General features: G+C 61.4%; 61 protein-coding genes and 1 pseudogene (2 of these 62 cut by a window edge). 39 read left to right on the plus strand and 23 right to left on the minus strand.

The features are described 5' to 3' along the window. From ugpA to rsmI, 4 genes are all read right to left on the minus strand, one after another. On the minus strand, positions 1 to 190 hold the 5' end (the start) of the coding sequence (gene ugpA / locus LH464_RS03325; protein WP_226784951.1) for a sn-glycerol-3-phosphate ABC transporter permease UgpA. Its footprint begins 695 nt before the window's first position; 190 of the gene's 885 nt are visible here — the first part of the coding sequence; it begins with the start codon at positions 188 to 190; the stop codon falls past the left edge of the window. Positions 191 to 288: 98 nt separating this feature from the next. Next, positions 289 to 1,608, minus strand: a complete 1,320-nt coding sequence (ugpB, locus tag LH464_RS03330; protein ID WP_226784952.1) for a sn-glycerol-3-phosphate ABC transporter substrate-binding protein UgpB — start codon at positions 1,606 to 1,608, stop codon at positions 289 to 291. A gap of 126 nt (positions 1,609 to 1,734) precedes the next feature. Continuing rightward, on the minus strand, positions 1,735 to 2,100 hold the full coding sequence (locus LH464_RS03335) for a YraN family protein (RefSeq protein ID WP_226784953.1): 366 nt from the start codon (positions 2,098 to 2,100) through the stop codon (positions 1,735 to 1,737). Then, positions 2,090 to 3,001, minus strand: coding sequence for a 16S rRNA (cytidine(1402)-2'-O)-methyltransferase (gene rsmI, locus LH464_RS03340; protein ID WP_226784954.1), 912 nt, complete (start codon positions 2,999 to 3,001; stop codon positions 2,090 to 2,092). The genes LH464_RS03335 and rsmI overlap by 11 nt, the downstream gene beginning before the upstream one ends. 256 nt (positions 3,002 to 3,257) lie before the next feature. Between rsmI and dnaN the strand changes: the two genes are divergently transcribed. From dnaN to LH464_RS03395, 11 genes are all read left to right on the plus strand, one after another. Further along, positions 3,258 to 4,376, plus strand: coding sequence for a DNA polymerase III subunit beta (gene dnaN, locus LH464_RS03345; RefSeq protein WP_226784955.1), 1,119 nt, complete (start codon positions 3,258 to 3,260; stop codon positions 4,374 to 4,376). Between the two features lie 126 nt (positions 4,377 to 4,502). Beyond that, a complete protein-coding gene (pmtA, locus tag LH464_RS03350; protein ID WP_226784956.1) occupies positions 4,503 to 5,096 on the plus strand; it encodes a phospholipid N-methyltransferase PmtA in 594 nt (197 codons plus the stop codon). A gap of 6 nt (positions 5,097 to 5,102) precedes the next feature. Continuing rightward, positions 5,103 to 5,702, plus strand: a complete 600-nt coding sequence (locus tag LH464_RS03355; RefSeq protein WP_226784957.1) for a histidine phosphatase family protein — start codon at positions 5,103 to 5,105, stop codon at positions 5,700 to 5,702. After that, positions 5,689 to 6,381: an orotidine-5'-phosphate decarboxylase gene (pyrF, locus tag LH464_RS03360; RefSeq protein WP_226784958.1), complete on the plus strand. Its 693-nt coding sequence runs from the start codon at positions 5,689 to 5,691 to the stop codon at positions 6,379 to 6,381. The genes LH464_RS03355 and pyrF overlap by 14 nt, the downstream gene beginning before the upstream one ends. A gap of 23 nt (positions 6,382 to 6,404) precedes the next feature. Beyond that, a complete protein-coding gene (locus tag LH464_RS03365; protein WP_226784959.1) occupies positions 6,405 to 6,692 on the plus strand; it encodes a DUF1330 domain-containing protein in 288 nt (95 codons plus the stop codon). A 96-nt stretch (positions 6,693 to 6,788) separates the two neighbouring features. Next, positions 6,789 to 7,769 carry a complex I NDUFA9 subunit family protein gene (locus LH464_RS03370; protein WP_226784960.1) on the plus strand — a complete coding sequence of 327 codons (981 nt, stop codon included), beginning with the start codon at positions 6,789 to 6,791 and terminating at the stop codon, positions 7,767 to 7,769. Between the two features lie 208 nt (positions 7,770 to 7,977). Continuing rightward, positions 7,978 to 8,139, plus strand: coding sequence for a hypothetical protein (locus tag LH464_RS03375; RefSeq protein WP_226784961.1), 162 nt, complete (start codon positions 7,978 to 7,980; stop codon positions 8,137 to 8,139). Between the two features lie 151 nt (positions 8,140 to 8,290). Continuing rightward, positions 8,291 to 9,424, plus strand: coding sequence for a TRAP transporter substrate-binding protein (locus LH464_RS03380; protein WP_226784962.1), 1,134 nt, complete (start codon positions 8,291 to 8,293; stop codon positions 9,422 to 9,424). A gap of 78 nt (positions 9,425 to 9,502) precedes the next feature. Further along, complete coding sequence (locus LH464_RS03385; RefSeq protein ID WP_226784963.1) at positions 9,503 to 10,087, plus strand: TRAP transporter small permease subunit; 585 nt, start codon at positions 9,503 to 9,505, stop codon at positions 10,085 to 10,087. Then, positions 10,084 to 11,502, plus strand: coding sequence for a TRAP transporter large permease (locus LH464_RS03390; protein WP_226784964.1), 1,419 nt, complete (start codon positions 10,084 to 10,086; stop codon positions 11,500 to 11,502). The genes LH464_RS03385 and LH464_RS03390 overlap by 4 nt, the downstream gene beginning before the upstream one ends. 81 nt (positions 11,503 to 11,583) lie before the next feature. Then, positions 11,584 to 11,748: a hypothetical protein gene (locus LH464_RS03395; RefSeq protein WP_226784965.1), complete on the plus strand. Its 165-nt coding sequence runs from the start codon at positions 11,584 to 11,586 to the stop codon at positions 11,746 to 11,748. Here LH464_RS03395 and LH464_RS03400 read toward each other — a convergent pair whose 3' ends face one another. Beyond that, a complete protein-coding gene (locus tag LH464_RS03400; protein ID WP_226784966.1) occupies positions 11,749 to 12,555 on the minus strand; it encodes an undecaprenyl-diphosphate phosphatase in 807 nt (268 codons plus the stop codon). 161 nt (positions 12,556 to 12,716) lie between these two features. Between LH464_RS03400 and LH464_RS03405 the strand changes: the two genes are divergently transcribed. From LH464_RS03405 to guaA, 13 genes are all read left to right on the plus strand, one after another. Further along, a complete protein-coding gene (locus LH464_RS03405; protein WP_226784967.1) occupies positions 12,717 to 13,409 on the plus strand; it encodes a glutathione S-transferase family protein in 693 nt (230 codons plus the stop codon). Further along, positions 13,390 to 14,562, plus strand: a complete 1,173-nt coding sequence (gene queG, locus LH464_RS03410) for a tRNA epoxyqueuosine(34) reductase QueG (RefSeq protein ID WP_226784968.1) — start codon at positions 13,390 to 13,392, stop codon at positions 14,560 to 14,562. Before LH464_RS03405 ends, queG begins: the two co-directional genes overlap by 20 nt. Beyond that, positions 14,562 to 15,434 carry an SDR family oxidoreductase gene (locus LH464_RS03415; RefSeq protein ID WP_226784969.1) on the plus strand — a complete coding sequence of 291 codons (873 nt, stop codon included), beginning with the start codon at positions 14,562 to 14,564 and terminating at the stop codon, positions 15,432 to 15,434. Before queG ends, LH464_RS03415 begins: the two co-directional genes overlap by 1 nt. A 385-nt stretch (positions 15,435 to 15,819) precedes the next feature. Continuing rightward, complete coding sequence (locus tag LH464_RS03420) at positions 15,820 to 16,182, plus strand: septal ring lytic transglycosylase RlpA family protein (protein WP_226784970.1); 363 nt, start codon at positions 15,820 to 15,822, stop codon at positions 16,180 to 16,182. A 77-nt stretch (positions 16,183 to 16,259) separates the two neighbouring features. After that, positions 16,260 to 17,549 (plus strand): RsmB/NOP family class I SAM-dependent RNA methyltransferase, encoded by a 1,290-nt coding sequence (locus tag LH464_RS03425; RefSeq protein WP_226784971.1) that lies wholly within the window; start codon positions 16,260 to 16,262, stop codon positions 17,547 to 17,549. Between the two features lie 131 nt (positions 17,550 to 17,680). Further along, a complete protein-coding gene (locus LH464_RS03430; RefSeq protein WP_226784972.1) occupies positions 17,681 to 18,955 on the plus strand; it encodes an imelysin family protein in 1,275 nt (424 codons plus the stop codon). Positions 18,956 to 19,035: 80 nt separating this feature from the next. Then, on the plus strand, positions 19,036 to 20,574 hold the full coding sequence (locus LH464_RS03435; RefSeq protein ID WP_226784973.1) for a di-heme oxidoreductase family protein: 1,539 nt from the start codon (positions 19,036 to 19,038) through the stop codon (positions 20,572 to 20,574). After that, positions 20,574 to 21,680: an imelysin family protein gene (locus LH464_RS03440; protein ID WP_226784974.1), complete on the plus strand. Its 1,107-nt coding sequence runs from the start codon at positions 20,574 to 20,576 to the stop codon at positions 21,678 to 21,680. The genes LH464_RS03435 and LH464_RS03440 overlap by 1 nt, the downstream gene beginning before the upstream one ends. A gap of 41 nt (positions 21,681 to 21,721) precedes the next feature. Further along, complete coding sequence (locus tag LH464_RS03445; RefSeq protein ID WP_226785082.1) at positions 21,722 to 22,768, plus strand: DUF1513 domain-containing protein; 1,047 nt, start codon at positions 21,722 to 21,724, stop codon at positions 22,766 to 22,768. A gap of 38 nt (positions 22,769 to 22,806) precedes the next feature. Then, complete coding sequence (locus LH464_RS03450; RefSeq protein ID WP_226784975.1) at positions 22,807 to 23,259, plus strand: TspO/MBR family protein; 453 nt, start codon at positions 22,807 to 22,809, stop codon at positions 23,257 to 23,259. Between the two features lie 69 nt (positions 23,260 to 23,328). Beyond that, positions 23,329 to 23,778, plus strand: a complete 450-nt coding sequence (locus tag LH464_RS03455) for a PaaI family thioesterase (protein WP_226784976.1) — start codon at positions 23,329 to 23,331, stop codon at positions 23,776 to 23,778. Continuing rightward, positions 23,775 to 24,413 carry a 5'-methylthioadenosine/S-adenosylhomocysteine nucleosidase gene (locus tag LH464_RS03460; protein ID WP_226784977.1) on the plus strand — a complete coding sequence of 213 codons (639 nt, stop codon included), beginning with the start codon at positions 23,775 to 23,777 and terminating at the stop codon, positions 24,411 to 24,413. Before LH464_RS03455 ends, LH464_RS03460 begins: the two co-directional genes overlap by 4 nt. Positions 24,414 to 24,453: 40 nt before the next feature. Then, a complete protein-coding gene (gene guaA, locus LH464_RS03465; RefSeq protein WP_226784978.1) occupies positions 24,454 to 26,031 on the plus strand; it encodes a glutamine-hydrolyzing GMP synthase in 1,578 nt (525 codons plus the stop codon). A 75-nt stretch (positions 26,032 to 26,106) separates the two neighbouring features. On the opposite strand, the gene LH464_RS03470 is transcribed toward guaA, so the two are convergent. Beyond that, entirely contained in the window at positions 26,107 to 26,664 is a 558-nt protein-coding gene (locus LH464_RS03470; RefSeq protein ID WP_390624913.1) for a methylated-DNA--[protein]-cysteine S-methyltransferase, read from the minus strand. A 96-nt stretch (positions 26,665 to 26,760) separates the two neighbouring features. Next, positions 26,761 to 28,295 (minus strand): annotated as a pseudogene (locus tag LH464_RS03475) (VOC family protein). A 177-nt stretch (positions 28,296 to 28,472) separates the two neighbouring features. Here LH464_RS03475 and LH464_RS03480 point away from each other — a divergent pair. Further along, a complete protein-coding gene (locus tag LH464_RS03480; RefSeq protein WP_226784979.1) occupies positions 28,473 to 28,955 on the plus strand; it encodes a VOC family protein in 483 nt (160 codons plus the stop codon). A 119-nt stretch (positions 28,956 to 29,074) separates the two neighbouring features. Here the strand turns inward: LH464_RS03480 and LH464_RS03485 are convergent, their stop codons facing one another. Next, entirely contained in the window at positions 29,075 to 29,239 is a 165-nt protein-coding gene (locus LH464_RS03485; RefSeq protein WP_226784980.1) for a hypothetical protein, read from the minus strand. A 171-nt stretch (positions 29,240 to 29,410) separates the two neighbouring features. On the opposite strand from LH464_RS03485, the gene LH464_RS03490 reads away from it, so the two are divergent. The 3 genes from LH464_RS03490 to LH464_RS03500 all read left to right on the plus strand — a co-directional run bounded on the left by LH464_RS03490 (position 29,411) and on the right by LH464_RS03500 (position 31,560). Beyond that, positions 29,411 to 29,758, plus strand: coding sequence for an ArsC family reductase (locus tag LH464_RS03490; RefSeq protein ID WP_226784981.1), 348 nt, complete (start codon positions 29,411 to 29,413; stop codon positions 29,756 to 29,758). 8 nt (positions 29,759 to 29,766) lie between these two features. Beyond that, positions 29,767 to 30,243 carry a Cys-tRNA(Pro) deacylase gene (gene ybaK, locus LH464_RS03495; RefSeq protein ID WP_226784982.1) on the plus strand — a complete coding sequence of 159 codons (477 nt, stop codon included), beginning with the start codon at positions 29,767 to 29,769 and terminating at the stop codon, positions 30,241 to 30,243. A gap of 63 nt (positions 30,244 to 30,306) precedes the next feature. Continuing rightward, the gene (locus tag LH464_RS03500; RefSeq protein WP_226784983.1) at positions 30,307 to 31,560 is read left to right on the plus strand and encodes an aminopeptidase; all 1,254 of its coding nucleotides are present in this window, start codon (positions 30,307 to 30,309) and stop codon (positions 31,558 to 31,560) included. Positions 31,561 to 31,618: 58 nt separating this feature from the next. Here the strand turns inward: LH464_RS03500 and LH464_RS03505 are convergent, their stop codons facing one another. Then, on the minus strand, positions 31,619 to 31,954 hold the full coding sequence (locus LH464_RS03505; RefSeq protein WP_226784984.1) for a hypothetical protein: 336 nt from the start codon (positions 31,952 to 31,954) through the stop codon (positions 31,619 to 31,621). Between the two features lie 133 nt (positions 31,955 to 32,087). After that, the gene (gene xseA, locus LH464_RS03510) at positions 32,088 to 33,713 is read right to left on the minus strand and encodes an exodeoxyribonuclease VII large subunit (protein ID WP_226784985.1); all 1,626 of its coding nucleotides are present in this window, start codon (positions 33,711 to 33,713) and stop codon (positions 32,088 to 32,090) included. 182 nt (positions 33,714 to 33,895) lie between these two features. Here xseA and LH464_RS03515 point away from each other — a divergent pair, with 182 nt between their 5' ends. Continuing rightward, positions 33,896 to 34,231 (plus strand): hypothetical protein, encoded by a 336-nt coding sequence (locus LH464_RS03515; protein WP_226784986.1) that lies wholly within the window; start codon positions 33,896 to 33,898, stop codon positions 34,229 to 34,231. A gap of 16 nt (positions 34,232 to 34,247) precedes the next feature. On the opposite strand, the gene LH464_RS03520 is transcribed toward LH464_RS03515, so the two are convergent. Beyond that, on the minus strand, positions 34,248 to 36,077 hold the full coding sequence (locus LH464_RS03520) for a hypothetical protein (protein WP_226784987.1): 1,830 nt from the start codon (positions 36,075 to 36,077) through the stop codon (positions 34,248 to 34,250). Between the two features lie 131 nt (positions 36,078 to 36,208). On the opposite strand from LH464_RS03520, the gene LH464_RS03525 reads away from it, so the two are divergent. Further along, positions 36,209 to 37,204 carry a glycosyltransferase gene (locus LH464_RS03525; RefSeq protein ID WP_315859575.1) on the plus strand — a complete coding sequence of 332 codons (996 nt, stop codon included), beginning with the start codon at positions 36,209 to 36,211 and terminating at the stop codon, positions 37,202 to 37,204. After that, the gene (locus tag LH464_RS03530; protein WP_226784988.1) at positions 37,201 to 37,575 is read left to right on the plus strand and encodes a GtrA family protein; all 375 of its coding nucleotides are present in this window, start codon (positions 37,201 to 37,203) and stop codon (positions 37,573 to 37,575) included. The genes LH464_RS03525 and LH464_RS03530 overlap by 4 nt, the downstream gene beginning before the upstream one ends. On the opposite strand, the gene LH464_RS03535 is transcribed toward LH464_RS03530, so the two are convergent. Beyond that, a complete protein-coding gene (locus tag LH464_RS03535; protein ID WP_226784989.1) occupies positions 37,572 to 38,558 on the minus strand; it encodes a Gfo/Idh/MocA family protein in 987 nt (328 codons plus the stop codon). The two genes, LH464_RS03530 and LH464_RS03535, sit on opposite strands and share 4 nt — an antisense overlap. Before the next feature lie 172 nt (positions 38,559 to 38,730). On the opposite strand from LH464_RS03535, the gene LH464_RS03540 reads away from it, so the two are divergent. The 4 genes from LH464_RS03540 to LH464_RS03555 all read left to right on the plus strand — a co-directional run bounded on the left by LH464_RS03540 (position 38,731) and on the right by LH464_RS03555 (position 41,572). Beyond that, positions 38,731 to 39,681 (plus strand): aldo/keto reductase, encoded by a 951-nt coding sequence (locus LH464_RS03540; protein ID WP_226784990.1) that lies wholly within the window; start codon positions 38,731 to 38,733, stop codon positions 39,679 to 39,681. A 3-nt stretch (positions 39,682 to 39,684) separates the two neighbouring features. Beyond that, complete coding sequence (locus LH464_RS03545) at positions 39,685 to 40,140, plus strand: GNAT family N-acetyltransferase (RefSeq protein ID WP_226784991.1); 456 nt, start codon at positions 39,685 to 39,687, stop codon at positions 40,138 to 40,140. A gap of 14 nt (positions 40,141 to 40,154) precedes the next feature. Then, complete coding sequence (locus tag LH464_RS03550) at positions 40,155 to 41,150, plus strand: aldo/keto reductase (protein WP_226784992.1); 996 nt, start codon at positions 40,155 to 40,157, stop codon at positions 41,148 to 41,150. A gap of 62 nt (positions 41,151 to 41,212) precedes the next feature. Further along, positions 41,213 to 41,572: a nuclear transport factor 2 family protein gene (locus LH464_RS03555; RefSeq protein ID WP_226784993.1), complete on the plus strand. Its 360-nt coding sequence runs from the start codon at positions 41,213 to 41,215 to the stop codon at positions 41,570 to 41,572. On the opposite strand, the gene LH464_RS03560 is transcribed toward LH464_RS03555, so the two are convergent. The 8 genes from LH464_RS03560 to LH464_RS03595 form a co-directional block, all read right to left on the minus strand. Beyond that, complete coding sequence (locus LH464_RS03560) at positions 41,573 to 42,205, minus strand: hypothetical protein (protein WP_226784994.1); 633 nt, start codon at positions 42,203 to 42,205, stop codon at positions 41,573 to 41,575. Between the two features lie 81 nt (positions 42,206 to 42,286). Next, positions 42,287 to 44,710: a phenylalanine--tRNA ligase subunit beta gene (gene pheT, locus LH464_RS03565; RefSeq protein ID WP_226784995.1), complete on the minus strand. Its 2,424-nt coding sequence runs from the start codon at positions 44,708 to 44,710 to the stop codon at positions 42,287 to 42,289. A 15-nt stretch (positions 44,711 to 44,725) separates the two neighbouring features. Continuing rightward, positions 44,726 to 45,808 carry a phenylalanine--tRNA ligase subunit alpha gene (gene pheS, locus LH464_RS03570; RefSeq protein ID WP_226784996.1) on the minus strand — a complete coding sequence of 361 codons (1,083 nt, stop codon included), beginning with the start codon at positions 45,806 to 45,808 and terminating at the stop codon, positions 44,726 to 44,728. 161 nt (positions 45,809 to 45,969) lie between these two features. After that, positions 45,970 to 46,374: a 50S ribosomal protein L20 gene (rplT, locus tag LH464_RS03575; RefSeq protein WP_226784997.1), complete on the minus strand. Its 405-nt coding sequence runs from the start codon at positions 46,372 to 46,374 to the stop codon at positions 45,970 to 45,972. A gap of 40 nt (positions 46,375 to 46,414) precedes the next feature. Beyond that, complete coding sequence (gene rpmI, locus LH464_RS03580) at positions 46,415 to 46,618, minus strand: 50S ribosomal protein L35 (RefSeq protein ID WP_139675803.1); 204 nt, start codon at positions 46,616 to 46,618, stop codon at positions 46,415 to 46,417. Between the two features lie 146 nt (positions 46,619 to 46,764). Continuing rightward, entirely contained in the window at positions 46,765 to 48,117 is a 1,353-nt protein-coding gene (locus LH464_RS03585) for an ATP-binding protein (RefSeq protein WP_226784998.1), read from the minus strand. Next, on the minus strand, positions 48,114 to 48,779 hold the full coding sequence (locus LH464_RS03590; protein WP_226784999.1) for a response regulator transcription factor: 666 nt from the start codon (positions 48,777 to 48,779) through the stop codon (positions 48,114 to 48,116). The genes LH464_RS03585 and LH464_RS03590 overlap by 4 nt, the downstream gene beginning before the upstream one ends. A 6-nt stretch (positions 48,780 to 48,785) precedes the next feature. Next, positions 48,786 to 49,427: a PepSY domain-containing protein gene (locus LH464_RS03595; RefSeq protein WP_226785000.1), complete on the minus strand. Its 642-nt coding sequence runs from the start codon at positions 49,425 to 49,427 to the stop codon at positions 48,786 to 48,788. 375 nt (positions 49,428 to 49,802) lie between these two features. Between LH464_RS03595 and LH464_RS03600 the strand changes: the two genes are divergently transcribed. After that, a complete protein-coding gene (locus tag LH464_RS03600) occupies positions 49,803 to 50,201 on the plus strand; it encodes a hypothetical protein (RefSeq protein WP_226785001.1) in 399 nt (132 codons plus the stop codon). 227 nt (positions 50,202 to 50,428) lie between these two features. On the opposite strand, the gene infC is transcribed toward LH464_RS03600, so the two are convergent. Next, positions 50,429 to 50,965, minus strand: a complete 537-nt coding sequence (gene infC / locus LH464_RS03605; RefSeq protein ID WP_226785084.1) for a translation initiation factor IF-3 — start codon at positions 50,963 to 50,965, stop codon at positions 50,429 to 50,431. A 178-nt stretch (positions 50,966 to 51,143) separates the two neighbouring features. On the opposite strand from infC, the gene LH464_RS03610 reads away from it, so the two are divergent. Continuing rightward, positions 51,144 to 51,953 carry an alpha/beta hydrolase gene (locus LH464_RS03610; protein ID WP_226785002.1) on the plus strand — a complete coding sequence of 270 codons (810 nt, stop codon included), beginning with the start codon at positions 51,144 to 51,146 and terminating at the stop codon, positions 51,951 to 51,953. A 143-nt stretch (positions 51,954 to 52,096) separates the two neighbouring features. After that, positions 52,097 to 52,699: a transglutaminase-like cysteine peptidase gene (locus LH464_RS03615; protein ID WP_226785085.1), complete on the plus strand. Its 603-nt coding sequence runs from the start codon at positions 52,097 to 52,099 to the stop codon at positions 52,697 to 52,699. Between the two features lie 80 nt (positions 52,700 to 52,779). Here LH464_RS03615 and LH464_RS03620 read toward each other — a convergent pair whose 3' ends face one another. After that, positions 52,780 to 53,334: a dihydrofolate reductase family protein gene (locus LH464_RS03620; RefSeq protein WP_226785003.1), complete on the minus strand. Its 555-nt coding sequence runs from the start codon at positions 53,332 to 53,334 to the stop codon at positions 52,780 to 52,782. Positions 53,335 to 53,459: 125 nt separating this feature from the next. Continuing rightward, on the minus strand, positions 53,460 to 54,455 hold the full coding sequence (gene mbfA / locus LH464_RS03625; protein ID WP_226785004.1) for an iron exporter MbfA: 996 nt from the start codon (positions 54,453 to 54,455) through the stop codon (positions 53,460 to 53,462). Between the two features lie 235 nt (positions 54,456 to 54,690). Here mbfA and LH464_RS03630 point away from each other — a divergent pair, with 235 nt between their 5' ends. After that, on the plus strand, positions 54,691 to 55,027 hold the 5' portion of the coding sequence (locus tag LH464_RS03630; protein ID WP_226785005.1) for a TRAP transporter substrate-binding protein. Its footprint extends 770 nt past the window's final position; the window shows 337 of its 1,107 coding nt (coding positions 1–337); its start codon is at positions 54,691 to 54,693; its stop codon lies beyond the right edge, outside the window.

Below are 55,027 nucleotides of genomic sequence, written 5' to 3' on the forward strand. Positions count from 1 at the left end.
GAAGGATACGCGTGTAGTTCTCGAACCAGATAAAGGTGGTCTTGAACCCGAAGGGGTCTTCCCGCTCGAAGGAGGACTTGACCGCCTGCAGGGCCGGCCAGATGAAAAACACCAATGTTATGACAAGCTGCGGCGCAAGCAGGAGATAAGGCAGCCGTTTGTTCGAGAATATCGTGCGTTTGGTCTGCATGGGTCCCCAAGCCGGACGCGAGGGCCCGAAAAGTCTGGCAGGCATTTGCAAAGGGAAGCGAGGCCGAGCGTTATGGCTCGGCCTCGCTTCACATCGGCTTACTTGTTGGCTGCTTCGAAATCGCGCAGGATCTGGTTGCCGCCGGCAACCGCATCATCAAGCGCCTTCTGCGCGTCCTTCTGGCCGGCGAGGAGCGCTTCGAACTGCTCGTCCACGACATTGCGAACCTGCGTCAGGTTGCCGAAGCGGACACCCTTGGAGTTGGGCGTCGGAGTGCCGCGGGTGATCTGCTTGATGGCAACGTCGGAACCCGGGTTCTTTTCGTAGTAACCCTGTTCCTGGCCGAGGTCGGATGCCGCATTGGTGATCGGCAGGTACCCGGTGAACTGGTGCCAATCAGCCTGAACTTCAGGCTGCGAGAGGTAGGTGAAGAACTTGGCTATGCCCTTGTAGACTTCGTCGCTGTGACCCGACAGTGCCCAGAGGGTCGCGCCGCCGATGATCGAGTTCTTCGGCTCCGAAATCACGTCTTCGTAGTAGGGCAGCGGAGCGAAGCCGACTTCGAATTCCTTGGCGTTGGCGATAACACCGGCGCGGGAAGCGGACGAGTTCATGTAGATGGCGCATTCGCCGGAGTAGAACTTGGCCGGGGCATCGGCACCGCCAGCGGGACCGCCGTACTGGAAGAGGCCGGCATCGGCCCATTTCTTCAGATTGTCCCAGTGCTTGACCTGAACGTCGCCATTGAACTGGAATTCGGTTTCCAGACCGCCGAAGCCGTTCTCCAGCGTGCCGTACGGCTTGTCGTGGATCGCGGAAACGTTTTCAAGCTGAACCCAGGAAACCCAGCCGGTGGTGAAGCCGCACTTGGCAGCGCCGGAATCCATGATCTTCTTGGAAAAGTCCTCGACTTCGGCCCAGGTCTTCGGAGCCGTCTCGCGGTCCAGGCCAGCCTTCTCGAACACGTCCTTGTTGTAGTACATGATCGGGGTGGAGGAGTTGAACGGCAGCGACAGGATGTTGCCTTCGGTATCCGAGTAGTAGCCGGTGACCGGAGCGAGGAAAGCAGCTGTATCCCACGGCTCGCCGTTTTCCGTCATCAGTTCGTAGACCGGCTTAACGGCGCCCTTGGCGGCCATCATGGTGCCGGTGCCCACTTCGAATACCTGAACGATGGCCGGCTGTTCCTTGGCGCGGAATGCTGCGATTGCGCCCGTCAGCGTCTCTGCATAGGTGCCCTTGTAGGTCGGGACGATCTTGTACTCGCTCTGGCTGTTGTTGAAGGCCTCGGCGATGGATTCCAGCTTCTGGCCAAGCTGGGCATCCATGGCGTGCCACCAGCTGATTTCAGTCGCCGCGAGCGCCGAGGAGGCGGACATAGTTGCCGCGAAGGCGGCAATCGAAAGCGTCTTGAACATTGATCTGATCCCTTACTCCGTTATCGGAACGGGATCGCAATAGGGGGGCAGCATGACGGCCGGGTAACGGTTCCATGACAGAACCATAACAATCCCGGCAATCCACCGATCCGCAGCCCCTAAAGTTCAGAACGCATCCGGAAAATGACGGGGTAACCGTTTCGGCAGGACGGCCACGACGTCATAGCGCTGGGAAAGGCGGGCGGCATCGGCGCGCCTGGAAAGCCAGACATCGCTCGCGGACCGGATGCGTCGCTGCGCCGTGACGCTGACGGCATCCACCGCCTCCCGTTCGCCGACACGCGCCTTGACCTCGACGAAGACCACGAGATCACCCTTGCGGGCGATGAGATCGATCTCGCCTACCTTCGTACGGTAGCGGAGAGCGACGATCCGATACCCTTTCAGCAGCAGAAGAAGCGCCGCAGCATATTCCGCGACGTGGCCACGCCGCTCGGCCTTGCGTCGGCGAAGACGGTGGTCAATCTCCACCCGCCTCCCCCTTCAGCGACAGAAGCCTCTGGTAGAGGTCCTTCTTCGACAGGCCCGTGAGGCGTGCGCCTTCTGCTGCCGCCTTGGACGTCGGCATGGAGGCCGCGAGCTCGCGCAAAAGCACGTCCACCTCGACCGCACCGGGCACATCATCGATATCCGGCGGCGCGACCAGGAGGACGATCTCACCCTTGACGGCCCGATCATCGTAATAGGCCGCAAGTTCGGCCAGCGTTCCGCGGCGGAACTCCTCGTACGTCTTGGTCAGTTCCCGGCAGACGACGGCGCGACGGCTGCCGCCCAGCACGTCCGTTGCCGCAGCAAGGCTGGCCCCTATGCGATGCGGAGATTCGAAGAAGATCAGCGTCGCCGGAATTCTCGACAGCTCCGCCAGCCGGTCGCGGCGTCCCTTGTCCTTCACCGGCAGGAAACCCGCGAAGAGAAACGCGTCGGACGGCATTCCGGAACCCACCAATGCCGCAAGAGGCGCCGACGCGCCCGGGATCGGAACGACCCTATGTCCTGCCTCGATCGCCAGTTGCGCCAGGCGGTAACCGGGGTCAGACACCATCGGCGTCCCTGCATCGGATACCAGCGCCACGGATTTGCCGTTCTCCAGCGCTGCCAGCAGCTTCGGCCCGGCCTCATCGGCGTTGTGCTCATGATAGGAGAAGGGCCGGTTGACGATACCGAAGCGGTCCAGCAGGACACGGGTCACGCGGGTATCCTCGCACGCCAGCACATCTGCTCCAGCGAGGGTCTCCAGTGCCCTCAGGGTGATATCGCCAAGATTACCGATCGGGGTCGCGACAAGATAAAGCGCAGGCTCGACGGGACGGGCCGGGATAGCCGTGTTGGCGATCCGGTAACCGCGCAGGGTGGTTTTGTGTTCGTCGCTCAAAAGGATGCCCGGATGAAAAGAATGCTCATGTCTCCTTATGGGCAAGGCACGGCGCATGAGCAAGCCAAGCAGCCTGATGTTTTTCCCTGTGGATCGATGCGTGGAGTCCGAATTTGGAACCGCAGGCGCCGTTCAGGCTCTTGCATTCTGTGGGAAAACTCTGCCATTTTGCGCGTCCACATCTTCCGGCCTTTCCCGGCTGGCAACTATCGGACGCCGCGTTGACTGGCGTCTCTGGTCGAAAGCGGTAGCGTCCATGCGTATTACTCTTGAGCGGTCCAATCTCCTGAAGTCGCTGAACCACGTCCACCGTGTGGTGGAGCGGCGGAACACAATCCCGATCCTGTCGAACGTCCTGATGCGCGCCTCCGGCGCAAACCTCGAACTGAAGGCGACGGACCTGGATCTGGAGATTACCGAAGCGGTCGCCGCCATGGTCGAGCAGCCTGGCGCCACGACGGTGCCGGCCCATCTCCTCTACGAAATCGTCCGCAAGCTGCCTGACGGTTCCGAAGTGCTGTTGGCCACCAGCCCCGATGGCGGCTCCATGATCGTCCAGTCCGGCCGTTCGAAGTTCTCGCTCCAGTGCCTGCCCGAGGCCGATTTCCCCGATCTCACGGCCGGCAGCTTCACGCACACCTTCAAGCTGAAGGCGACCGATCTGAAGATGCTGATCGACCGCACCCAGTTCGCCATTTCGACGGAAGAGACCCGTTACTATCTCAACGGTATTTTCTTCCACACGATCGAGTCGAACGGCGAGCTGAAGCTTCGCGCCGTGGCGACCGATGGACACCGCCTCGCCCGCGCCGATGTCGATGCGCCTGCGGGCTCGGAAGGAATGCCGGGCATCATCATCCCCCGCAAGACGGTGGGCGAGCTGCAAAAGCTGGTCGATAGCCCGGACATGGTGGTGACCGTCGAGGTTTCCGACGCCAAGATCCGCCTGACGATCGGTTCCGTCATCATGACGTCGAAGCTGATCGACGGGACCTTCCCGGACTATCAGCGCGTTATTCCGACGGGCAACGACAAGGAGATGCGCGTCGATTGCCAGAGCTTCACCCGCGCCGTCGACCGCGTTTCCACCATCTCCTCCGAACGGGGTCGGGCCGTAAAGCTGGCTCTCATCGAAGGGCAGCTGACGCTCACCGTCAACAACCCGGATTCGGGAAGCGCCACCGAGGAGGTCGCTGTCGGCTACGACAACGATCCGATGGAGATCGGCTTTAACGCAAAGTACCTGCTCGACATCACGGCGCAGCTCTCCGGTGAAGACGCCATCTTCATGCTGGCGGACGCGGGGTCGCCAACGCTGGTGCGCGATACCGCCGGAGACGATGCGCTTTACGTGCTGATGCCAATGCGGGTCTGACATGGACAAGTAAGAAAAAAGCGGCAGTCACCTGCCGCTTTTTCTTTGCGGTTTTCTGAATGCGACATTCTGCCTTGTTTTCGCGTCATTCGATGCACATAAGGCTAACTGACGAGGAGACGGACAATGGAATTGCGCTTGAAGGAACGGTTCGGCCGGAAGTTTGACGAGGAGATCCGGTTCTTCAAGGGATGGATAGACGGCCCGAAGAGCGTTGGCGCCATTCTCCCGACCTCATCCGTTACGGCACGCCGCATGGCGAGCGTCATCAATCCCGAGTCGGGCCTGCCGGTCCTCGAGCTGGGCCCCGGCACCGGCATCATCACCAAGGCGATCCTCAAGCGCGGCATTGCTCCTGAGAACCTGGCGTCCATCGAGTACTCGACCGATTTCTACCAGCACCTGAAGCGCACCATGCCGGGCGTACACTTCATCAATGGCGATGCCTTCGACCTCGACCGCACGCTCGGCGACTGGAAAGACAAGAAGTTCGACGCAGTAATCTCGGCTATCCCGATGCTGAGCTTTCCCATGGAACGCCGCATCGCCCTCCTCGAAGACCTGCTGGACCGTATGCCGCCCGGCCGGCCTGTCGTGCAGATCACCTACGGCCCGGTTTCACCCATCGATGCGCGCCCGGATCGCTTCCAGATCAAGCATCTCGACTTCATCGTGAGAAACATCCCACCCGCACAGCTCTGGATCTACAGCCGGGGCTAAGTTTCGATGTTCGGTCTCTACATCACCCACCCGCAGGTAGAGATCGATCCATCCGTTCCAGTGCCGGAGTGGGGATTGTCAGAGCGCGGCCGGTCACGGACCCGTCAGGCGTCGCAATTGCCATGGGCGACGACGCTCCAGCGGATCATTTCCAGCACGGAACGAAAAGCCATCGAGACCGCCGAGATCCTCGCCGAGCTTGCCGGACTGGAGATTGAAGTCGTGGCCGACATGCACGAGAACGATCGCTCGGCAACCGGCTTCCTCCCACCGCCGGAATTCGAGAGCGCAGCAGACTGGTTCTTCGCCCATCCTGACGAGAGCTTCAACGGCTGGGAACGCGCGGTCGACGCGCAGGCTCGAATCGTCTCGGCCGTGACGCGTATCCTGGACGAGCACGACACCAGCGTTCCGATCGCCTTCGTCGGACATGGCGGCGTCGGCACGCTGCTCAAATGCCATTTGACCGGAACGCCGATTTCCCGCGACCGGGATCAACCCGGCGGCGGCGGCAATCTCTTCGCCTTCTCCCTTGCGGACCGGATCGTGGCATGCGACTGGACCGCAATGGAAGAATGGAAGGGATTCGGACATGAACGCACGTGATCGTCTTATCGTAGGCCTCGATATTCCAACGGTGAACGAAGCGCGGTCGATCGTCTCCGCGATCGGTGATGAAGTCTCCTTCTACAAGATCGGCTACCAGCTCGCCTTCGTCGGAGGTCTGGATTTCGCTCGCGAACTGATCGCCGAGGGGAAGAAGGTCTTCCTCGACATGAAGCTCCTCGACATCGACAACACCGTTGCAAAAGGCGTCGAAGGCGCCGCCACGATGGGTGTATCCATGCTAACGCTCCACGCCTACCCGAAAGCCATGCGGGCCGCCGTCGAAGCGGCAAAAGGCTCCGACCTGACGCTTCTCGGCGTGACTGTCCTGACGTCGATGGACGATGTGGACCTTCGGGAAGCCGGTTACGACTGCGATCCGCGCAGCCTTGTCTTCCGCCGCGCCGAACAGGCCGCCGCCGCCGGGATGGGCGGTATCGTATGTTCTGCGGAGGAATCGGCGGCCGTCCGAAAGATCATCGGTTCAGACATGGCAGTCGTCACCCCCGGCATCAGGCCTCAGGGATCGGATGCCGGCGACCAGAAGCGGGTCATGACGCCGGCCGACGCACTCAGCGCAGGATCCAGCCACCTTGTCGTCGGCCGGCCTATCGTCAAGGCGCCCGATCCGAAGGTTGCCGCCCAGAACATTCTCGCCGAAATGGCGAGCGTGCTTTAGTTTCAGATCAGGAGGAGAAGACGATGCCGAAGGGATACTGGATCGCGCGGGTCGATGTTCGCGACCTTGAGCGCTACAAGGATTATGTCGCCACGGCCAAGCCGGCCTTCGAGCGGTTCGGGGCCAACTTCCTCGCACGCGGCGGCAATTTCAACGAGCTTGAAGGCACAGCGCGTGCACGCAACGTGGTCATCGAGTTCCCATCGCTGCAAGCCGCCGTCGACTGCTACAACTCGCCTGAGTACCAGGCTGCGGCAAAAATCCGCCAGGAAGTCGCCGACGCGGAAATGGTTGTTGTCGAAGGCGTCTGACAATCGGGAAATGCGGCATTTCTCCGGCTTCCCGTACCGCAGCATTTGGTCTAAGAGACCCGGGAACCATTACCATAGCAGCTCCCGGAGCATCCCATGACCGTGTCCAATCTTCCGCCCCTCGTCACCGTCTTTGGAGGATCCGGGTTTGTAGGCCGTCACGTGGTGCGGGCACTGGTCAAGCGTGGCTACCGGATCAGGGTCGCTGTACGCCGCCCCGACCTCGCTGGCTTCCTCCTGCCTTCCGGCTATGTCGGCCAGATCTCGCTGGTTCAGGCCAATCTCCGGTATCGCAAGTCGGTCGATCGTGCCGTCGAGGGTGCTTCCTTCGTCGTCAACTGCGTCGGCATCCTGTTTGAGAGCGGCCGCAACTCTTTCGACGCCGTGCAGGATTTCGGCGCACGCGCCGTTGCCGAAGCGACACGGGCTTCTGGCGCCAAGCTGGTGCACATTTCGGCGATCGGCGCAGATCGTGAATCCCAATCCAGCTACGGCCGCAGCAAGGGCCGCGCCGAAGCCGCCCTCCTCTCGACCGTCCCCGACGCCATCATCCTGCGCCCCTCCATCATCTTCGGAGCGGAGGACAGCTTCTTCAACAAGTTCGCGGCGATGGCAAAGATGTTCCCGGCCCTGCCGTTGATCGGCGGCGGCAAGACGAAGTTTCAGCCGGTTTATGTGGAAGATGTCGCGCAGGCAGTGGCCCTCAGCGTCGACGGCAAAGTCCCCGGCGGCAAGATCTACGAACTGGGCGGGCCGGAAGTCCTCACCTTCCGCCAGTGCATGGAACTGGTTCTGCGCGCGACCAACCGTCAGCGGCCTCTCGTCTCGCTGCCCTTCGGTATCGCGTCGATGATCGGCAGCATCGCTTCCCTCATTCCTTTCATCACCCCACCGATCACCAGCGATCAGGTTGCGCTCCTGAAGAAGGACAACGTTGTCTCGGAGGAAGCCATTCGCGAGGGGCGCACTCTCGAAGGCATGGGCATCCGCCCAACTCTTCTTGCATCGGTGGTTTCATCCTACCTGGTGCACTATAGGCCGCAGGGACAATTCACCAATTCCGGCAAGGCCGCCTAAGCATTTTTGTCGGCTGGCGAGACCGGATTTTTGGCCTCACGCCGCTGCCGCTTCGCCTCGTTGTGGTATAAAGGCCTCACCCGCAAAGACTGTGTCGTTAACGGCGCATTCAGCAAAGTCGGCTATTGAAAAATATGCTGCCGGCCAATAAACGGCGGCAGCGAAACCATCGCTTACGGCTATCACGTCTTTTGAAAGGCACTCCTCCATGGGCAAGCCCATCGCACTGTTTTTTGCGTGTGCGGCACTTACCATCCTCGTCGGCTCCTTCATCGCACCGCAGACGGGTGCGGCTGGAAACGACTGCGCTCCTGCCTATGGCGTCGATCCCTGCGCGACCGGTTCGGTCCCGTCGAAGTCTTCCCGCTAAGCAAAATCCACTGTTCTTCAATTTGTACTCTATCGAGTAGGGCCCATGCATTTGGGACCCAAGTGATAGTCATGTATTGAAGTCACCGTTCTTTTCCACAATACTCCTCCTGGGAGAAGGGCAAGAGCCCGCCCATTGGGAGGAGAAATCGATGGAAAAGTCTGACAAGGCAGCGCATACGCGCCGCTCATTCCTGAAAATTGGCGCAACCGCAGGTGGCGTTGCCGCAGGCACGCTAGCCGCTCCAGCCGTGCTAGCACAATCGCCTATCGTCATGAAAATGCAGACCTCGTGGCCCGCATCGGACATCTGGATGGAGTTTGCCCGCCAGTATACCGAGCGAGTCCAGGCCATGTCCGGAGGGCGGCTGACCGTTGACCTTCTCCCGGCAGGATCGGTGGTCGGCGCGTTCCAGGTTCTGGATGCCTGCCATGACGGCGTCATCGACGCAGCGCACTCGGTGCCGGCTTATTGGTACGGCAAGCACAAGGCCGCGTCGCTGTTCGGAACAGGACCGGTTTTCGGCGGCTCGGCGACGACCATGCTGTCATGGTTCTATTCCGGTGGCGGAGCTGAGTTCTATCGCGAACTGCAACAGGACATCCTCAGCCTCAACGTCGTCGGCTTCATGGGCTTCCCGATGTTTGCCCAGCCCTTCGGCTGGTTCAAGGGCGAAGTTGCAACCGTCGATGACATCAACGGCTTCAAATACCGCACCGTCGGCCTTGCAGCCGATCTGATGCAGGCCATGGGAATGTCCGTCGCCCAGTTGCCGGGCGGCGAAATCGTTCCGGCAATGGAGCGCGGCGTTATCGACGCGTTCGAATTCAACAATCCGTCGTCGGACATTCGCTTCGGCGCACAGGACGTGGCGAAGCACTACTACCTTGCGTCCTACCACCAGGCGTCGGAATGCTTCGAGTTCATCTTCAACAGGGACTTCTACGACGACCTCGATCCCGATTTGCAGGCGATCGTACGCTATGCGGTGGAGGCAGCCTCGACCGCCAACACGGCATCGGCAATGGACAACTATTCCGCCGATCTCGTGAAGCTCAGGGACGAGCATAAGGTGAACCTGCACCGTACACCGCAGGAAATCCTCGATGCCCAGATCAAGGCCTGGGACGACCTGATCGTGGAACTCGAGAAGGACGCCTTCATGAAGAAGGTGCTCGACAGCCAGCGAGCCTGGGTTGAGCGCGTCACCTACTTCGAGTTGATGGCCGCTCCGGATTACAAGCTCGCCTACAATCACCACTTCCCGGACAAGCTGAAACTCTGACTATCTCCACTGGCGTGCATTGAACGGCAGGAGCATCCGCTCCTGCCGACTTCCACCCATTACGGAAAGACGTCATTGATGCTGGCATTCATTCGTTTTGCCGACGCCACGTCGGCTTGGTTCGGCAAGGCGTTTGCCTGGCTGATCATCCTCATGACTTTTGGCACAAGCTACGAAGTTTTCGTGCGTTACCTGCTCAACAAGCCCACGCCGTGGGCTCTTGATCTATCCTTCATCATGTACGGCACACTGTTCATGATGGGCGGCGCCTACACACTCTCGCTCGGCGGCCACGTACGCGGCGACTTCCTCTACCGGCTGTGGAGGCCGCGGACGCAGGCGATGCTGGATCTCGTCCTCTACCTGTTTTTCTTCTTTCCCGGCGTTACGGCGCTCATCTTCTCCGGCTGGAAATATGCCTCCCGTTCCTGGGGCTACGGTGAAGTGAGCATTAACAGCCCGGCCGGCATCCCGATCTACCAGTTCAAGACCGTCATGGTCGCAGCAGGCATTCTGCTTTTCATCCAGGGCATAGCCCAGGTGTTCAGGTGCATTCTGTGCATTCGCGACGGGCGCTGGTTCGAAGCTGAAGTGGATGTCGAAGAGACCGAGGCAATCCTTATTCGGGAAAAGCAAGCAGAACTGGCCGGGGGAAAGAAATGACTGATCCGCAAGTGGCCATGTTGATGCTTGGCCTGTTCATCTTCATCATATTTTTGGGCTTTCCCATCGCCTTCACGCTGATGGCCATGGGTATCGGCTTCGGATATTACGCCTATTACGAGCCATCCCGCATGTGGCGGGCATTCAACCGGCTGGACGAAAACGCAGGCGGTTGGGACAGCACCAGTCTCTGGGTCGAAGGCTTCTTCAACAACCGCATATTCGACCTCTTCGTCAACCAGACCTATAGCGTGATGGCGAACGACGTGCTGACGGCAATCCCGCTGTTCCTGTTCATGGGGTACATCGTCGAACGGGCGAACATCGTGGACCGGCTGTTCAGTACGCTGAACGTCGCCTCGAAGAACGTCCCCGGTTCGATGGGCGTTGCAGCACTAATCACCTGCGGCCTGTTCGCGACCGCCACCGGTATCGTCGGTGCCGTGGTGACCCTGATGGGCCTGCTTGCCTTCCCGGCAATGCTGAAAGCGCGCTACAATCACTCTTTCGCCTCCGGGATCATCTGCGCTGGCGGCACGCTCGGCATCCTGATCCCGCCCTCGATCATGCTGATCGTCTATGCGGCGACGTCGGGGGTCTCCATCGTTCGATTGTATGCGGGCGCGCTCATCCCCGGATTCCTGCTGCTCGGCCTCTACCTCGCCTACGTGGTGATCCGGTCTATCCTTCAGCCGAGCGTGGCACCCAAGCCAACGGCAGAGGAGGTGCCGGACGTACCGTTCCTGAAGCTCGCCTTCATGATCATGACGTCGTTCTTCCCGTTGGCCTTTCTGATCCTCGCCGTGCTCGGTTCCATCCTCTTCGGTCTTGCCACGCCGTCGGAAGCGGCCTCGATCGGGGCCCTCGGCGGCTTGGTGCTCGCGGTAGCCTATCGCGCACTCACGTGGGACCGCATCAGGCAAAGCGTCTACCTGACGATCCGTACCTCGGCGATGGTGTGCTGGTTGTTCGTGGGGTCTTATACGTTCGCGTCGGTCTTCGCGTATCTCGGAGGAGAACAGGTGATCTCCAGCTTCGTCCAGGGGCTGGATCTGACACCGCTGCAATTCCTTCTCCTGGCGCAGCTGATCATCTTCCTGCTCGGCTGGCCCCTGGAATGGTCCGAGATAATCGTGATCTTCGTGCCCATCTTCCTGCCTTTGCTGCCGATGTTCGGGATCGATCCGCTGTTCTTCGGGATCCTTGTGGCGCTCAACCTGCAGACTGCGTTCCTGACGCCACCGATGGCGATGTCGGCGTACTACCTGAAAGGGATAGCGCCGCCCTACGTGCAACTGACAGAGATTTTCCGGGGCATGCTGCCCTTCGTGGGCCTGGTGCTTCTGAGCATGGTGCTGGTCTACATGTTCCCGCAGCTGGTCTTCTACCTGCCGGACCAAGTCTACGGCCGCTGACCAGGCCGCGTTGTGGAGACCGCCGCGCAAACTCTCGCGGCGGTCCCGAAATAACTGCAACCCAAAGGAGGAAGTTCGGACATGCAAAACCGGATCCTGGCCTTGCTCGCATTCTTAACGCTGTGCGCGTTCCTCGCCGTGTTCTTCTGGCGCGTGCCGCGTGTCGATTTGGGTATCCTGTTCGCCGTTACCCTGGCAATGACCGCCTATGACTTCCTGTTCCATCATAACAGTGACCGCCACTGATCAGCCTAGAAACAGCAGCCCGATCAGACCGACGCTGCCCACGGCAATCCGCCACCAGGCGAAAAGGGCGTAGCCTCGGTTGGATACGAAATCCAGGAGAGAGCGCACGACCAAGAGTGCCGTGATGAAGGCGGCGATGAAGCCAACTGCAATCACTGCGGCGTCATCGACGCTGATCGCCGCCCGGTTCTTGTAGAGATCGAGCGTGAAGGCACCGAGCATCGTCGGCATGGCAAGAAAGAAGGAGAATTCTGCCGCAGATCGTTTGTCGGTTCCCATCAGCAGCGAGCCGACGATCGTGGCCCCCGATCGTGACGTTCCCGGCACCATGGCAAGGCACTGGAAGAGACCGATCTTGAAAGCGAGCGACGGCGGGTAGTCCATGACGTCCGTGTATTTTGGCTGGAACTTCATGCGATCCACAGCCAGCAGGACGAAGCCCCCGAGAATGAGGACGACGCACATCAGCGCCGGCGTCTCGAAGAGGACCGACTTGATGAAGCCATGGGCGAACACGCCGATGACTGCAGCTGGCAGAAACGCGAGCAGGACAGTTACGACAAAACGCCTGGCCCGGGCACTGTTGGGAATATCACGCGCGATATTCAGCAGCCGGTGGAAATAGACGAGCAGGACCGCCATGATCGCGCCCAACTGGATCAGCACTGCGAACGTATTGCCGGGAGATTTGAAGCCCAGGAATTGCCCGGCCAAGAGCACATGCGCGGTCGAGGACACGGGTATGAACTCCGTCAGTCCCTCGATTAATCCGAGAACGAGGGCACTGACGATCGATTGTTCCGGCATTCTTCATCCTTTGTTTGATGGTTCCACGGCAAGGTTGCCGGAACCGGAGTTGGTTGTTTTCTTGCCTTGCCCCTTACCAAACCCATATAGCTGCGGTATTGCGCAGCTAAGCGCCGCAGCCGCAAATCTTCCTATATCGTATTCGTAAAGCTCACGTATCTATGCCCACGCTCTTTCACCATCCAATGTCGTCGAGTTCGCGATTCGTCCGCCTTATCCTCGCGGAATATGGCTTTCCGGCGGAATTCGTAGAAGAACAGCCATGGGAAAGGCGCCGGGAGTTCCTGGCCCTGAACCCGGCTGGAACGCTGCCTGTCTACGTCGATGACAGCATGCGGGCGCTCTGCGGACCGAATATCCTGATGGAATTCCTCGACGAAACGCACGGCGTCCTCAAGCGCGACCGGCGCCTTCTGGCCGAAGATCCTTTCCAGCGAGCGGAAATCCGGCGACTGACGGATTGGTTCCTGACGAAGATGGAACAGGACGTCACGCGACCGCTGGTCCGCGAGCGCGTCTACAAACTGCAGATGACAGCGGCCCAAGGTGGTGGCGCGCCCGATTCCAAGGCGTTGCGCACGGCGCGCGCCAATATCAAGCAGCATATGAAATACCTCTCCTGGCTCGCCGGCTCGCGGCCATGGCTTGCCGGAGACCGCCTGACCTACGCCGACCTTGCCGCCGCAGCTTCCATCTCCGTGCTGGACTATCTCGGCGAGATCGACTGGACGGAGATACCGGTTGCGAAGGACTGGTATCAACGCCTGAAGTCCCGTCCCTCTTTCCGGCCGCTACTGGCCGAACGGGTCCGGGGCATAACCCCGGTTTCTCACTATGCGGACCTTGATTTCTGACCCTACGGGCCGCGCCGATGCAGATCAACGGCGGCAGGACAAGCTGACCGCCTTCGTCAAGGCGGAAGCGGCAGCGCAGGGGTTCGACCTCTGTCGCATCACTCATGCGGAAAGCATACCGCAGGCACCCGCTCGACTGGAAACCTTCCTCGGCGATGGTCATCACGGCACCATGGGATGGATGGAAGAGACACGGGACCGCCGGTCGGATCCCAAGGTTCTCTGGCCCGAGGTGCGTTCGGTCGTCATGTTCGGCCTCAACTACGGTCCCGAAGAAGACCCTCGGGGACTGCAGGAAAAACCAAGCCACGGCGCCATTTCCGTCTACGCGCGCAACCGCGACTATCATGACATCATCAAGGGCCGCCTCAAGGAGATCGCCACCCGCTTCGCCGCACGCGCCGGCGAGGACGTCAAGGTGTTCGTCGATACCGCTCCTGTCATGGAAAAGCCGTTGGGAGAAGCCGCAGGGCTAGGCTGGCAGGGCAAGCACACCAACCTGGTCAGCCGGACACATGGCTCCTGGATCTTCCTCGGCAGCATGTTCACGACGGCCGATCTGGTCCTGGACGAGCCGGAAGTGGACCATTGCGGTTCCTGTCGGGCTTGCCTGGAGGCTTGCCCGACGAATGCATTCCCCGCCCCCTACAGGCTCGATGCGCGACGATGCATTTCCTACCTGACGATCGAGCACAAGGGTCCTATCGATCCGGAGTTCCGGCCGCTGATCGGCAACCGCATCTACGGCTGTGACGACTGTCTCGCAGCCTGCCCGTGGAACAAGTTCGCCGCCAGCGCCTCCGAGATGAAACTGAAGGCGCGGGACGATCTCAAGGAGCCGTCGCTGGCCTTTCTGCTTTCGCTTGACGATGCGACATTCCGGACCTTTTTCAGCGGCTCGCCGGTGAAGCGCATCGGGCGCAACCGTTTCATCCGCAACGTGTTGCTCGCAGCCGGCAATTCCGCCGATACTGCGCTGATCGAACCCTGCCTGATGCTGGCGCGCGATCCATCTGCGACAGTTCGCGGCATGGTCATCTGGGCGCTGAAGCGGCTGATGTCGCCGGAGGAATTCGTACGCTTCTCCGCGTCGCGTGCGGAAGAGGACGATCCTGAGGTCCTGGACGAGTGGCAGTTGGCGGGAGTTGCATGATGCACATGATCATCTTCGGATGCGGGTATTCCGGCGCCGCCATAGCGCAAGCCGCCATATCTGCCGGGGCAACCGCTGTCGGAACCGCCCGAACCGATGACAAAGCCGGAGCCTTGGAAACGCAGGGCATGCGAGGCATGGTTTTCGACGGCACCATGCTGAGCGAAGCCATGATCGCCGAATTGGCGAAAGCCACGCATCTGGTGCAGTCCATACCCCCGGGAGCCGACGGCGATCCGCTGTTGCAGCTCGTCGGAGGGCAGCTGCGAGAGCTCTGCCCGAAGCTCGCATGGATCGGCTATCTCTCCACGGTCGGCGTCTACGGAGACCAGGGGGGCGGCTGGGTGGATGAGGACACGCCCTGCCATCCCAAGCTCGGCCGATCGCAGGAACGGGTCGATGCGGAGACTGCCTGGTTGGCCGAAGGCAAGGCGGCGGGCTTGCCAGTGGCCGTGCTGCGCCTGGCCGGCATCTACGGGCCCGGTCGAAACGCCTTCGTCAATCTGGCCAAGGGCAGCGCCCGCCGGATCGTCAAGAAAGATCAGGTCTTCAATCGCATCCGGGTCGAGGACATCGCGGGAGCAACCCTGTTTCTTGCCGAAGCGACACAGGGTGGTGTCTTCAACATCACGGATGATGAACCCGCCCCGCCTCAGGATGTCATTTCCCGAGCCGCCAGTCTCATGGGCGTCGAGCCGCCTCCCGAACAGGCTTTCGAGACGGCCGACATGACGCCGATGGCGCGCTCTTTCTACAGCTCCAACAAGAAGGTCTCCAACCGCCGCATCGGCGAGCTGGGCTATCGGTTCCGCTTCCCGGAATATCGCAAGTCGCTCGAAGAATTATGGTCGACGGGGCGCTGGAAGGGCTGAGTTTCTGACGCTTCCAGCGAATGGAAAATTCATCCAAACGCCAGAATGAAGATGAAAATGCTTTTGCTGTGCGGCAAAATCTGGGCGAGAACGGTCAAAAAATCCTACTTTTGGCGCACTGCAACAAAAAAAATTTTCGCATTTTCGTGATCGCGTGAACTCCGCCTGAATCTTGAAATCTGATTCCGCGTTTGACCCTGATTCTAATCGGATTTTTGCGACGTCCCGCCTAAATGCCTGATAATACATAGCACCGTATATGATCACGAATATTACAGTCTGTAACATTCCGTGAACTGAGCCGCACACTTTTTCGCCAAATTTGGCCCCGCTTAAACTTTCTTGCACGCCAAGTGCAGGGATCAACTCGACGGGGACGACGACATTGACAACAATTCGACGCTCGACTTTCGCCGCGGCGGCCATTGCAATGTTCGCAATTCTTGGGCCCGCGCAGGCTAACGCTGCGCCCGGGTGCGGACACGCTTCCTGGTATGCGCTGACTTCGAAGACAGCTTCCGGGGAACGCATGAACCCGGCCAACCTGACTGCAGCCCACCGCTCGCTGCCCTTCGGCACCAAACTGAAGGTGACGAACAAGCGCAACGGCAAGAGCGTGATCGTTCGCATCAACGACCGCGGACCTTTCATCAAGGGCCGGGTCATCGACGTATCCAAGGCGGCAGCCCAGAACATCGGCATGGTGCGTTCCGGCACCGCCCAGGTCTGTTACCAGGTCATCAGCTAACTCCGGCGAGGCTTGCCCTTCGGTACGATGAGGGCTAGGACCCGTTACATACGGGTTCAACCGAGACGGAGAATGACATGCGACTGGGCGGACGGCTTGCTGGAGCGATTGATGTTCTGGCCGATATCGATGCACGAAGACGCCCTGTTGCCGACGCCCTGAAGGATTGGGGCCTGGCCCATCGCTTTGCGGGCTCCGGCGATCGCGCCGCCATCGGCAACATCGTCTACGACGCCTTGCGCATGCGCCTCTCGCACGCCTGGCTCATGGACGACGAGAGCCCCAGTGCCCTTGCCTATGCGGTCCTCATCCGACAATGGGGGCTTTCCTCGGAGGCCCTTTCTGCCGAGTTCGCGGATGACCGCTTCGCTCCACCGCCTCCTACCGAAGCGAACTTCTCGGCCCTTGCCTCCCGCAATCTTGAGGACGCGCCCCTTCATGTGCAGGGCGATATCCCCGATTGGGTCCAGCCATCCTTCGAAGCATGCTTCGGTGAGAACTGGCTGACAGAGGCCAAGGCGCTGGCGGAACGTCCGACCCTCGATCTCCGCGCCAACACGCTGAAGGCGTCACGGGAGAAGGTCGTCAAGGCGCTCGACCGCTCCGGCGCGGTGCCGTCGCAGATTGCGCGTAACGGCATTCGCATCGCGGCCGGAGAAGGAGCGTCGCGGCTTCCAAACGTCACTGCCGAGCTTTCGTTCCAGAAAGGTTGGTTCGAAGTTCAGGACGAAGGCTCCCAGATCGTTGCGGATCTCGCCCATCCGGGAGAACATGACCAGGTTCTCGACTACTGCGCCGGCGGCGGCGGCAAGACTCTCGCCATGGCGGCAGCGATGAACAACAAGGGTCAGGTCCACGCCTACGACGCGGACCGCAAGCGCCTCGCCCCGATCATAGAGCGACTGCGCCGGGCAGGCACACGCAATGTGCAGGTTCATGACGATGCCCGCCAACTCGAGGTTTTGAAGGGCAAGCTGGACTGCGTGCTCGTCGATGCCCCGTGCACCGGAACAGGAACCTGGCGGCGGCGACCGGATACCAAATGGCGCCTGACGCAAAAGAACCTGGATGAACGGATCGCCCAGCAGCAGGCGGCACTTTCCGAGGCAGCCCCCTTCGTAAAGGCCGGCGGCAATCTCGTTTACGTGACCTGTTCCATACTGCCGGAGGAGAACGACCGGCAGATCGAGCGCTTCTGTTCCGAAAACCCGGAATTTTCGCCGGAGCCGGTATTGGAGACATGGACCGAGCTCTTCGGAGCAACCGCACCGAAGCCGCATAGCCCCAACGAGAAGACGCTGACGCTGACCCCCGCCAGCACAGGAACCGACGGTTTCTTTTTCTGCCGCATGCGCCGGGCAAACTGATCTGGCTTGACAGTCGTCAAGCCAGCCCTGCCTGCTTGAATTCGTTCTAAACTAGATCATTTGACACTAGTTTTTATTTGGGTCATGCACTTCCTGTGCAGCCGAGGGATAGGGCTGCCGAAGGAGGGACGATGATCCGCAAGACAATTCTCGGCGCAAGCTTTGCGCTTCTGGCCGCCTCCGCGACCTTCGCCATCACGCCGGCCGCAGCCACTGAACCGGCCGCAGTCGTCAAGCACTACGCCGAACTGGCGCATGCCAAGTTCGAGGACTCGTCCGCTACGGCCAAGACACTCGATGCCGCCATCGACGCCCTGATTGCAAAGCCCGGCGAAGAAACGCTCAAGGCCGCGCGAGAAGCCTGGATCGCCGCTCGCGTTCCCTATCAGCAAACCGAGGTCTATCGCTTCGGCAACCCAATCGTCGATGAGTGGGAAGGCAAGGTAAATGCCTGGCCTCTCGATGAAGGGCTGATCGACTACGTGGATGCTTCCTACGGTACGGAGAGCGACGAGAATGCGCTCTATGTCGCCAACATCATTGCCCACTCCAAGCTCACCGTGAACGGCGAAGAGATCGACGCGACCAACATCAACCCCGATCTCCTGCGCAGCCTGCACGAGGCCGGTGAAATCGAGGCGAATGTCGCGACCGGCTATCACGCCATCGAGTTTCTTCTCTGGGGCCAGGATCTCAACGGCACGGAGGCCGGCGCGGGCAGCCGCCCCTATACCGACTTCGACACGGCCAATTGCACCAACGGCAATTGCGAGCGCCGCGCCGCCTACCTGAAGGCTGCGTCGGAACTGCTGATCTCCGACCTCGGTGACATGGTCGCGGCCTGGGCTCCCGAAGGAGAAGCAACCAAGGCCGTTACGGCCGATCCGCAGGCCGGTATCCGCTCCGTACTGACCGGCATGGGTTCACTGTCCTACGGCGAACTGGCGGGCGAACGCATGAAGCTCGGGCTGCTGCTGCATGATCCGGAAGAAGAGCATGATTGCTTCTCGGACAACACGCATGCCTCGCATCTGAACGACGCCGTTGGCATCGCGTCTGCCTATACCGGCGAATACACCCGCGTCGATGGAACGAAGATGACCGGGCCTTCGCTGTCGGAGCTGGTCGTCGCCAGGGATGCCGCGCTCGACGCGGAAGTGAAGGGCAAGCTCGAAACAACCGTTGCCGCAATGAACGCATTGGCGGAACGGGCGAAGGGCGGCGAGGCCTATGACCAGATGATCGGCGAAGGCAATGCGGATGGCAATGCCGCCGTGCAGGTCGCCATCGATGGCTTGATCGACCAGACAAAGTCATTCGAGCGCGTCATTGCGTCGCTCGATCTCGGCACGATCGAACTTGAAGGTTCCGACAGCCTCGATAATCCTGACGCGGTGTTCCAATAAGCCATAGGGCACGCATCCGAAACCTAACTGTCCGCAGGACCTGAAGGGGGCCGCCGGTCATCCGCGCGGCCTAGACCACCATGAGAGCGCCCAAAGTCACGAAACTGCTGCTGCCGATCCTGTCGGGCGCGCTCCTTTTGTCTCCACTGATCGCGATCGGCGAAAGCCCGAACTTTCCGACGGAGCGGACGGACCTATCGCCCAAGGACAAGAAGCGGGTTGCCGGCGTAACACGGCCAACATCGGATTTCTCGAAAGCGGAGAACTTCGAATCCATGCAGGGTGGCGCGGCCACCACCAAGGCAATCGTCAACGGCGACGCCTTCTCGCATTTCTCCACCAACCTCACATTCGCGGAAGAAGAGGAATTCAAACTCGGCAACGCGCTGTTCCGCAAGTTGTGGGTTTCGGCGCCCTCCTCGACCCAAGCGTCCGATGGACTGGGACCGCTCTTCAACGCGCGGGCCTGCCAGAGTTGCCATCTGAAGGATGGCCGCGGTCACCCGCCTGAAGGAGCAGCGGACGCGACGTCCATGTTCCTGCGGCTCGCACGACCGCCGCGCACGGAAAAGGAACGTGAAATCCTCGCGCGGCACGAGGCGCTGAACTTTGCGGATTCCACTTATGGCGAACAGCTACAGGATCTCGCGGTCACGGGCATGAAGGCGGAAGGCAAGATGGTGATCTCTTACGAGGAGATCCCCGTCACGCTGGCCGACGGCGAAGTCGTTTCATTGCGCAAGCCGACCTATTCGGTGAAGGACCTGAACTATGGCCCGATGGACCTCGATGTCACCTTGTCGCCAAGGATAGCACCGCCGATGATCGGCATGGGCATGATCCAGGCAATTCATGAGGCCGACATTCTCGCCATGGCCGACCCGGACGACGAGGATGGTGACGGCATCTCCGGAAAACCCGCCATGGTCCGCGACCACCTTACGCAAGAACTGACGCTCGGTCGGTTCGGCTTCAAGGCACAGAATGCATCCGTCAGAGGCCAGTCCGCCTCGGCATTTGCCGGCGATCTCGGCATCTCGAACCCGGATGCGCCGTTCGACCACGGAGACTGCACCACCTCCCAGCCGGACTGCCTGGCACGCCCGACCGGCGCGCAGGAACGGTTGGGGCCGACGGAGGCACCGGACCCAGTATTGCCGCTGGTGACTTTCTACTCCGAAAACCTTGCCGTACCGGCCCGCCGCGAACCCGGCGATGCCAAGGTGCTCCGGGGCAAGGAACTCTTCTACCAGTCCGGCTGCACATCCTGCCACACGCCGAAGTTCGTCACGCGACGCGATGCCGGGAACAAGGCTCACGCCTTCCAGTTGATCTGGCCCTACTCCGACTTCCTGCTGCACGACATGGGCGAAGGCCTCGCGGACGGGCAAGAGGTCGGCGTTGCAGACGGGCGGGAATGGCGCACGCAACCGCTCTGGGGCATAGGCCTTACAAAAACCGTCAACGACCATACCTTCTTCCTTCACGACGGGCGCGCCCGCAACCTCACCGAGGCCGTCCTCTGGCATGGGGGTGAAGCGCGGGTGGCGCGCGATGCCTTCGCCTCGATGGACAAGGACGACAGAACGGCACTGCTCACATTCCTGGAGTCGCTCTGATGCTGAAGACCTTTGCCGCGGCGGCTTTCGCAGCCTTTCTCTCCATACCGGCAGCACTTGCCCAGGAGGAAACCCTGCAACCGACGGTACCGCAGGCATCGGCGATCAGGTCCGTGGTCGCAAAGGCGGTGGACGACTTCATACGGCCGGGCTATCGCAGCTTCCATGGCGCTGCCGGCGAACTGGCCGGGAGCATGGAGACGCTATGCGCCGATCCCTCGCCTGAGACGCTTGCCAAGGCCAGGGAGAGCTTTTCTGCAACTGCCGCAAGCTGGGCCCGCATTGAGATCGTTCGCACAGGCCCGGCGATCGAAAAGAACCGTTTCGAGCGAATCCTCTTCTATCCGGACCGCAAGAGCACAGGCCTGAAACAGGTGCAGGCGCTGCTCGCCAAGCCGGACGAAAGTGCGACCTCCCCAAAGGGCCTCTCCGGCAAGAGTGTTGCCATGCAGGGTTTCGGCGCGCTGGAATTCGTCCTTTCCGGCACTGGTTCGGATGCTCTTGCTTCGGAACCCGACAGCTTCCGGTGCCGCTACGGTCGGGGCGTCGCGACAAACATCGAGCAGATTGCCGCCGAGCTGGTCGCCCTATGGGATGCCCCGGACGGAGTACAAAAGGCCTGGAAGGAGCCGGGTCCGAACAATCCCGTCTTTCGGGACGAACGGGAGGCGATGACGGCGCTTCTCGGCATTCTCGTGCACGGTGCGGAAATGGTCCGCGATCAGCGGATCGAGACGTTCTACAAGGGCAAGGACAAGCCTGCTTTCCCCAAGCAGGCAATCTTCTGGCGGTCCGGCAATACCTGGACAATGATCGAAGGAAACCTGCGGGGCCTGCAGGATTTGGTCAAAGCATCGGGCATGGTCGATCTGCTGGTCGGCTATCAGGACACGATCATAGGCTCCGTCGATTTCATCCTGACGTCGATGCTGCGGGTCACCGGCCAGATGAACGAGAGCATGGAAGCCGTGGTCTCCGACGAAAGGCAGCGGCAGAAACTCGATTTCCTTCTGATCAACGGCCGCGACGTGATCGGCCGCCTGAACGACGACTACGGCGGCGCGATCGGCCTCACCTCCGGCTTCTCCTTCTCGGACGGAGACTGACGTTGAGCTGGCGGAGCGACCTCATCGATCGCCGCAGCTTCATGAGGGCCGCCGGCATCACGTTTGCGGCCGCCCTCGCGCCACGATCCCTGATGGCGCTTGAACGCTCCGACGCGGTCTATGCCTCGGGCTTCCGTGCGCCGGACGGATCCTTCGGTATCGCCACCGTTTCTGAGCGAGGCGAGATCGTCGACCGCATCACTCTGCCCGCTCGCGCCCATGGCATGGCGTTCAGCCCGGTGAGCGGCCGGATCGTCGCCTTCGCGCGTCGCCCGGGCACCTTTGCTCTGGCCTTGCCCATGGCCGGCTCCGGCCAACCCTTCATGATCACAGCACCGGAAGGCCACCACTTCTATGGCCACGGCGCCTTCTCCCCGGATGGTCGCCGCCTCTATGCCAGCGAGAACGACTTCGATGGCAATCTCGGCGTGATCGGAATCTATGACGCCACCGACCGTTTCCATCGCATCGGCGAGTTCGACGCGCATGGCATCGGCACGCACGACATGGCCGTCACCGACGACGGCACGACGATCGTCATCGCCAATGGTGGGATCGAGACCCATCCGGATTTCGGCCGCACCAAGCTCAACCTGGACCGCATGGAACCGTCGCTTGTACTGCTCGATGCGAGGAACGGCGCGCTCATCCAGAAGCATGCATTGCCGCCATCGCTCCGCCAGCTTTCCACTCGGCACGTCGCGGTCGGCGACAACAACCGGATATGGTTCGCATGCCAATGGGAGGGGGCGCGCAACGAATTGCCACCGTTAGCCGGTTGGCTTTCCAAAGGCGAAGACATCGCACTTCTGGACCTGCCGGAAGAAACGACCATCCGGCTGGGCAATTATGTCGGAGCCATCGCCGTCAATCGCCGCGAAGGCCTGGTGGGCCTGACATCGCCTGTTGGCGGCGCGGCCATCACGCTCGATGCAAAGACCGGAGCCTTGCTGAAGGAGGAGATGGTGCGCGATGCAGCCGGTGTCGCACCGGCCGCCCAGGGCATCGCCGTGTCGTCCTATGGCGGCCGCTTCAACCAGACCCGCAGCGGGGTTGCCTGGGACCAGCACATCGCGCGGATCACCTAGCCTCTGGCGCGGGCCGGACCCGGCCCTATATCCGGCGCATGAAAAAAACGCTCACCTACATCATCTTCATCGCCATCGTCATCGGCTTGGGTGCCTTAAGCGGCGTCAGCAACGCACCCGGCGATTGGTACCAATCCCTCGTCAAGCCGTTCTTCCAGCCACCGCCGTGGATCTTCGCCCCAGTCTGGACCACGCTTTACGTGCTGATCGCCATTGCCGGCGCCCGCACCTGGCTGCAATCGCCGGCGTCGGGTCGGATGCAGGTCTGGTTCATGCAGATGATCCTGAACTTTCTGTGGTCGCCCGCCTTCTTCGGGGCCCAAAGCCCGATCCTCGGGCTCGTCGTCATCATTCCGATGCTGGCTGCCGTCCTCGCTTTCATCTCCCTCGCCTGGAAAGTGGACCGCATCAGTGCTTGGCTCTTCATTCCCTATCTCGCCTGGGTGAGCTTCGCCACTCTGCTCAACCTGTCGATCGCGCTCCTAAACTGACCGCGCGGCGTCCGGCGGCTTGCCGAACGGGTCTCGACATGCCAATTTCGCAACTGCGAAGAGGCAGGCATGAACAACATCGATACCCAAAATTTCCGCGAACGCATCCGGCGGAGCTTTGACCGCCAGGGCGCCATGAAGACGATCGGCGCAGAACTCACGCGCGTCGAGCAGGCGATGGTGGAAATCGAGCTGCCCTTCGATCCGAAGCTGACGCAGCAGCACGGGCTGCTGCATGCGGGCGTGATATCTGCGGCGCTCGATGCCGCCGGCACCTATGCCGCGTATACGACGGTCGAGCCGGACGTTTCGCTCCTCACCATCGAGTTCAAGGTGAACCTGATGTCGCCGGGCCGGGGCGATCGCTTCCTCTTCCGCGGCGAGATCACCAAACCGGGCTCCACCATCATCGTTGCGGACGGCCGCGCCTATGCCATCAGCGATGGCCCAGCCAAGCTGATCGCTTCGATGACCGGCACGATGATGGTCATCCGCGGGCGCGAGGATATCGTCGAATGACGCATGAACTCACGAAGGTAGGCGACCGCTCCATTCTGTTCGTCATGGCGGTGGATGCGGAATACGGCCCGCATCTTCGCCGGCGGATCGCGCCCCTCATGACCGGCGTCGGCCCGGTGGAAGCCGCCGTCTCGCTTACCTATACGCTCACGACGCTGCATGCCTCGCAGAAGCTCCCCCATCTCGTCGTGTCGCTCGGTTCCGCCGGCTCGCGGAGCCTGGAACAGACGGGCGTCTATCAGGTTGCCTCCGTCGCCTATCGTGACATGGACGCCTCGCCGCTCGGTTTCGAGCGCGGCCGGACACCCTTTCTGGACCACCCTGCCGTGATCGAATTGCCGTATGCTGTGCCGGGCATTCCATCCGCATCGCTCTCGACGGGAGGAAATATCGTTTCCGGCGGGAGTTACGACCACATCGAGGCAGATATGGTCGATATGGAGACATATGCCATCCTGCGCAGCTGCCACCTGTTCGGCCTGCCACTCATCGGCTTGCGCGGCATCTCGGATGGCAAGGAAGAACTGAAACATGTCGGTGACTGGACGGAGTACCTCCATGTCGTCGACGAGAAGTTGGCGGCAGCCGTCGATCGTCTCGCGAGAGCGCTCGAGAACGGCGAATTGCGCCTCTGACGCAGTTGCCAGCCAGCCAACTTTTCTTTAAAGGCTCGCCATGACCCAGACAGCCCATCCCGACAGCATCCTCATCATCGATTTCGGCAGCCAGGTGACGCAGCTGATTGCGCGCCGCATCCGCGAAGCGGGTGTCTATTGCGAAATCCACCCCTTCCAGAACGCGGCCGAGGCTTTCAACAAGCTGGCACCCAAGGGCGTGATCTTTTCCGGCGGCCCGGCTTCGGTCACGGCTGAGGGAAGCCCGCGCGCGCCGCAGGCGGTGTTCGATAGCGGTGTGCCGATCCTCGGCATCTGCTATGGGCAGCAGACCCTCTGCACCCAGCTTGGTGGCGTTGTCGAAGGCGGCCATGCGGCGGAATTCGGACGTGCCGATGTCGAGGTCAAGTCGGCAAGCCCGCTGTTCGAAGGTTTTTGGGAAAAGGGTGGCCGCTACCCGGTCTGGATGAGCCATGGTGACCGCGTTACCAAGCTGCCGGAAGGCTTCGAGGTGATCGCCACCTCCGAGAATGCGCCGTTCGCAATCGCCGCCGACGAGAGCCGTCACTACTACACCACCATGTTCCACCCGGAAGTGGTGCATACGCCCGACGGCGCCAAGCTGCTCTCCAACTTCGTGCATAAGATCGTCGGCCTGAAGTCCGATTGGACGATGGCAGCATACCGCGCCGAGATGATCCGCAAGATCAAGGACCAGGTCGGTAGTGAACGCGTCATCTGCGGCCTGTCGGGCGGCGTCGACAGCTCCGTCGCGGCCGTCCTCATCCATGAAGCAATCGGCGACCAGCTGACCTGCATCTACGTCGATCATGGGCTGATGCGTCAGGGCGAAAGCGAGCAGGTCGTCGGCATGTTCCGCGACCACTACAATATCCCGCTTGTCCATGTGGAAGCGTCCGACCTGTTCCTGACCCAGCTTGCCGGCGAGAGTGACCCGGAAGTGAAGCGCAAGACGATCGGCCGCCTGTTCATCGAAGTGTTCGAAGCGGAAGCTGCCAAGATCGCCGCAGACGGCAAGGGTTCGCCGCGCTTCCTCGCGCAGGGCACGCTCTACCCCGATGTCATCGAAAGCGTCTCCTTCTCCGGCGGTCCGTCGGTAACGATCAAGAGCCACCACAATGTCGGTGGCCTGCCCGAGCGCATGAACATGAAGCTCGTGGAGCCGCTGCGCGAGCTCTTTAAGGACGAGGTCCGCGCGCTCGGCCGCGAACTCGGCCTGCCGGAAAGCTTCATCGGCCGTCACCCGTTCCCGGGTCCGGGCCTCGCGATCCGATGCCCTGGCGCCGTCACCCGCGAGAAGCTCGACATCCTGCGCAAGGCGGATGCGATCTATCTCGACGAAATCCGCAAGGCCGGTCTCTACGACACGATCTGGCAGGCCTTTGCCGTGCTCTTGCCGGTGCAGACGGTCGGCGTCATGGGCGACCACCGCACCTACGACTTCGTCTGCGCCCTGCGGGCCGTCACCTCGGTCGATGGCATGACGGCGGATTTCTACCCGTACGACATGAACTTCCTCGGCCGCACGGCGACCCGCATCATCAACGAGGTGCGCGGCATCAACCGGGTTGTCTACGACGTGACGTCCAAGCCGCCCGGCACGATCGAGTGGGAATAAGGGATTGATGCCCCGCTGAATACAACAGACCTGCGGAGGGCTTTGGCCCTCCGTTTTCGTTAGGCCGTCGAGCCTCTAAAACCCAAGCGACTGTTGGGCCGGCTCCGGCGGACCAAGACGCACACCTTCCAGTTCCAGCATCCGGGTCTTCGACATGCCTCCGCCGGGCGCGGAAAAGCCGCCCAGCTTTCCACCGGCGGCCAGTACGCGGTGGCAGGGGATGATCAGCGCCACCGGGTTCTTAGCCATCGCCTGGCCGACATCGCGCGCCGCTTCCGGTCCAGCGCCCAGTTCCTTTGCGAGCGTTCCATACGTAGTCGTATGGCCCCAGCCAACATTGCGGGCGGCGGAATAGATCCGCCGGAAGAATTCGTCCTGATCCCGAAGGTCCAGAACGAGATGGGAGAAATCGACGCGCTCGCCAGCGAAATAGCGTTTCGTCGCGGCAATGGCGTCTTCGATATGCGCCGGCGGCGTTCCGCGCTCCGCCTTCGGCAGACGCCGCAAGAACAGGCGTTCCGTCGCTGCCTCGTCCGCTGTCGGCAGCTGGAAGCGGGTGATGCCGACGTCGTTCCATGCAATGCCGCAGAAGCCGCCTTGCGTTTCGAAGATGGTATATCGATGTATGGCCATGGCCAGCCTCCTCAACTGCCAGCTCCTCAACTGATTGCCGCCAGAATCGCGCCATGAGGCTCGTGGCGCAACCCGGTTCTTGCGTCCAGAAGCTATCTAGGCCGAAAGCCAGTCCCGGATCGCCAGTTCATCCGCTTCCACAAGCTCGTGGCCGGCATCCATTCGCCGCTCCTCGATCGTGGCGCCTGCCGCAGCGAGTTGTTCCTGCAAGCCCTTAGCGTAGGGGCCGTACAGGTCGAGCTTCCCAGTCAGCATCAAGGCCTTGGCATCCGAAAGGTCTGCCGGCGGCGGATTGTCATCCAGGACCTTCATCGCTCTCAGAAGCACGGCGTGCCGGACCAACTGAGGATGAAGCTGCATGACGGCGCCGAGCATGTTGGCGCCATTGGAGTAACCCAGAAAGGTCAGCCGGGCCGGGTCGACGCCATAGGCCGCGGGGAGATCCTCCACGAATGCCGCAAAGGCTTTCGCCTCCGACAGGATGTCCTTCTGGTCGAAGCGGTTCATACCGAAACGTCGGAAGAAGCGGGCAACGCCCTCCTCGGTTGATCGTCCGCGCACACCAATCAGCGTCGCGTTCGGCATCAGCCGCCGCCCCATCGGCAACAGGCTCGTTTCGTTTCCACCCGTTCCATGCAGCAGCACAAGCGCGGACCCGTCGGGCGCGTCCGGTACATGGATACGGTGCACGAAAGGCAGGTCGCGATAGACGGTGCGCAGCTCGCCCGGCAGTCCGAACTGCGGCAACACCACATCGAGGTCAGCTTTGTCCTTGAGAAAATGCGGCGGTATGAACAGATCGGAGCCGAGGCTCTCCAGCGGCTCGTCGATGGCGAACCCCGGACCGTCGGTTGCCACCTCGATCAACGTCCCGGAGGGCTCCCGGACATAGAGCGAATAAAAGTATGTCCGGTCGTGAACGACTGTGGCGCCGAGACCCGCCGTACCAAGCGCACCATGAAGCGCTTCGACTTCATCCCGGTCCCGGGCGCGAAAGGCAACGTGGTCGATAGTCCCGGTGCCGGGTGCTGCGGTCCAGAACCCGGACGCATCGCGGATGTCGATGATATCGCCGGACAGGGAGGTCATGCGCTGAAGGCCGCCCTCTTCCGGCCCCGCGGAAAAGCCGATGTACCGCTCCAGGAAACCCATGGTCTCCTTCGGCTTCTCGGACCAGATGGTTGCCCCGCGCAACCGCTGGATGGCGTCGCCTTCGGTTATTCCGGGCACGATCCATGGCGATGCGTTTTCGATCAGGTCCGTGCCCACGAGCTTGACGATGATGCCGTCGGGGTCCGTCAGGCGCAGGACCGGCTCGCCAAACTCCTGGCTCGGGCCCGCCACCGTCACATTGAACTGCAGGGCCCGGGTGAGCCAGAAGCCTATGGCTTGCCGGGAAATGGCAAACGATACCTCGGCGGGGGCACCATGCCCCACGCGACCGGGCGAGCCGTCCTCCCAGACAAGAAATGTCACGAGGGAACCGGGCGAGGCGAGAGATGAAGCTGCGTCGCGTCCTCGAAGCCCGCCGTGCGCTTCACCAGGCGTAGCCCGAGAAAGCCCGCATAGAAGTCGACATTGTCCTGCACCTTGCGGGTAATCAGCGTGACGTGGTGTATGCCTGAGGGCACTGCGGCTTCCTTTCATGATTGTGGCTTCGCACTGTGCATGAAGGAAGGAAGCAGAAAAAGCCGTCCCGCGGCAACTCACCGTTCACCGGCTGTCGCAGCGACAAAATAATTCAAAGATGTGTCGGAACAGGTCCATGCGGTGCGTCCTCCGGATCCGCCAAGCAAGGAGGATTACCTATGGCCATGTTACAGAAGATCGTGCCGCATCTCTGGTTCGAGGAAAAGATCGAGGAGGCTGTAAACTTCTACGTCGATCTGTTTCCGAATTCCCGCATCAACAGCATCTCCTATTACGGAGACGCCGGCCCTGGGCCAAAGGGATCCGTGCTGACTATGGATTTCGAACTGGATGGACAGAACTTTGTGGCCATCAATGGTGGCCCCTATGCAAAGTTCAACGCTGCCGTCTCTTTCCTCGTCCATTGCGATACGCAGGACGAAATCGACCGGCTCTATGGCAGGTTGCTGGAGGGCGGCGGTCAGGAACAGCAGTGCGGCTGGTTGGCAGACCGTTTCGGCGTCGTCTGGCAGGTCAATTACCGACGCATACCGGAAATACTTACCGATCCGGATGCGGAGCGTACGAACCGCGTGGTACAGGCGATGCTTTCCATGAAGAAAGTCGATATCGCCGCCTTGGAGAAGGCCTATCAAGGCTGAGGTCGTTTGACCGCGACTTCAGCCTGAGTGCCTACCTCAACCTCCCGGTGCCGGGAGGTCAGCGCGACAGACCATCAATAGCCTGCCCTGGATGTCGAGCGGCAGATGCCGCGCGACAATTAGATCTGGTCGAACGCCTTGGGGTCGATACCGAGGATCGCGAGGTCGCGCCTTGCAGGCCTGCGATGGTTCTCGACAGCGCTCGAAGCGTTGATCGCGGCGCCGAAGACTGCGAAGGCGCGACCGATGAAACCGCCGGAAATTGCCTTGCGTGTGCTGGACATGTTTTGCTCCTTTTTGTTGTCCTCAATGTGGGCGCGAGCAGGCGTTTGTGCAATGCACAAGGCAACAACGGAGCTATGCTCAGGAAGCATGGCGCTTTCTGATCCAGGTCAATGCTTGCGCAATCCATGTTCGGCTTGATATCCGTTTCTCCAGATAATTGGAGGCTGGCTTTGAACACGACGATCTACGGAATCAAGAACTGCGACACGATGAAGAAGGCCCGCACCTGGCTGGAGCAGAAGGGCGTTGCCTACGACTTCCACGACTACAAAAGCCAAGGCATCGACCGGACCCATCTGGAGCGCTGGATAGACGCTGCCGGCTGGGAGACAGTGCTCAACCGCGCAGGCACGACCTTCCGCAAGCTGGACGAGACGGCCAGGGCCGATCTCGACCGTGACAAGGCGATCGGCCTGATGCTGGCGCAGCCCTCGATGATCAAGCGGCCCATACTGGAAGCAGACGGCAAGATCATCGTCGGCTTCAAACCTGAATTTTACGAACCGCACTTATCCTGAGTTCCGCCATGTCGAAAGCCACGCGCGCGACACAAGCTCTTTCAAAAGCCGGCATTTCCTTCACCACGGCCACCTACGACTACGATCCCAATGCGGATCGCATCGGACTGCAGGCCGCCGAAGCAATCGGCGAAGCGCCACACAGGGTGCTCAAGACCCTGATGGCAGAGGTGGATGGCCGGCCGGTCTGCGTCGTCGTCCCGTCCGATCGGGAAGTCAGCATGAAGCGGCTGGCCGCAGCCTTCGGCGGCAAGGCGGCCAGCATGATGAAACCGGCGGATGCGGAACGCGTGACCGGCTACCATGTCGGCGGCATCAGCCCTTTCGGGCAGAAGAAGCCGGTCCCGACAGCGATGGAGGTATCCGCTCTCGCCGAGCCGCACGTCTACATCAACGGGGGACAGCGCGGCCTTCAGGTTCGGCTTTCACCGCAGGACGCGCAGTCGGCGCTAAAGGCGGTTGCTGCGCCGCTCGTCGCCGAATAGCTTCAAACGTCGGTCAAAGAGTACTATCTCTGACGCAACCGTGCAGACAGGACAGTGAAGACGATGAACATTCAATCCGAAATCAAGACCGCAGTCGATCCGATCAAGCTCGACAAGCTGGCCGAAGTGGCCGTGAAAGTGGGCCTCCAGCTCAAGCACGATCAGGACCTCGTCATCACGGCGCCGCTCGCGGCCCTGCCGCTCGTCCGACTGGTCACCAAGCACGCCTATTTGGCGGGCGCAGGCCTCGTCACCACGTTCTATGCCGATGAGGAATCCACGCTGGCACGCTACGCCCATGCGTCAGACAGCAGCTTCGACAGGGCCTCCGGCTGGCTCTACGAAGGCATGGCGAAGGCCTATGCCAATGGCGCGGCACGGCTCGCCATCGCGGGCGACAACCCTATGCTGCTCGCCAGCCAGGATCCCGCCAAGGTGGCGCGCGCCAACAAGGCGAATTCCATGGCCTACAAGCCGGCGCTGGAGAAGATTTCCAATTTCGACATCAACTGGAACATCATCTCCTATCCCAACCCGTCATGGGCAAAGGTCGTGTTCCCTGACCTTCCGGAGGACGAGGCCGTGTTCCGGCTCGCAGAGGCAATCTTTGCCGCCTCGCGCGTCGATCTCGCCGACCCAGTCGCCGCATGGGCGCAGCATAATGCGAACCTCGCAAAGCGCTCCTCATGGCTTAACGGCGAGCGGTTCTCCGCGCTGCAATTCACCGGCCCCGGCACGGACCTGACGGTCGGGCTTGCCGATGGCCATGAATGGCATGGCGGCGCCTCGACAGCCAAGAACGGCATTACCTGCAACCCGAACATTCCGACTGAAGAAGTCTTCACCACGCCGCATGCGCTGAAGGTTGAAGGCCATGTCTCCTCGACCAAGCCGCTGTCGCACCAGGGAACCCTGATCGACAACATCCAGGTACGGTTTGAAAGCGGTCGTATTGTTGAAGCAAAGGCTTCCAGGGGCGAAGAAGTGCTCAATCGGGTACTCGACACGGACGAAGGTGCACGACGCCTCGGCGAAGTGGCGCTCGTTCCGCATTCCTCGCCGATCTCGGCAAGCGGCATTCTCTTCTATAATACACTGTTCGACGAGAACGCCTCATGCCACATCGCGCTCGGCCAGTGCTATTCGAAATGCTTCCTGGATGGCGCATCGCTCAGCCAGGACCAGATCAAGGCACAGGGCGGCAATTCCAGCCTCATCCACATCGACTGGATGATCGGCTCCGACAAGGTCGATATCGATGGCATCCGGCCAGACGGATCGAAGGCGCCGGTGATGCGCCAGGGCGAATGGGCCTGATCCTGCCTCGCCCATCCCTTCCAGGGATGGGCTGCCGCCCGCCGGGCAAGCGCTGCGGTCAGCGGTAGTAGATGATCCTTCCGCCATTGGCGGCCGTCCGCACCCAGAGCACATTATGCGGGGCGATATTGCGTCGTGCGAGCGCCTGCAGCAGGGCGGGATCACGCGCCACGACGGCCTGCGCTATCCGTATCTGGGCCGGGAACTCGTAGTGCGATGCGTCGCGCTCATCCTCCCAATGTCCCCGCCGGACAGAGAGCGCCAGCACACCGTCATTGTAGTTCCTGCCGAAGAGGAAAACCGAAAGCTCGCTCTGGCCGGCCATTGCCGGTGTTGCTGCTGCAGCCGGGCCGAACAGGCAAGCTGCAACCACCGCAGCGAAAACTCTTCTCATGATGACGTCTCCTGGCCTGATGACGCGCCCCGCATTGCCGGTGCAAATGGCACCGCCGCGTCCGCGCTTCTCCATCAATAAAGTAGGCCAGGCACCGCGATTTTAAATGGGGCGCGGCGTCCGCCATCGATAATCAGAACAGGCTTCCCTGTTTTGGCGGGTCTCCGGGCGACTGGGTATTTGGCGAGGCTTTCGGCGCCGCCTTCTTCCGCACGACATCCTGCGCGGCAGGTGGCGCGAAACCACCGTCCGGCGCCTCGCCCGCGGCGACCTCCACGCGGCCATCGGCGAACTCGATCGACAGGGCCTGGCCGGCGGCTATTGCGGCTGCGCGTGTCAGCGGCTTGTCGGCGGCATCCCTCACCACGGCATAGCCGCGCTTCAGGACATTCTTGTAGGAGAGTGACTGCAACACTCGATCCTGCGAAACAATGGCTGCGCGGCTTCGCGCAAGGGTGTTCGAGACGGCGGTATCCGCATGCCTGGCCAGCGACGAGAGGCGCAGCCGCTCACGCTGAAGGTGACCAAGAATGCGAGCAGGTAGCGCCGAAAGCGCGGCATCCGCCCGCTCGACCCTGCTCCTTTCCCGCAGCATGTGACGCTCCAGGCAACGCTCCTTGCGCAGCACCTGCTCGCCGACGAAGCGGCGTCGCTCGGCAACGCGGTTGGTCAGAAGGTCGAGGCGAAGCCCGGCCGTCGCCTGTTCCAGGCTCCGTCGCTTGACGACCGTCGTGCGCTCCAGCCCCCGTCCCAACCCGGCAGCCGCCTCGTCGAAACGGCGACGCGGCAGGGCCAGCAATTGATCGAGAGAGGGCAGCGCCCGCACCAGCCCACGCACAGACTGGCGACGCTGATCCATATGACGGCTCGCGGAACCCCGCAGCCTTGCTGCAAGGCCCGCAAGCTGTGCCTCAAGCTCCGCCTTGACCGGGACCGCCATCTCGGCAGCGCCGGTCGGCGTTGGTGCCCGGACATCGGCGGCGTGATCGATCAGCGTCCAGTCCGTTTCATGGCCGACTGCCGAAATCAGCGGAATGGCGCTATCCGCGGCGGCCCGCACGACGATCTCGTCGTTGAAACTCCACAGGTCCTCGAGGCTGCCCCCGCCGCGTGCCACGATCAAAAGGTCAGGGCGCGCGATCGGCCCGTCCGGCAACAGCGCATTGAAGCCGCTTATGGCGGCAGCCACCTCCTCGCCCGATCCTTCGCCCTGGACCTTTACCGGCCAGACGACGACATGGACCGGGAACCGGTCGGTGATCCTGTGCAGGATATCCCGGATGACCGCCCCCGTCGGCGATGTGACGACACCGATGACGCGCGGCATGAACGGCAGCGGCCGCTTGCGCGCCTGGTCGAACAAGCCTTCCGCCGCCAGTCGGCGCTTCCGCTCTTCCAGCAACGCCATCAGCGCGCCGGCGCCGGCCGGCTCAAGACTCTCGATGACGATCTGGTATTTCGACGAGCCGGGAAAGGTCGTTATCTTTCCGGTGGCAATGACCTCCATCCCCTCCTCGGGGCGGAACTTGATGCGCGGGAAAGTGCCCTTCCAGATCACGGCGTCGATGCGGGATCTGTCGTCCTTCAGGCCAAAATAGGCATGGCCGGAGGAGTGCTGACCACGATAGCCGGAGATTTCACCACGCACCCGCACGTGATCGAAGGCCGTCTCCATGGTCCGCTTGATCGAGCCCGAAAGCTCCGAGACCGAGAGTTCGACGAGGTTGCTGGGGGAATCCTTGGCGGCGAACGTGTTCATTTCTTCCTTCTATAGGAAGACAGAGGCGATTTCACCTCCCTGACGCTGTCGTTCATGGGGATGAATGGAGTTCGTCCTTCTTCGGCCACCGAGATTTCCATGGACGCCGGCGGCGTTCGACCTACTTCGGAAAGGCGGCAACAGCGGCGTCGCACCCATTGTTGCAAGGAAAGACACGGCTCATGTCGACCAACACACTCTTCCTCCGCTTCAGCGATCAGCAGGAAGCTTGTGCTGTCCTCAAGGAGATCGGCATCAAATGCTGTGCCGATGGGAACGAGGTTCTTCGGCTTCCCTGTGACGGTCAGGTCGGCGGGATCCATTACACACTCGACCTTTTGTTCGCCTCCGGGACGCTCCACCACCCGACGGACGAGACTGCCTCCTTCGAAGGCGAACCCATCGCATTGACAAGGCCGACACCTGGCTTCCACGTCAACTTGTCATGGGACGGTCCGGTGCCCGACGCACTCCGCTCCCATCTCTTCAGCGCGGCAAATCTCACCTCATTCCCGTAGAAACAATTCCAATGCGTCACGACCCCGCGATGACGCGATAAATGCGGAAGCCTCCATCGGTTTCGCCGAGGGGTTGGAGATAGGCCGGAACCTCTCCCCTCGAGAGGGCGGCATAAAACCCATCCGGCTTCATCCCGACGAGAGACCGGGTCTGCGGATCGCTGGCGCAGAATGCAACGTAGGTCACGCCGGCGCCATCCAGAAAGGCTCTCGCCTCATCCGGCGGCGCCAAGCCGATGTGAAGTTCCGTCAGCATTCCGGCCTGGTTCCGGTGATAGGGGGCCGTCAGCACCCGGTGATTGGTGAAGCGAAGGATTTCCGCACCGCTGTTGGAGGGTGCCACCACCACACCCGACGACTGCCCGGCCAATTGCACTATACCCCCATCGGTCGCACATTCGCCGCGTTCCGGCCGTGCGCCGCTGTCCTGGGTGATCGTCTCAATGCCGATCGGCTCCTCCAGCCCCTTGGCGACCAGCACGCCTGCGAGCGCCCAAACGGCAGGCACGGCGGCAAGCACCGTGACCACGTAGGCGAAAGCGGCATTGGCATTTTCAGGTTCGGCCTGCGAGCCTCGCCGCAGGTCGCTGATCAACAGCGACAGCGGCAGAATGGCCAGCAGGTTGGCAAAGAAGAAACCGCGCACCTGCACGAGTGCGATTGCCCAGTTCACACCGATCAGGACGAGCAGCACAAGGTGCGGCTCCCGATCGTCACCCTGAATGGCGCGGAAAAGGCAGACCGCGATGGCCAGAAGCCCGACGGCATAGAAGCCGCCCACTCCCTGCGGCTGCCCCTGCACGAGATCCCGGAAGGACTGGGCTTCCGTGACCGCGCTTAGCCAGAGTTCGACGAGCATCGGATCGAGACCCGCAAGCGGACTGGCGAGGCATTGCGGCGCGATGACAACGGCCGATGCGAGGAGCACCGCACCGACACCCGCACCGATCCCTAACCGGACCGCGCGAATGTCCGTTCGCGGCAGAGAGCTCGCCACGGTGAGCAGCAACCCGCCCATGGCGGAAAGGGCATAAAAGCCGAGCGAGAGGCTGTCGCAGGTGACCACGCCATAGGCCTGTGGCGGAACGGTGAGAAAGAACACGAGCGAGATCGTCAGCGTCAGGGCCACGCCGAAGGCGCGTGCGGCGGCAGCCATCGGCGCCCCGTGCCAGATCCACTGGAGCGAGACGCACAGGCAGGCTGCGGCAACGAAGGGCACGGTCTCGGCCCCTATCGCTATCGCCAGGGCGCAGGCAGCTCCCGCAACCGCGTAAGCCGACTGTCGGCGCTCCGGATCGACCAGCATGGCCGCGACCCAGATCGCCAGTACCAACTGGACATTGTGATGATCGATCGAGCCGGGGTGGAAGCGAATGCAGGTGAAGGCGAAGAGGCAGCCCAGCCCAAGCCCGACATGCATGGCGACAGGGCCGGCAAGCCATCGGGCAGCAAGGCCTATCGGATAGATCAGCAGCGGGATCAGCAACAGCGGCCAGATGACCAGCGCCACGGCTTCCGCCTGTACCTGCGACAGGAAAAGTGAACCCAGGCCGATCAGCAATCCAATCGGCAAGTCGACGAGACGCGACCAATGCATCGGCGTGCCGTCTTCCAACCCAAGCCGGTATTGCGTGAGATCGAACCAGCCCTGGCCGCCCAACAGGTCCCTCACCTGCACAAGCCGCATCACATCGTCGTTGTCGCGACCGACATAGTCGGTGGCCGACGGGATAAAGAAAGCCAGCAGGGCCAGGATGGTCACCAGGGCATAGAGCCCGGCTAGCAGCAAGGGTCGGCTTGAAATCGGCAGTCTTGAAGGCCGGTTTTCCTGGCGGCTTCCGGCCATGGCGTGTGTCATATCGGTCTTGGCTTTTCGTTTCCCTGAAGCCGGAAACGTAGCTTTAACCTTCCCAAGAAATAGTAAAGCCAGTCGCGCCGGCTAAACCGCGCCGATTTTCTGGGTAACGAGTGAAAATCATGACAACCGGCCCTCTGGATATCGCCATTCTGCTGCCCTGCTACAACGAAGCGGCCACCATTGCCGATGTGGTGCACCGGTTCCGCGAAGCGCTGCCATCGGCGCGGGTCTTCGTCTACGACAACAATTCGACCGACGGCACGGCTCTCAAGGCGATGCTGGCCGGCGCCCATGTCGTGCGAGAGCGCCGTCAGGGCAAAGGCCATGTGGTGCGCCGCATGTTTGCCGATATCGACGCCGATATCTATGTCATGGCCGATGGCGACGGCACCTACTCTCCCGCCGATGCAGAAGAACTTATCCGCACGCTTCTGACCGAGGGTGCCGACATGGTGGTCGGCACGCGACGCGGCGTTCTTGCCGATGCCGGTCGCCAGGGGCACGCCGCCGGCAACCGCCTGTTCAACCTTCTCTACCGGGCGATCTTCGGGCGCGGCTTCACCGATATCTTTTCCGGCTACCGCGCCTTCTCCCGTCGTTTCGTGAAAAGCTTCCCAGCCGTTTCCGCAGGCTTCGAAATCGAGACGGAGATGTCAGTGCATGCTTCACGGCTGAAATTGCCGGTGAGCGAAATCGAGCTGCATTACGGTCGCCGGCCGGAGGGCTCGCAGTCAAAACTCTCCACCTTCACGGACGGCCGCAAGATCCTCTGGATGTTCGCCATGCTGATGAAGGAGACGCGTCCCTTCGCCTTCTTCGGCATCATCAGCGGTACGATCATGGCGGCAAGCGTTGCTTTCATGCTGCCCGTGCTGGCCGAGTATTTCCAGACCGGCTACGTCAGCCGCGTTCCGACCTGGATCCTGTCCATGGCGCTGATGATGGTGTCCCTGCTGATCTTCACCGCCGGCCTCATCCTCGACTCCGTCTCGCGGGGCCGCAACGAGCAACTGCGCCTGCACTACATGAGCCTGCCTCGGATCAGCGACAGGGACACGGCTGATCTTCTGCTCAGGCCGGCTGATGAAGGCTCCCGCACGGTTGATGCCGCATGAAACGACTGCTCTGGTTCGTTGTTGCAGGCGGCACCGGCTTTACCATCGATGCGGGGCTGACCCATCTGCTGCTGGCCTTGACCTCCATCGGGCCATTCGCGGCACGTGTACCGGCCATCATGGTGGCAATGACCGCCACATGGTTCCTCAACCGCAAGTTCACATTCGGCCGCTCGTCGGCATCACTCGTCACGGAAGGCTTCCGCTATTGGGCGGTCGGCATCACCGCCGCCCTTCTCAACTACGCGGTCTATTCGGCATTGATCTACCGGCTGCCCGAACTGCAGCCGGTAGCGGCCATCGTCTTCGCGTCGCTCGCCGCCATGGCCTACAGCTTCTTCGGCTATTCCCGCTTCGTCTTTCGTCGCTAGACGGCTTCCCAGCCATCGTGCTCGCTGGCGCGGTAGATGGCATCTATGAATTTCTGGTTCTTCAGTGAGTTTTCAAGCGACACCACCTCGACCGCTTCACCCGCCACCGCGCGCGTGAAGGTTTCCACCTGGCGGCGATACTGGCGGCTGTCCTGGAAGCGGAAGATCTGCGATTCCGAATGCTTCTGGTTGGTAAGCTCGACCTCCTCGGCACCCCAACGATCCGCGTTGAACGGAGACTTCACCTCGATAAAGCCCTCAGTGCCGTGGAAGACCATGACCTGCCGGTTGGCCATCTGGGTCGCTACGTAGAAGCTCATCTCGAAGTCGCCGAAGTCGGCCTTCACGCTGGAATAGATGTCCGTGCCGAATTCCGGATCACGCTCCGTCACCGCCTGGATGCGCAGTGGCTCCTTCTGCGTCACGAAGCGCGTTGTGATCGTCGGATAGACGCCGATATCCGGGAGCGCTCCGCCTCCCAATTCCGGGATGTTGCGCATGTTGGAGGCGTCACGGTTGAAATAGGTAAAAGCGCCCTGCACATGGCGCAGCCGCCCGATCGCACCCTCGGCGATCAGCTCGCGCACCTTCAGCCAGACGGGTGCATAGGTCACCATGAAGGCTTCCGAAATCAGCACCTTGTTGCGATCGCGCGCTGCGATCAGCGTCTCTATCTCGCTCGCCTTCAAGGCAATCGGCTTTTCCGACAGAACATGCTTGCCGGCATCGGCGGCCTTGATCGACCACTCGACGTGCTGGCTCGTCGGCAGCGGGATATAGACGGCATCGATGACGTCGGAGGCGAGCATCTCCTCGTAGGAGCCGAAGGCATGCTGCACCGAGAAGCGGTCCGCCATGGCCCGGGCCTTGGAAAGGTCGCGGCTGGCAATCGCCGTCACCACGCAATTCTCGGCATCCTGGATCGCCGGAACGACAAGCTCCCGGCCGATCTTGGCCGTCGACAGAATTCCAAAGCGTAACATGGTTGACCTCCCTAACCTCGAATATTGCCGAACAATATGGGCGCACCTGCCCAGATGCAACGGAGGAAGCGGACGGATCGGTACGCTTCAACAATTCGCACTTTGACAGACGCACGTCACGCCATACATTTGTGAGGGCCGGCATTCGCCGGATCAGATTTTCGGAGATCTCATGGAAAAGCGCGCCCTCGGCCGGACCGGCCTCTCGATTGCGCCGATCGTTTTCGGCGGCAATGTTTTCGGATGGACGGCGGACGAGAAGACGTCCTTCAACCTGCTAGACCGCTTCTTCGCGGCCGGCTTCAACACAATCGACACCGCAGACGTCTATTCGGCCTGGGTGGATGGCCATGTGGGCGGCGAGAGCGAGGCCATCATTGGCAAGTGGCTGAAGCGGAGCGGAGTTTCGCGCGATCAGGCGGTGATCGTCACCAAAGTCGGCTTCGACAACAGAGGCAGCAAGACTGGCCTGTCGGCAAAGTGGATCACTGAAGCCGTGGACGCCTCATTGAAGCGGCTCGGAACCGACTATATCGATCTCTACCTTGCTCATAAGCCGGATGACGAAACGCCGCATGAGGAGACGCTGGCTGCCTTCAGTCGCTTGAAGCAGGAGGGCAAGATCCGCGCCATCGGCTGCTCCAACTTCGATGCCGCCCAGTTGCAGGAGACCTTGGATACGGCGGCCCGTGAGAACCTGCCTCGCTATGACGTCATCCAGCCGGAATACAATCTCCATACCCGCGACAAGTTCGAAGGCCCGCTCGCGGAGCTCTGCATACGCGAGGACATCGGCGTCATCAGCTATTATGCGCTGGCTGCAGGCTTTCTCACCGGCAAGTACAGGAGCAAGGAAGACACCGAAGGCTCCGCACGAGGCTACCGGGTCGGCGACTACCTTGACGACAAGGGTTTCCGCATTCTGGCGGCACTGGACGAGATCGCCGTCGAGACGGATGCCGAACCGGCTTCCATCGCACTGGCCTGGCTGATCCGGAAGCGTGGCCTCACGGCGCCAATCGCCAGCGCGACCAGCCTTAGCCAGCTGGAGACGATGATCGAGGCCGGCGAACTGGTGCTTTCCGATGACCAGATGAAACTCCTCGACGAGGCGGGAGCGTAAGCCGTGACTAACCCATCGCGTGTCGTTGTTCGCGGGGCGAGGCCAGACGACGAGGCTGCCTGGCGCAAGCTTTGGTCCGACTACCTCACCTTCTACGAACTGACGCTCGATCCTGCGATCACCGACGCCACCTGGGCAAAGGCCATGAGCGACCGGTCGGCGATCTTCATGCGGGTGGCCGAGTCGGACGGCAGCGTGGTAGGCTTCACGCTGTCCCTGACCCATGAGGGCACCTGGATCAGCAACCTCGACTGCTACCTCGAAGACCTCTTCGTCGACGAGGCTGCGCGGGGCAAGGGTGCCGGCCGCGCGCTCCTCGACGACCTGGTTGCGCTTTGCCGGCAAAACGGCTGGTCTCGCCTCTACTGGCATACCGCCGAGAACAACAAAGCCGCACGAAAGCTCTATGACAGCTATGTAGAGACCGACGATCACATTCGCTATCGCATCGAATTTTGAGCGAGGACAATGCCATGAAGACCAGACAGCTGGGACCGCACCTCACCGTTTCCGCGATCGGACTCGGCTGCATGGGCATGAGCCATGCCTATGGTGGACAGGACGAACAGGACTCGATCCGGACACTGCATCGCGCCGTCGAACTTGGCGTCAACTTCTTTGATACCGCAGAAGTCTACGGCCCATTCGAAAACGAGATCCTCGTCGGCAAGGGCCTGAAGCCGTTCCGCGACAAGGTGGTGATCGCCACGAAGTTCGGTTTCAGGATCGACACGACCGCTCGGGATGCGAAGGCCATGTCCGGCGTCGACAGCCGACCGGAACATGTCCGAGCGGTTGCCGAAGCCTCGCTGAAGCGGCTCGGCATCGAGGTGATCGATCTCTTCTACCAGCATCGCGTCGATCCGACTGTCCCGATCGAGGATACCGTGGGGGCCATGGCGGACCTTGTCACGCAAGGCAAGGTGCGGGCGCTGGGGCTCTCGGAAGCCGGCGCGGATACGATCCGTCGCGCCCATGCCGTCCACCCGATCTCCGCTCTCCAGAGCGAATATTCTCTCTGGACCCGTGAGCCGGAGGGAGACGTCCTCGACACCTGCCGCGAACTTGGCATTGGCTTCGTTCCCTTCAGCCCTCTCGGGCGCGGTTTCCTCACCGGCAAGATCCAGAAGCTGGAAGAGCTCGGCGACGACGACTTCCGCCGGACCCTGCCCCGCTTCAGCGCCGAGAACATGGCGGCCAATGCCTCGCTCATCAAACTGCTGGAGGAGATGGCGGAGGAGAAAGGTGTCACGGCCGCCCAACTGGCGCTCGCCTGGGTTCTTCACCAGGGAGACTTCATCGTGCCCATCCCCGGCGCTCGCAAGATCCCTCACCTCGAACAGAACGTGGCGGCGACGGAGATCTCGCTGTCAGCGGACGAGGTCAAACGGCTCGGCGAGCTTCTCGCACCGGAAAAATTCTCCGGCAAGCGCTATTCCGATGCGGCAGCAGCAATGGTCAACCGTTAGGAACAGTGGACTGGCTGCTCCGCCGCCCTATACTTTTTTAGCGGAAGAGGAGGAGCTCAGGCATGTCAGAAGAGCAGGCAGTCCAGGCCGTCGTACATCTTTACGTGGACGGAATGACCTTTGCGCACGAAGGTGCGCTCAGAAAGGCATTCCACCCGAAGGCGTCCATCATCGGCAATTATCAGGGGGCCGTCGAATGGCTCTCGCTCGACGAATTCATCACCGCGGTTGCCGATGAAGGTTCGGCGCCCGCCGGCACGCAACCACTCATCCAGATCGAGACGCTCGACGTCACAGGTGACGCCGCGACCGTCAAGGTGGTCGACGAGATGTCCGGCGTGCGCTTCTCCGACTATCTGTCACTACTCAAGATCGACGGCCGGTGGTTGATCGTCAGCAAGCTCTACCACCTGCATAGCTGATCACGCTGCGGCTTGCGGCATTCGAAGCTTCGGGAAGCCCTCGTAAAGATGCGAGTGGTCACCCTCGTGATTGGCCATGCCGGCTTTGGTCAACACGCCGCGCGGCTCCGCATAGCTCATGATGCGCCGTACCGGTCGTTCGTGCCACTGGATGTTGAACGCCCAGAGCTTTGGAAAGAAGCATAGCGAGGCATACGGCAGACGGTCGTGGATCCACCAGGCCAGCTTCTGCCAATCTCCTTCATGGTCATGATTGTCGATCAGCCAGGGCACGACGATGCATGCCGTTGCGCCTATGAAGCCATCCGCGTCGCGCAGGTCCCAGATATGGTCGGCGGACGATGCGGCATTCGTTGCGCAGTTCAGCTTGTTCCTGTTGCCGAACTCGTTGACCTTTGCAGCACGATAACCGGAGCGCAGATGCAAGCGTCCGAATGTAGCCTGCAGCGGTTCCAGCAGTTCCTCGCAAAGGTGCCTGCCGGTCTCGATCGCGAGGTCAGGATCATCGGGCACATTGGGTATGCCGTGGACCGCAGCGATCTCCGAAAACAGGAAATCGCGGAAGAAGAAATTTTCTGACAGCCGTATCCGGCCGAGTTCTTCCAGACCCTTCATCGATTGCGGCGTCCGCATGCGTGTCTCCCAAACGAAAAAGCCTGCTCCGAAGAGCAGGCTATCTCTGATCGCATGGGTCTGCCACCCGATTTGAAAGGATCAGGCGCGCAACGTACCACCCGTGGTCTTCTCGACATTGCCGACGATCTTGCCCGTCAGTGCCTCGAAGTCCTCGTCCGTCAGGGTCTTGTCGACCGGCTGGATCAGCACTTCGATGGCCACCGATTTCCGGCCTTCGCCGAGCGAGGCGCCCTCGAAGACGTCGAAGACGTTGACGCCGGTGATCAGCTTGCGGTCGGCGCTCGATGCGGCCTTGATGATCGCACCCGCTTCGACGCTGCTGTCGACCACGAAGGCGAAGTCACGCTTGACCACCTGGAAGGGCGAAAGCTCGAGCGGCGGCTTGGTGCGGGTCGCCTTCTTCTTCGGCTCGGGCATGGCATCGAGATAGACCTCGAAGCCGCAGAGCGCTCCCGATACGTCGAGGCTCCCGAGCGTCTTCGGATGGAATTCGCCGAAATAGCCGAGCACGACCTTCGGACCCATCTTGATCGTGCCGGAGCGACCGGGATGGTACCAGGCCGGACCACCGGTCTCGATCTGCACGTTGGTCATCGGCATGCCGCAGGCTTCCAGCACAGCAAGCGCATCGGCCTTGGCATCGAACACGTCGACCGGCTTGCCGCCGCCCTTTGCGTTGTTGGACCAGAGCCGTCCGGCGCCGACGATCGAGGCGGTCCCGCGGCGCACGCCGCCGGCTACGCGACGCTGGCCTGCCGGCGTATCGTTCTCGTAGGTCCCCGAGACCTCGAAGATCGCCACGTCACCAAACCCCTTGTCGGCATTGCGCTGGGCCGCAGCCAGAAGGCCGGGCAGCAGCGAAGGCCGCATGTCGGACATGTCGGAGGCGATCGGGTTCGCAAGCTTCAGCTTGGGCGAGCCGCCGCCGAAGAGCCTGGCCTGCTCCTCCGGGATGAACGACCAGGTAATGGCTTCCAGCATGCCGCGCGCGGCAAGCGCCCGCTTGGCGGTGCGGCTGCGGACCTGCAATGTCGTCAGGATACGACCGTTGACCGCGCCGAGGTTTTCGAGCGGCTCCGGCGTGATCTGGTCGACGCCATGAATGCGCATGACCTCTTCCACGAGATCGGCCTTGCCATCGACGTCCGGGCGCCAGGACGGCACCGAGACGGAGAAGCGGCTGCCCGATCCCTTCACCTCGAAGCCGAGGCGCGCCAGGATTTCCCGGCTTTCGTCGGCCGAGACCTCAAGGCCGGTCAGGCGCTTGACCTCCGAGGTCGGGAAGTCGACCACCTTCGGCTGGTAGCCCTTGTAGCCGACGACCTTGGCTTCCGCAGCCGTGCCGCCGCAGAGATCGAGCACCAGTTCCGTCGTGCGGTCGAGACCGGGAACCATGTATTCCGGGTCGACTCCGCGCTCGAAGCGGTAGCGGGCATCGGTGATGATGCCGAGTGTACGGCCGGACTTAGCGATGTTGATCGGGTCCCACAAAGCGGATTCGATCAGCACGTCGGTCGTGTTCTCGTCGCAGCCCGAATGTTCGCCGCCCATGATGCCGCCGATCGATTCGACGCCGTTGTCATCGGCGATCACGACGTTGTTCGGCGTCAGCTTGTATTCGCGCGTGTCGAGCGCCAGCACGGTCTCGCCGTCCAGCGCGCGGCGCACGGTCAGGTCGCCCTTCACCTTGGCGGCGTCGAAGACGTGCATCGGCCGGCCCTGGTCGAAGGTCATGTAGTTGGTGATGTCGACCAGCGCGTTGATCGGGCGAAGGCCGATCGCCTTCAGCCGCGCTTGCATCCAGGCCGGGCTTGGGCCGTTCTTGACACCGCGCACGAGGCGCAGGCCGAAACCGGGGCATAGGCGCTCGTCATCGAGGATGATCTTCAGGCCGACAGAGGTCTCGCCTTCCGTCTTGAAGGATGGCTTGCCATGCTGCTTCAGCGTGCCGAGGCCGGACGCCGCGAGATCGCGGGCAATGCCGTAGATGGAGGTGCAGTCGGGACGGTTCGGCGTCAGGTTGATCTCGATGACCGGATCATCCAGACCGGCATAGGTCGCGAACGACGTGCCGACCGGCGCATCTTCCGGCAGGTCGATGATGCCGTCATGACTGTCCGACATGTCGAGCTCCTTTTCGGAGCACATCATGCCGTGGCTTTCGACACCGCGGATCTTGCCGACCGCGAGCGTCACGTCGAGCCCGGGAACGTAGGTGCCCGGTCGCGCCAGCGCACCGACGAGGCCAGCGCGGGCGTTCGGCGCACCGCAGACGATCTGGATCGGCTTGCCATCACCGGCATCGACGCTCAGCACCTTGAGACGGTCGGCCTCGGGATGCTTTTCCGCCGAGAGTACCTTGGCGATGACGAACGGCTTATAGGCCGCCTTGTCGTCGATATCCTCGACCTCAAGGCCGATCGCCGTCAGGCGTTCGCAGATCTGGTCCAGGTTGGCATCGGTCTCAAGATGTTCCTTGAGCCAGGAGAGCGTAAATTTCATGTTTCTATCCCTCCCTTACGCACTCAAACCGCCGAACAGGGTCGGCATGTCGAGCGGGCGGAAGCCGTAGTGGTTCATCCAGCGAACATCGGCATTGAAGAAGTCGCGCAGGTCCGGCATGCCGTATTTCAGCATGGCAATGCGGTCGAGGCCCATGCCCCAGGCAAAGCCCTGGTACTCGTCGGGATCGAGCCCGCCGGCGCGCAGAACGTTGGGATGCACCATGCCGCAGCCGAGGATTTCCATCCAGTCGCTGCCCTCGCCGAACTTGACGATGGGGCCGGAACGGTCACACTGGATGTCCACCTCGAATGACGGCTCGGTGAACGGGAAGAAGGACGGGCGGAAGCGCATCACGACGCTGTCGACCTCGAAGAAGGTCTTGCAGAACTCCTCGAGTATCCAGCGCATATGGCCGACATGCGACTTCTTGTCGATCACCAGGCCCTCGACCTGGTGGAACATCGGCGAATGCGTCGCGTCTGAATCCTGCCGATAGGTCTTTCCGGGAATGACGATGCGGATCGGCGGCTTCTGCGCCTCCATGGTCCGCACCTGCACCGGCGACGTATGGGTGCGCAGAACCTTGCGCTCGCCGTTTTCGTCCGCCTGGAAGAAGAAGGTATCGTGCATCTCGCGGGCCGGATGGCCTTCCGGGAAATTCAGCGCCGTAAAGTTGTAGTAGTCGGTCTCGATATCCGGGCCTTCGGCGATGGAGAAGCCCATGTCGGCGAAGACAGCCGTGATCTCGTCGACAATCTGGCTGATCGGGTGAATGCGGCCCCGCTCGGCCGGCGAGGAGCGCACCGGAAGCGAAACGTCCACCGTTTCGGCCTTCAGGCGCGCGTCGATCGCCGCATCCTTCAACACCGTCTTGCGCGTGGTGATCGCGTCGGTGATCTCGTTCTTCAGCGCATTGATTGCGGCGCCGCGGCTCTGGCGCTCTTCCGGCGACATGGCGCCCAGCGTCTTCAGAAGCTCGGACACGGAGCCCTTCTTGCCCATGGCATTGACGCGCACGGCTTCGATCGCCGCCTCGTCGCCGGCTGCGGAAATCTCCGCCAGGAGCGATGTTTTCAGGTTTTCCAGATCGGACATGGTGTCTTCCGTCGATGTTCGGAGAGATTATTTCGAAGTCGTGTCGGCTGTCTGTCGCTGTCGGTCGTCAAAACCGACATGCCGCAAAAGAAAAACCCGCGCCAGCTTAAACCAGCGCGGGTTTCCCAAATCAATGAAGCAATAAGCCTGGGAAGCGCTGGTTACTTGACCGCGCTTTCAAACTCGTTGGTGGTGCCGGCGTCCTTGAGGTACGCAAGAGCCTTCTTGGAGGCTTCTACGAGGGCGCCGAAAGCTGCCGGTTCATGGATAGCCATGTCGGACAGAACCTTGCGGTCGACTTCGATGCCAGCCTTGTTGAGGCCGTCGATGAAGCGGCCGTAGGTCAGGCCGGATTCGCGGACGGCAGCGTTGATACGCTGGATCCACAGGGCGCGGAAGTTGCGCTTCTTGACCTTGCGGTCGCGGGTTGCAAACTGCCTGGAACGATCAACAGCTGCCTTAGCGGCGCGGATCGTATTCTTGCGGCGGCCGTAGAAGCCCTTGGCTGCCTTGAGGGTCTTGGTGTGCTTGGCGCGGGAAGTTACGCCACGTTTTACGCGTGCCATGTCATGATCTCCTTAAACTGATCCAAAAAGCCTGAAAGTCTCAGAGACCGTTCGGCAGGTAGTTCTTGATAACCTTCTTGCCATCTGGTTCGGCGAGGATCATCGTGCCGCGTGCATCGCGGATGAACTTGTTGGAACGCTTGATCATGCCGTGGCGCTTGCCGGCGGCAGCTGCAACGACCTTACCGGTCGCCGTGATCTTGAACCGCTTCTTAGCGGAAGACTTCGTCTTCATCTTGGGCATTTTGCTACTCCATTCTTCTAATCGAAACTGGCAGACGACGCCTGTTTCAAGCATTTAGAACGGCCTCGGCATGCCCTGCCGGACCGTTCGGACGGGCGCTTATAACCGCAGTCGGCCAAAAGCGCAACGGGTGGGCGGCTAATCTTCTACGCGATGACCGGCGTGCGGGCCGCCATCGCCGGGATCATCAACTTCACTTCAAGTCCACCCCATCGCGAGGCTGAAAGATCGAGCCTGCCACCATAGGCTTCGAGGATGTCTCCGGATATCGCAAGCCCAAGGCCGGAGCCTGCGGTGCCTTCGTCGATCCTCACTCCACGCTTCAACATCAGGTCGTAGCACCCGGGATCGGCGCCCGGCCCGTCGTCGCAAACGCTGAGCACGACATCACCCTGCGTGCGGCCTGCGGAGACTTCTATCCGCGTTCTGGCAAAGCGTACAGCGTTGTCGAGCACATTGCCCAATGCTTCTGCAATATCTGCGGGATCCGCCTGAACCGTCAGCGCCGGATCGATATCGAGATGCCAACCTATCCCCTTCTCCTCGGTGAACGGTGTCAGCACGTTCACGAGCTTTCCGGAAATACCAAGCAGCGATGTCGTGGCCATCTGCTCCACGCCCATGCGGGCCGCCTGCAGTTGACGGTCGGCACGCTGCCGAACCAGTTCGATCTGCTGCAATGCGGTGTCGCGTCGTTCCTCGGGCAAGGCTTCGACCAGATGCGACAACACCGTCAGGGGCGTTTTCAGACCGTGAGCAAGATCGCTCGCGCGTGCGCGCGCTCGCTCGATCGCAGTCTCTCGCTCGTTCAGCAGCAAGTTCATCTCTCGTACCAGCGGTTTGACTTCGCTCGGTCCTTCCGTACCGATATGCGCAGCTCGTCCGGCACGCACATCAGCGACGCGATCCCTCAGTCGCACCAAGGGCCGCAGGCCGATCCAACCCTGCAGGAATGCCGCCAAAACAAGCACGCCGCCGGTGGAAAGCAGCATCAGCCGCAAAGGCCTGTGATAGCTCTCGAGGGCCGCTTCCATCTCCATCCTGGAGAACGCCGCATAGACTGCGAAGTCCTTCCTGGAGGTCCCTTCGCCAAGGGTCATCGTTTTCATGGAGACCAGCAGCGGTAAGCCATCCGGCCCGACCGTCTCGCGAAATCCGTAATACATGTCCCTCGACAACTCATCCGCGGTGATCTCTTCGTCCCACAGGGAGCGAGACCGCAGAGGCTCTTCATCGCCATCCGGTGAAATCTGCCAGTAGCGACCGCCGACCGGGATCTGGAACCGCGAGTCGGCGGGCTCATTCTTCAATTCAAGAGCGCCATTCTCCACAGTGAGCTGTGCGGCCAGGGAGTCCATGACCGATGTCATCTCGTTGGAATACTGAGCGGCCAGATAGTCCGTGAACAAATGGCTGAGCACCGCCCAGACGAGCGTCAGCGCGAGCGCAATCGCGACGAGCGCTCCGGCAGCCAGGCGAAAATGCAGCGAGTGGATCACTTTGGTCGCTCCGGAAGAACATACCCAAAGCCGCGGCGGGTCTCGATGGCATCGCTATCCGTCTTTTTTCGCAACCGTGCCACCATGACCTCGACGGCATTCTTGGCGGCATCGTCGTCTCGGCCTTGAACCTGGCTGGCCAGCTCGGTTGGGCTGAGCACCTCGCCCGGCTTGCCGATGAAAAGCGCGATCATCCTGTATTCCAGCGGGCTGAGGTCGAGTTCGCGTCCGTCAAAGGTCACGCGCCTGGCGCTTTCGTCGAGTGTGAAGCGGTTGGCGGACTTGACGCGAGCCGCGACAGCGCCGGCGCGGCGCAAAAGGGCACGCAGGCGGGCCAACAATTCCTCGGTGCGAAATGGTTTCGGGAGATAGTCGTCTGCCCCCGCATCGAAGCCGTCAACGCGCTCCATCCAGGAGCCTCGCGCCGTGAGAACGAGAACTGGAGTATTGATGCCTGCGCCGCGCCAGCGCTTCAGGATGGAGAGCCCATCCATGCCCGGCAAGCCGAGGTCGAGGATGATGGCCGAGTAGTCGCCCGTCTCACCCTCTTCCCACACGTCGGGCCCACTCGCGAATACCTCGACGCGGTAACCTTCTCGCCCAAGGTTTTCGACCACATGGCCGGAAATATTGGGGTCGTCCTCCGCCAGCAGGATTCGCATGGCCCTCTAGCCTCCCAGCAAAGCTCCGTTGCGGGCGTTTACGCGCAATGTCCTGATCGCCCCGGCACCGTCGCGAACTTTCACCTGATACACATCGCTGAACACAGTCCGCCTTAGTTTGACGTCGATCACCCGCCCGTAGCGCTTTGCGTCGATACGCTCCAGAACAGTCTTCAGCGGAAGTATCTGACCGTCACGAACGGCATCGCGCGCCCGATTATAGTCGGAGTTCCGGCCGCCTCGCCCTCGCCCGCGGCCTCCGCCGTCATCATCCTCGTCATCGTCGCGATCATCCTCGTCGTCATCATCGTCATGACCACCGCCTCGTCCGCTATTATCGCTGCCGTGGCCTCCTCCGTGATCGTCACCGCCATCGTCGTCGTCATGACCGCCGTCGCGACCGGAACCAGAACTGGAACTGCCGCTCCCCGAGTTGGAACTACCACTTCCCGAGTTGGAACTACCGCTTCCCGAGTTGGACCCGGACGAACCGGACGAGCCGCTGCCGCTGGAATCGCTTTCGCCACCCCCACCACCGCCGTCGCTGTCACCGTCCTTGGCTTCGGCACGGATAATGATTGGGCCGGCAGCTGCAAACCCTGCCGCCAGCAACAACATCGTCATCAGAGTGCGACGGCTTGTGTCCATTGAGCTTCCAAATACTTCAATGCATCGACAATCGCGGAGCCTACAGTGAACCCTTTATCGCGATGAGACAAAATGCAAGAACTCCGTCGGGGTGCGACGGAGTTCTTCTTGCGAAGGAGCGCCCGGAGCACCAGGCGATCACCGCGAGGCGGGAACTATATTGACACTGGTGATCCCACCAGGATTTCGGGCAAAATCACCTCGATGGGGATGCGCGACCACCGAGCGCGTACCATGTTCAAGCTCAACCTCGACCTCGAGGCGCCGACCAAGCTGGTCTACGGCAGCAAGTGAGCCGTTCAGCAGCCCTGCAAGGCTTGCCTCGGACACCGAGAGCGTCACCTCCGGGCGATTGTCGTCGCGCCTGTCGCCGCGATGTTGGCCGGGCTCGTCTTCATCGCGATCGTTTTCAGCGCCATCATCGCGGCCGCGGCCACGGCCACGATCGTCATCGTCGTCGTCATGACCACCACGACCGCTGTGGTCGTCATCGCCGTCGTCATGACCGCCTCGACCGCCATGATCATCATCGCCGTCGTCATGACCACCTCGACCGCCGTTATCGTCACCACCACGACCGCCGCCGCCGTGGTCATCACCACCACGTCCGCCGCCACCGCTGTCGTCACTGCCACCGCTGCGGCCGGAGCCACTATTGCCGCCACCGCTGCTGCCAGAGCCGCCGCCCCCATCGCCATCATCGCTGCCGCCACGGGCAAATGCAGCGGACGAGAAGTGGTCCGGGGTGAACGCCTGGATTGCGGGGAGAGATAGGGTTACCGCGAGTGCCCCCACGGAAGCCAGTAAAGTACGTGAAATGTTCGTTTTCATGATCTTCGCCTTCTGCTCTCTTCTGTTGAGAGCAGAATGCCAAAGTCTCGCTGACAGGCCGCTGAGCGCTTTTGTCAGCATCCTGTCAGGTTTGAGCCAGCAAGCGCAGCCCAAAAAACATCAAAGCCGCCCTCACGGACGACTTTGAAAGGAGCGGTAGGGCTCGGCGCTTAACGCGGCGCAAGCACCATCATCATCTGGCGACCTTCGAGCTTCGGCTCGGCCTCGACCTTGGCGATCTCCTGCGTGTCGTCCTTGACCTGCTGCAGAAGCTTCATGCCGAGCTCCTGGTGGGCCATTTCACGGCCGCGGAAACGCAACGTCACGCGAACCTTGTCGCCGTCTTCGAAGAACCGGTTAATGGCCTTCATCTTCACCTCATAATCATGGGTGTCGATGTTCGGGCGCATCTTGATTTCTTTGATTTCGACGATCTTCTGCTTCTTGCGCGCCTCGGCAGCCTTTTTCTGGTTGGCGTATTTCAGCTTGCCCAGATCGAGAATCTTACATACCGGCGGTTCCGTGTTCGGAGAAATCTCGACAAGATCCAGTCCGGCCTCTTCAGCCATTCTCATCGCTTCGTCGGTCGCGACTACGCCAAGATTGTTACCTTCGGCATCAATGAGCTGAATCTTCGGAATCCGGATTTCCCGGTTTGAGCGCGGGCCTTCCTTGACGGGGGCATCGGCTTTGAACGGTCTGCGAATGGTCGTACTCTCCTAGGCTGTTTCCAATAAAGCGGCCAAAAACCCACGCAAAATGCACGGGCGTCGGCAATGTCGTGATCACGACGGCGAAGTCAATAGCATAGCTCCGCGAAAAAATCACCTGCTGCCGGCCGGTTGAGAATCTGATTTATAAGCCCCTCTACTAAAGGAGTACGTCATGTCGGAGCTTTACGCGATCTCGCCGCCCGAAACGAAATCGATCACCGTGGGCAGCGCGGCCGGCCACGGAAGAGAGATCGCCATTCTTTATCGCCCAGCCAGCAAGCCGGGTTCGCCGGTACTCGTCTGGCTCGGCGGCTATCGTTCAGACATGGCCGGCACCAAGGCGGAAGAGATGGACGCCTTCGCCGCCCGAAACGGATTAGGCGCGATCCGCTTCGACTATTCCGGTCACGGCGCCTCCGGCGGCGAATTCCGCGACGGCACCATCTCCCGCTGGCTTGAGGAAGCCGTCGCGGTTCTCGCTGCCCTCAAGCCCGAGCAGGTCGTTCTCGTCGGCTCCTCCATGGGTGGATGGATCGCGCTGCGCCTCGTTCAGGAGCTTCGCCAGCGCGGCGGCCCAAAGGTCGCAGGCCTTGTGCTCGTTGCCCCAGCCCCGGACTTCACCTCCGAACTGATCGAGCCGCACCTGACGGCGACGGAGCGCGCATCGCTTAGCGAGAAGGGGTATTTCGAGGAATACTCCGAGTACAGTCCCGAGCCCAACATCTATACGCGCGCGCTCATCGAGGACGGGCGGGTGAACCGCGTCCTGACCGGGATCATCGAAACAGGCTGCCCGGTCCACATCCTGCAGGGCATGAAGGATCCGGACGTCCCCTACCAGCACGCCCTGAAGCTCGTCGAATTCCTGCCTGCCGACGACGTCGTGCTGACATTGATCCGCGATGGCGACCACCGGCTTTCCCGGCCCCAGGATATTGAAAAGCTGCTCGCGGCCATCGGCGCCATCACACATTATGACTAAAAAATAAGCTGAGGCTAAAAAGCACCACTCTTAACCATATTCGATATCTTAATGGATCGTTAAAAGTTGAGCGATTGACAGTCCCGCCCCAAGCATCTTAACCTTTTGTTAAGACTTGAAGGGACGGGTCCATGAAAATTGCCATGAAGGCACAGCTTATAGCTGTGGTCCTCGCATCTATTCTTGCGCCGACGACCGCAGCAGTTCCGGCAGCCCGCGCACAGGCCAGTATGGTCACGGGCGCGGTTACCTCTCAGCCGATTGGTCACTACGAATTCTGCCGGCAGAAGCCCAACGAGTGCAACAAGCGCCTCGCTTCTTCTCCCGCGCCGAAGCTGACCCCGCGCGGATGGTCGCTCATGAAGAGCGTCAACGCCTCCGTGAACAACCGGATCACCGCGATGACCGACAAGGAAATCTACGGGCGCGAAGAGGTTTGGGCCTATCCGAAAGACGCCGGCGATTGCGAGGATTACGCGCTGGTCAAGCGTCGCGAGCTGGCCGCCAAGGGCTTTTCACTCGCAGATCTGCTCATCACTGTCGTACGCAAGCCTGATGGCGAAGGCCACGCAGTGCTGACGGTTCGCACCGAGCAGGGCGATTTCGTGCTCGACAATCTTCATAACGAAGTAAAGCCCTGGTACGAGACGTCCTATACTTTCCTGAAGCGCCAGGCCTCGTTCCACACGGGCCGCTGGGTCAGCATTGAAAACGGACGCGACGTGGTGGTCGGCGCCCTGCGCTGATCCTGTCGACAGATCAATCCAACAAAATGCCGGGCCTGCCCGGCATTTTTTGTTGCGTTCGACCATCGCACGTCGGGTTCTCAGCCGTTGCCGGGTGCCGACTTACCATCTTCGAAGCTGTAGTGAAGACGGACGCACCCCTTGTCGATCGCCTTTGCGCTGATCAGTCTGGGAGTGCGGCGGCGGCCCGTCGCAGGAAACAGCGGTCGTCCGCCACCGAGCAGTTCGGGGATGACGTAGATCTCGATCTCGTCCAGCGCGTCCTTCTCGAGGAACGCCATCTGCAATTTTCCGCCGCCGAGCATCCAGACATCGCCATCGTCGAGCGCCCGCAATTCCGCAATGAGGGCGTCAACATCATTGCGGACCTCCAGTTCTCCCTTGGGTTGCTGGATCGGATTTGAGGTGACGACGAAAACCCGCTGATCACCATAGGCCCACGGCGCCGGATCGTTCGCCATGAACTCATATGTGCCGCGTCCCATGACTATGGTGCGGATGCGCTTGATGAACGACCGGTAGTCATACTCCCCCAGATCCATGTCGTCATACTTGAAGAGCCAATCCAGCTTGTCGTCCTCGGTGGCGATAAAGCCATCGAGGCTGCTGGCGATATACCCGAGAATTCGCGCCATCTGATCCTCCTCCTCGCGATCGGCTGCTCGCCCGTTCGTGCCCTGTGGCGCGAACACGCATGGCGATTTGCGTGGGAGAATACCGGCAAATTCCAATCGTCCAATGTGCGAAATCTTGGATTGCCCTATCCGTGGCCGATGATGATGCCCGCGGCCAGAACGAGTGAGCCGCCAAGCACGACCTGCATCACGGCGCGCATGAAGGGCGTCTCCATGTAGCGGTTCTGAATGAAGGCAATCGCCCAAAGCTCGAAGAAGACCACGACTACGGCCAGGATGGTGGCCGTCCAGAAATGCGGAATGAGATAGGGAAGCGTGTGACCGAGGCCACCGATCGTGGTCATGATGCCCGAGGCAAGTCCGCGCCTTACCGGCGAACCTCGACCGGAAATCCTTCCGTCGTCATGCGCCGCCTCGGTGAAGCCCATGGAAATTCCGGCGCCGACCGAGGCCGACAGACCGATCAGGAACGTCGACCAGGTATCCTGGGTGGCGAATGCCGCCGCAAAGATCGGCGCAAGGGTGGAGACGGAACCGTCCATCAACCCGGCCAGGCCCGGCTGCACATAGGTGAGGATGAACCGCCGGTGGGCCGACTCATCCTCTTCCGAACGCTCTTCCTCGCCGACATGTTTCTCTTCCAGCATGCGGGCGATATCCTCATGCCCCTGTTCGGCAAGCGCGAGATCACCCAGCAAGCGGCGGGTCGGCGCGTCGCTGACGCGCTTGGCCGCTTCCGTATAGAAACGGAAGGCCTGCTGTTCCATCGCTTCCGCCTGCTGGCGGATCTTCTCGAGCGAAAGGTTGCGGACCAGCCAGTCCGGTCGGCGCGTGTAAAAGCCACGCACATGCTCGCGGCGGATCAAGGGAATCCGCTCGCCGAAGCGGGAGCGGAACATCTCGATCAGCATGTTCTTATGGGTCTGCTCGACTTCGGCCATGTCCTCGAACACTTTGGCGGACGCCGGATAGCGGTCACGCAGATTATAGGCATAGGCCTGGTAGATGCGCGCGTCCTCCTCCTCCGCACCGATGGCGAGCGCCAGGATCTCCTCCTCCGTCAGGGTATCGAGCGAACGGCGAGCGGCGGGAATGAAGGCAGGCAGAAGGGCGAAAAACATGGGAAATCTCTATTTAGAATTATTCTAAACTAACTTAGTTTGACCTCTGGTTCAAGTGGGGAACCGCGACTACACGCAAGAGGACACAAAGACGTCAGGCGCAATTTTCGCAAAAGCAGACGCGCTGCCGGCGCAATTATTGCCGTTTCGGACTTGCTGTTGCCGAAATGATCGCATTAGAAGGTACCCAAACGCCGGCCCGCAGCCGGGTCCGTATAGAAAGGCATGCATTTTCATGAACCGCAGAAAATTCTTCCGCCAGGCAGGAACCGCCGGCGTCGGCGCCCTGGCTGCAACAAGCCTGGCAGCTCCGGCCATCGCCCAGGAAAACCCGAAGATCACCTGGCGCATGACCTCGTCCTTCACCAAGGGTCTCGACATCCTGTTCGGTGCGGGCCAGATCGTCGCCGATCACGTCAAGGAAGCGTCGGGCGGAAGCTTCACGATCCAGCATTTCGCCGGCGGTGAAATCGTCCCCGCGCTGCAGGCAGCCGACGCAGTCTCGTCAGGCACGGTCGAAATGGCCCATACCTGCGCCTATTACTATGTCGGCAAGGACCCGACCTTTGCTC

The organism is Pseudorhizobium xiangyangii (assembly GCF_020531965.1).
Lineage (GTDB): Bacteria > Pseudomonadota > Alphaproteobacteria > Rhizobiales > Rhizobiaceae > Neorhizobium > Neorhizobium xiangyangii.

Bases quoted from the DNA above. Each gene is read 5' to 3' on its own strand.
- LH464_RS03550 (WP_226784992.1), top strand. From the start codon at position 40,155: ATGAAGACCAGACAGCTGGGACCGCACCTCACCGTTTCCGCGATCGGA.
- LH464_RS03610 (WP_226785002.1), top strand. From the start codon at position 51,144: ATGTCGGAGCTTTACGCGATCTCGCCGCCCGAAACGAAATCGATCACC.
- LH464_RS03395 (WP_226784965.1), top strand. From the start codon at position 11,584: ATGCAAAACCGGATCCTGGCCTTGCTCGCATTCTTAACGCTGTGCGCG.
- LH464_RS03400 (WP_226784966.1), bottom strand. From the start codon at position 12,555: ATGCCGGAACAATCGATCGTCAGTGCCCTCGTTCTCGGATTAATCGAG.
- ugpB (WP_226784952.1), bottom strand. From the start codon at position 1,608: ATGTTCAAGACGCTTTCGATTGCCGCCTTCGCGGCAACTATGTCCGCC.
- LH464_RS03590 (WP_226784999.1), bottom strand. From the start codon at position 48,779: ATGCGAATCCTGCTGGCGGAGGACGACCCCAATATTTCCGGCCATGTG.
- LH464_RS03505 (WP_226784984.1), bottom strand. From the start codon at position 31,954: ATGAGAAGAGTTTTCGCTGCGGTGGTTGCAGCTTGCCTGTTCGGCCCG.
- LH464_RS03455 (WP_226784976.1), top strand. From the start codon at position 23,329: ATGAACAACATCGATACCCAAAATTTCCGCGAACGCATCCGGCGGAGC.
- LH464_RS03440 (WP_226784974.1), top strand. From the start codon at position 20,574: ATGCTGAAGACCTTTGCCGCGGCGGCTTTCGCAGCCTTTCTCTCCATA.
- LH464_RS03390 (WP_226784964.1), top strand. From the start codon at position 10,084: ATGACTGATCCGCAAGTGGCCATGTTGATGCTTGGCCTGTTCATCTTC.
- LH464_RS03385 (WP_226784963.1), top strand. From the start codon at position 9,503: ATGCTGGCATTCATTCGTTTTGCCGACGCCACGTCGGCTTGGTTCGGC.
- LH464_RS03380 (WP_226784962.1), top strand. From the start codon at position 8,291: ATGGAAAAGTCTGACAAGGCAGCGCATACGCGCCGCTCATTCCTGAAA.
- LH464_RS03500 (WP_226784983.1), top strand. From the start codon at position 30,307: ATGAACATTCAATCCGAAATCAAGACCGCAGTCGATCCGATCAAGCTC.
- LH464_RS03600 (WP_226785001.1), top strand. From the start codon at position 49,803: ATGTTGGCCGGGCTCGTCTTCATCGCGATCGTTTTCAGCGCCATCATC.
- LH464_RS03425 (WP_226784971.1), top strand. From the start codon at position 16,260: ATGCGACTGGGCGGACGGCTTGCTGGAGCGATTGATGTTCTGGCCGAT.
- ybaK (WP_226784982.1), top strand. From the start codon at position 29,767: ATGTCGAAAGCCACGCGCGCGACACAAGCTCTTTCAAAAGCCGGCATT.
- LH464_RS03480 (WP_226784979.1), top strand. From the start codon at position 28,473: ATGGCCATGTTACAGAAGATCGTGCCGCATCTCTGGTTCGAGGAAAAG.
- pheS (WP_226784996.1), bottom strand. From the start codon at position 45,808: ATGTCCGATCTGGAAAACCTGAAAACATCGCTCCTGGCGGAGATTTCC.
- LH464_RS03535 (WP_226784989.1), bottom strand. From the start codon at position 38,558: ATGTTACGCTTTGGAATTCTGTCGACGGCCAAGATCGGCCGGGAGCTT.
- LH464_RS03435 (WP_226784973.1), top strand. From the start codon at position 19,036: ATGAGAGCGCCCAAAGTCACGAAACTGCTGCTGCCGATCCTGTCGGGC.
- LH464_RS03520 (WP_226784987.1), bottom strand. From the start codon at position 36,077: ATGGCCGGAAGCCGCCAGGAAAACCGGCCTTCAAGACTGCCGATTTCA.
- pheT (WP_226784995.1), bottom strand. From the start codon at position 44,710: ATGAAATTTACGCTCTCCTGGCTCAAGGAACATCTTGAGACCGATGCC.
- LH464_RS03445 (WP_226785082.1), top strand. From the start codon at position 21,722: ATGAGGGCCGCCGGCATCACGTTTGCGGCCGCCCTCGCGCCACGATCC.
- LH464_RS03450 (WP_226784975.1), top strand. From the start codon at position 22,807: ATGAAAAAAACGCTCACCTACATCATCTTCATCGCCATCGTCATCGGC.
- pmtA (WP_226784956.1), top strand. From the start codon at position 4,503: ATGGAATTGCGCTTGAAGGAACGGTTCGGCCGGAAGTTTGACGAGGAG.
- LH464_RS03540 (WP_226784990.1), top strand. From the start codon at position 38,731: ATGGAAAAGCGCGCCCTCGGCCGGACCGGCCTCTCGATTGCGCCGATC.
- LH464_RS03460 (WP_226784977.1), top strand. From the start codon at position 23,775: ATGACGCATGAACTCACGAAGGTAGGCGACCGCTCCATTCTGTTCGTC.
- queG (WP_226784968.1), top strand. From the start codon at position 13,390: ATGCGGACCTTGATTTCTGACCCTACGGGCCGCGCCGATGCAGATCAA.
- LH464_RS03525 (WP_315859575.1), top strand. From the start codon at position 36,209: ATGACAACCGGCCCTCTGGATATCGCCATTCTGCTGCCCTGCTACAAC.
- LH464_RS03415 (WP_226784969.1), top strand. From the start codon at position 14,562: ATGCACATGATCATCTTCGGATGCGGGTATTCCGGCGCCGCCATAGCG.
- pyrF (WP_226784958.1), top strand. From the start codon at position 5,689: ATGAACGCACGTGATCGTCTTATCGTAGGCCTCGATATTCCAACGGTG.
- LH464_RS03405 (WP_226784967.1), top strand. From the start codon at position 12,717: ATGCCCACGCTCTTTCACCATCCAATGTCGTCGAGTTCGCGATTCGTC.
- LH464_RS03470 (WP_390624913.1), bottom strand. From the start codon at position 26,664: ATGGCCATACATCGATATACCATCTTCGAAACGCAAGGCGGCTTCTGC.
- LH464_RS03620 (WP_226785003.1), bottom strand. From the start codon at position 53,334: ATGGCGCGAATTCTCGGGTATATCGCCAGCAGCCTCGATGGCTTTATC.
- LH464_RS03555 (WP_226784993.1), top strand. From the start codon at position 41,213: ATGTCAGAAGAGCAGGCAGTCCAGGCCGTCGTACATCTTTACGTGGAC.
- rpmI (WP_139675803.1), bottom strand. From the start codon at position 46,618: ATGCCCAAGATGAAGACGAAGTCTTCCGCTAAGAAGCGGTTCAAGATC.
- LH464_RS03365 (WP_226784959.1), top strand. From the start codon at position 6,405: ATGCCGAAGGGATACTGGATCGCGCGGGTCGATGTTCGCGACCTTGAG.
- LH464_RS03515 (WP_226784986.1), top strand. From the start codon at position 33,896: ATGTCGACCAACACACTCTTCCTCCGCTTCAGCGATCAGCAGGAAGCT.
- LH464_RS03355 (WP_226784957.1), top strand. From the start codon at position 5,103: ATGTTCGGTCTCTACATCACCCACCCGCAGGTAGAGATCGATCCATCC.
- LH464_RS03370 (WP_226784960.1), top strand. From the start codon at position 6,789: ATGACCGTGTCCAATCTTCCGCCCCTCGTCACCGTCTTTGGAGGATCC.
- mbfA (WP_226785004.1), bottom strand. From the start codon at position 54,455: ATGTTTTTCGCCCTTCTGCCTGCCTTCATTCCCGCCGCTCGCCGTTCG.
- xseA (WP_226784985.1), bottom strand. From the start codon at position 33,713: ATGAACACGTTCGCCGCCAAGGATTCCCCCAGCAACCTCGTCGAACTC.
- dnaN (WP_226784955.1), top strand. From the start codon at position 3,258: ATGCGTATTACTCTTGAGCGGTCCAATCTCCTGAAGTCGCTGAACCAC.
- LH464_RS03560 (WP_226784994.1), bottom strand. From the start codon at position 42,205: ATGCGGACGCCGCAATCGATGAAGGGTCTGGAAGAACTCGGCCGGATA.
- LH464_RS03375 (WP_226784961.1), top strand. From the start codon at position 7,978: ATGGGCAAGCCCATCGCACTGTTTTTTGCGTGTGCGGCACTTACCATC.
- LH464_RS03485 (WP_226784980.1), bottom strand. From the start codon at position 29,239: ATGTCCAGCACACGCAAGGCAATTTCCGGCGGTTTCATCGGTCGCGCC.
- LH464_RS03530 (WP_226784988.1), top strand. From the start codon at position 37,201: ATGAAACGACTGCTCTGGTTCGTTGTTGCAGGCGGCACCGGCTTTACC.
- LH464_RS03595 (WP_226785000.1), bottom strand. From the start codon at position 49,427: ATGGACACAAGCCGTCGCACTCTGATGACGATGTTGTTGCTGGCGGCA.
- rplT (WP_226784997.1), bottom strand. From the start codon at position 46,374: ATGGCACGCGTAAAACGTGGCGTAACTTCCCGCGCCAAGCACACCAAG.
- LH464_RS03430 (WP_226784972.1), top strand. From the start codon at position 17,681: ATGATCCGCAAGACAATTCTCGGCGCAAGCTTTGCGCTTCTGGCCGCC.
- guaA (WP_226784978.1), top strand. From the start codon at position 24,454: ATGACCCAGACAGCCCATCCCGACAGCATCCTCATCATCGATTTCGGC.
- LH464_RS03615 (WP_226785085.1), top strand. From the start codon at position 52,097: ATGAAGGCACAGCTTATAGCTGTGGTCCTCGCATCTATTCTTGCGCCG.